This is a genomic window from Streptomyces griseoflavus, assembly GCF_014649995.1.
In the GTDB taxonomy this organism is placed as follows: Bacteria; Actinomycetota; Actinomycetes; order Streptomycetales; family Streptomycetaceae; genus Streptomyces; species Streptomyces griseoflavus.
Genome location: NZ_BMUC01000007.1, coordinates 57,672 through 115,342, shown reverse-complemented (window position 1 = coordinate 115,342; position 57,671 = coordinate 57,672). Strand labels below are relative to the sequence as shown.

General features: G+C 72.7%; 39 protein-coding genes and 1 riboswitch (2 of these 40 cut by a window edge). Of the genes, 10 read left to right on the top strand and 29 right to left on the bottom strand.

Features of this window, described 5'->3' with window-relative positions; genetic code table 11:
• Together IE172_RS16450 and IE172_RS16445 are read right to left on the bottom strand one after the other, a co-directional pair.
• A protein-coding gene (locus IE172_RS16450; RefSeq protein WP_190097996.1) for a GNAT family N-acetyltransferase crosses the window boundary here: on the bottom strand, nucleotides 1-438 show its 5' portion. The gene continues 135 nt to the left of window position 1, outside the view; 438 of the gene's 573 nt are visible here — the first part of the coding sequence; its start codon is at nucleotides 436-438; the stop codon falls past the left edge of the window.
• Nucleotides 416-2,662, bottom strand: a complete 2,247-nt coding sequence (locus tag IE172_RS16445; RefSeq protein ID WP_190097995.1) for an MMPL family transporter — start codon at nucleotides 2,660-2,662, stop codon at nucleotides 416-418. Before IE172_RS16445 ends, IE172_RS16450 begins: the two co-directional genes overlap by 23 nt.
• 361 nt (nucleotides 2,663-3,023) lie before the next feature.
• Here IE172_RS16445 and IE172_RS16440 point away from each other — a divergent pair, with 361 nt between their 5' ends.
• Nucleotides 3,024-3,833: an SAM-dependent methyltransferase gene (locus tag IE172_RS16440; protein WP_190097994.1), complete on the top strand. Its 810-nt coding sequence runs from the start codon at nucleotides 3,024-3,026 to the stop codon at nucleotides 3,831-3,833.
• Between the two features lie 78 nt (nucleotides 3,834-3,911).
• Here IE172_RS16440 and gatB read toward each other — a convergent pair whose 3' ends face one another.
• The 10 genes from gatB to IE172_RS16390 all read right to left on the bottom strand — a co-directional run bounded on the left by gatB (nucleotide 3,912) and on the right by IE172_RS16390 (nucleotide 15,692).
• Complete coding sequence (gene gatB, locus IE172_RS16435; RefSeq protein WP_190097993.1) at nucleotides 3,912-5,423, bottom strand: Asp-tRNA(Asn)/Glu-tRNA(Gln) amidotransferase subunit GatB; 1,512 nt, start codon at nucleotides 5,421-5,423, stop codon at nucleotides 3,912-3,914.
• A gap of 15 nt (nucleotides 5,424-5,438) precedes the next feature.
• Nucleotides 5,439-5,678, bottom strand: a complete 240-nt coding sequence (locus IE172_RS16430; RefSeq protein ID WP_190097992.1) for a hypothetical protein — start codon at nucleotides 5,676-5,678, stop codon at nucleotides 5,439-5,441.
• On the bottom strand, nucleotides 5,675-7,171 hold the full coding sequence (gene gatA, locus IE172_RS16425) for an Asp-tRNA(Asn)/Glu-tRNA(Gln) amidotransferase subunit GatA (RefSeq protein ID WP_190097991.1): 1,497 nt from the start codon (nucleotides 7,169-7,171) through the stop codon (nucleotides 5,675-5,677). The genes IE172_RS16430 and gatA overlap by 4 nt, the downstream gene beginning before the upstream one ends.
• A 6-nt stretch (nucleotides 7,172-7,177) precedes the next feature.
• Nucleotides 7,178-7,474: an Asp-tRNA(Asn)/Glu-tRNA(Gln) amidotransferase subunit GatC gene (gene gatC, locus IE172_RS16420; protein ID WP_004925108.1), complete on the bottom strand. Its 297-nt coding sequence runs from the start codon at nucleotides 7,472-7,474 to the stop codon at nucleotides 7,178-7,180.
• 289 nt (nucleotides 7,475-7,763) lie between these two features.
• Complete coding sequence (locus tag IE172_RS16415; RefSeq protein ID WP_190097990.1) at nucleotides 7,764-10,028, bottom strand: putative bifunctional diguanylate cyclase/phosphodiesterase; 2,265 nt, start codon at nucleotides 10,026-10,028, stop codon at nucleotides 7,764-7,766.
• Nucleotides 10,029-10,287: 259 nt separating this feature from the next.
• Nucleotides 10,288-12,483 (bottom strand): NAD-dependent DNA ligase LigA, encoded by a 2,196-nt coding sequence (gene ligA, locus IE172_RS16410; RefSeq protein ID WP_190097989.1) that lies wholly within the window; start codon nucleotides 12,481-12,483, stop codon nucleotides 10,288-10,290.
• A gap of 15 nt (nucleotides 12,484-12,498) precedes the next feature.
• A complete protein-coding gene (locus IE172_RS16405; RefSeq protein ID WP_190097988.1) occupies nucleotides 12,499-13,506 on the bottom strand; it encodes a methionine synthase in 1,008 nt (335 codons plus the stop codon).
• Nucleotides 13,507-13,635: 129 nt separating this feature from the next.
• Entirely contained in the window at nucleotides 13,636-14,334 is a 699-nt protein-coding gene (locus tag IE172_RS16400; protein ID WP_190097987.1) for an SDR family oxidoreductase, read from the bottom strand.
• Nucleotides 14,335-14,352: 18 nt separating this feature from the next.
• Complete coding sequence (locus IE172_RS16395; RefSeq protein ID WP_190097986.1) at nucleotides 14,353-14,892, bottom strand: LOG family protein; 540 nt, start codon at nucleotides 14,890-14,892, stop codon at nucleotides 14,353-14,355.
• Nucleotides 14,889-15,692 carry a class I SAM-dependent methyltransferase gene (locus IE172_RS16390; RefSeq protein WP_190097985.1) on the bottom strand — a complete coding sequence of 268 codons (804 nt, stop codon included), beginning with the start codon at nucleotides 15,690-15,692 and terminating at the stop codon, nucleotides 14,889-14,891. The genes IE172_RS16395 and IE172_RS16390 overlap by 4 nt, the downstream gene beginning before the upstream one ends.
• Nucleotides 15,693-15,765: 73 nt before the next feature.
• Between IE172_RS16390 and IE172_RS16385 the strand changes: the two genes are divergently transcribed.
• Both IE172_RS16385 and IE172_RS16380 read left to right on the top strand, forming a co-directional pair.
• Nucleotides 15,766-16,089, top strand: a complete 324-nt coding sequence (locus IE172_RS16385; protein WP_190097984.1) for a DUF427 domain-containing protein — start codon at nucleotides 15,766-15,768, stop codon at nucleotides 16,087-16,089.
• A gap of 101 nt (nucleotides 16,090-16,190) precedes the next feature.
• Complete coding sequence (locus tag IE172_RS16380; RefSeq protein ID WP_190097983.1) at nucleotides 16,191-16,970, top strand: alpha/beta fold hydrolase; 780 nt, start codon at nucleotides 16,191-16,193, stop codon at nucleotides 16,968-16,970.
• Here IE172_RS16380 and IE172_RS16375 read toward each other — a convergent pair.
• Nucleotides 16,960-18,228 carry a globin domain-containing protein gene (locus tag IE172_RS16375; protein WP_229886123.1) on the bottom strand — a complete coding sequence of 423 codons (1,269 nt, stop codon included), beginning with the start codon at nucleotides 18,226-18,228 and terminating at the stop codon, nucleotides 16,960-16,962. The two genes, IE172_RS16380 and IE172_RS16375, sit on opposite strands and share 11 nt — an antisense overlap.
• Before the next feature lie 287 nt (nucleotides 18,229-18,515).
• Complete coding sequence (mnmA, locus tag IE172_RS16370; protein WP_190097982.1) at nucleotides 18,516-19,652, bottom strand: tRNA 2-thiouridine(34) synthase MnmA; 1,137 nt, start codon at nucleotides 19,650-19,652, stop codon at nucleotides 18,516-18,518.
• A gap of 60 nt (nucleotides 19,653-19,712) precedes the next feature.
• Here mnmA and IE172_RS16365 point away from each other — a divergent pair, with 60 nt between their 5' ends.
• A complete protein-coding gene (locus IE172_RS16365) occupies nucleotides 19,713-20,405 on the top strand; it encodes an N-acetylmuramoyl-L-alanine amidase (RefSeq protein WP_190097981.1) in 693 nt (230 codons plus the stop codon).
• A 91-nt stretch (nucleotides 20,406-20,496) separates the two neighbouring features.
• On the opposite strand, the gene IE172_RS16360 is transcribed toward IE172_RS16365, so the two are convergent.
• From IE172_RS16360 to IE172_RS16350, 3 genes are all read right to left on the bottom strand, one after another.
• A complete protein-coding gene (locus IE172_RS16360) occupies nucleotides 20,497-21,666 on the bottom strand; it encodes a cysteine desulfurase family protein (RefSeq protein WP_190097980.1) in 1,170 nt (389 codons plus the stop codon).
• An 84-nt stretch (nucleotides 21,667-21,750) separates the two neighbouring features.
• Nucleotides 21,751-22,017 (bottom strand): DUF4190 domain-containing protein, encoded by a 267-nt coding sequence (locus IE172_RS16355; protein ID WP_190097979.1) that lies wholly within the window; start codon nucleotides 22,015-22,017, stop codon nucleotides 21,751-21,753.
• Nucleotides 22,018-22,110: 93 nt separating this feature from the next.
• Nucleotides 22,111-22,278: a hypothetical protein gene (locus tag IE172_RS16350; RefSeq protein ID WP_189559607.1), complete on the bottom strand. Its 168-nt coding sequence runs from the start codon at nucleotides 22,276-22,278 to the stop codon at nucleotides 22,111-22,113.
• 113 nt (nucleotides 22,279-22,391) lie between these two features.
• Here IE172_RS16350 and IE172_RS16345 point away from each other — a divergent pair, with 113 nt between their 5' ends.
• Nucleotides 22,392-23,039 (top strand): TetR family transcriptional regulator, encoded by a 648-nt coding sequence (locus IE172_RS16345; RefSeq protein ID WP_190097978.1) that lies wholly within the window; start codon nucleotides 22,392-22,394, stop codon nucleotides 23,037-23,039.
• Between the two features lie 236 nt (nucleotides 23,040-23,275).
• Here the strand turns inward: IE172_RS16345 and IE172_RS16340 are convergent, their stop codons facing one another.
• Nucleotides 23,276-24,145: a thioesterase family protein gene (locus IE172_RS16340; RefSeq protein ID WP_190097977.1), complete on the bottom strand. Its 870-nt coding sequence runs from the start codon at nucleotides 24,143-24,145 to the stop codon at nucleotides 23,276-23,278.
• A gap of 98 nt (nucleotides 24,146-24,243) precedes the next feature.
• Between IE172_RS16340 and IE172_RS16335 the strand changes: the two genes are divergently transcribed.
• The gene (locus IE172_RS16335) at nucleotides 24,244-25,395 is read left to right on the top strand and encodes an alpha/beta hydrolase (RefSeq protein WP_190097976.1); all 1,152 of its coding nucleotides are present in this window, start codon (nucleotides 24,244-24,246) and stop codon (nucleotides 25,393-25,395) included.
• Here the strand turns inward: IE172_RS16335 and IE172_RS16330 are convergent.
• The 9 genes from IE172_RS16330 to IE172_RS16290 form a co-directional block, all read right to left on the bottom strand.
• A complete protein-coding gene (locus tag IE172_RS16330; RefSeq protein ID WP_190097975.1) occupies nucleotides 25,382-26,038 on the bottom strand; it encodes a trimeric intracellular cation channel family protein in 657 nt (218 codons plus the stop codon). The genes IE172_RS16335 and IE172_RS16330 overlap by 14 nt on opposite strands.
• A 96-nt stretch (nucleotides 26,039-26,134) precedes the next feature.
• Nucleotides 26,135-27,514: an ABC transporter ATP-binding protein gene (locus IE172_RS16325; protein WP_190097974.1), complete on the bottom strand. Its 1,380-nt coding sequence runs from the start codon at nucleotides 27,512-27,514 to the stop codon at nucleotides 26,135-26,137.
• Nucleotides 27,511-28,512, bottom strand: a complete 1,002-nt coding sequence (locus IE172_RS16320) for an ABC transporter ATP-binding protein (protein WP_190097973.1) — start codon at nucleotides 28,510-28,512, stop codon at nucleotides 27,511-27,513. The genes IE172_RS16325 and IE172_RS16320 overlap by 4 nt, the downstream gene beginning before the upstream one ends.
• A 6-nt stretch (nucleotides 28,513-28,518) precedes the next feature.
• A complete protein-coding gene (locus IE172_RS16315) occupies nucleotides 28,519-29,481 on the bottom strand; it encodes an ABC transporter permease (RefSeq protein WP_190097972.1) in 963 nt (320 codons plus the stop codon).
• A complete protein-coding gene (locus tag IE172_RS16310; protein WP_190097971.1) occupies nucleotides 29,481-30,485 on the bottom strand; it encodes an ABC transporter permease in 1,005 nt (334 codons plus the stop codon). The genes IE172_RS16315 and IE172_RS16310 overlap by 1 nt, the downstream gene beginning before the upstream one ends.
• Nucleotides 30,486-30,596: 111 nt before the next feature.
• Nucleotides 30,597-32,267 (bottom strand): ABC transporter substrate-binding protein, encoded by a 1,671-nt coding sequence (locus tag IE172_RS16305; RefSeq protein ID WP_190097970.1) that lies wholly within the window; start codon nucleotides 32,265-32,267, stop codon nucleotides 30,597-30,599.
• 431 nt (nucleotides 32,268-32,698) lie between these two features.
• Nucleotides 32,699-33,448 (bottom strand): enhanced serine sensitivity protein SseB C-terminal domain-containing protein, encoded by a 750-nt coding sequence (locus IE172_RS16300; protein ID WP_190098175.1) that lies wholly within the window; start codon nucleotides 33,446-33,448, stop codon nucleotides 32,699-32,701.
• A 328-nt stretch (nucleotides 33,449-33,776) separates the two neighbouring features.
• Complete coding sequence (locus IE172_RS16295; protein ID WP_190097969.1) at nucleotides 33,777-34,553, bottom strand: enhanced serine sensitivity protein SseB; 777 nt, start codon at nucleotides 34,551-34,553, stop codon at nucleotides 33,777-33,779.
• A 50-nt stretch (nucleotides 34,554-34,603) separates the two neighbouring features.
• The gene (locus IE172_RS16290) at nucleotides 34,604-35,272 is read right to left on the bottom strand and encodes an AAA family ATPase (RefSeq protein ID WP_190097968.1); all 669 of its coding nucleotides are present in this window, start codon (nucleotides 35,270-35,272) and stop codon (nucleotides 34,604-34,606) included.
• A 221-nt stretch (nucleotides 35,273-35,493) separates the two neighbouring features.
• Nucleotides 35,494-35,593, top strand: a riboswitch (glycine riboswitch).
• A 164-nt stretch (nucleotides 35,594-35,757) separates the two neighbouring features.
• Here IE172_RS16290 and gcvT point away from each other — a divergent pair.
• The 4 genes from gcvT (at nucleotide 35,758) to IE172_RS16270 (ending at nucleotide 40,204) form a co-directional block, all read left to right on the top strand.
• Nucleotides 35,758-36,885, top strand: a complete 1,128-nt coding sequence (gcvT, locus tag IE172_RS16285) for a glycine cleavage system aminomethyltransferase GcvT (RefSeq protein WP_190097967.1) — start codon at nucleotides 35,758-35,760, stop codon at nucleotides 36,883-36,885.
• 119 nt (nucleotides 36,886-37,004) lie between these two features.
• On the top strand, nucleotides 37,005-37,382 hold the full coding sequence (gene gcvH, locus IE172_RS16280) for a glycine cleavage system protein GcvH (RefSeq protein ID WP_190097966.1): 378 nt from the start codon (nucleotides 37,005-37,007) through the stop codon (nucleotides 37,380-37,382).
• A gap of 14 nt (nucleotides 37,383-37,396) precedes the next feature.
• Nucleotides 37,397-38,653 carry a serine hydroxymethyltransferase gene (gene glyA / locus IE172_RS16275; RefSeq protein ID WP_190097965.1) on the top strand — a complete coding sequence of 419 codons (1,257 nt, stop codon included), beginning with the start codon at nucleotides 37,397-37,399 and terminating at the stop codon, nucleotides 38,651-38,653.
• 183 nt (nucleotides 38,654-38,836) lie between these two features.
• The gene (locus tag IE172_RS16270; RefSeq protein ID WP_190097964.1) at nucleotides 38,837-40,204 is read left to right on the top strand and encodes an L-serine ammonia-lyase; all 1,368 of its coding nucleotides are present in this window, start codon (nucleotides 38,837-38,839) and stop codon (nucleotides 40,202-40,204) included.
• A 51-nt stretch (nucleotides 40,205-40,255) separates the two neighbouring features.
• Here the strand turns inward: IE172_RS16270 and IE172_RS16265 are convergent, their stop codons facing one another.
• Together IE172_RS16265 and IE172_RS16260 are read right to left on the bottom strand one after the other, a co-directional pair.
• Complete coding sequence (locus IE172_RS16265) at nucleotides 40,256-41,251, bottom strand: DUF6236 family protein (RefSeq protein ID WP_438817017.1); 996 nt, start codon at nucleotides 41,249-41,251, stop codon at nucleotides 40,256-40,258.
• 693 nt (nucleotides 41,252-41,944) lie between these two features.
• Nucleotides 41,945-57,671: the 3' portion of a lonely Cys domain-containing protein gene (locus IE172_RS16260; RefSeq protein WP_190097963.1), read on the bottom strand. 5,240 nt of this gene lie beyond the right edge of the window; 15,727 of the gene's 20,967 nt are visible here — the last part of the coding sequence; its start codon lies beyond the right edge, outside the window; its stop codon occupies nucleotides 41,945-41,947.

Genomic DNA, 57,671 nt, shown 5'->3' with positions numbered 1-57,671 from the left:
GCGGGCCACGGCGACGCTCGGCGTGTTGCCGGCGGCCGCGACCCATTCGACCCGGTGGATCCCGCGCTGCTCGACCGCCCAGTCGATGAGCACCCGCATCGCACGGGTGACCAGTCCGCGTCCGGTGGCCGCGGGCTCCAGCCAGCAGCCGACCTCGCAGCTGCCGTTCGCGGCGTCGAAGTTCAGGGTGAGGACGCCGCCCACGAGCGTGCCGTCCAGCCACAGCCCGTGCAGGGAGGCCGTGTCGGCGGCCCGCCAGTCGGCGTACCGCTGGAGCGCCTCCCGCGCGCCGGCCACGTCCGTGGCCCTGGAGCCGAAGGGGACGTACCGGTTGATGAAGTCCCGGCCCCGGTCCAGGTGGGCGAGGAACTCCTCCGCGTGCCAGGGCTCCAGCGGACGCAGTTCGGCTCCGTCGTCACCCAGTCGTATCGCGTACATCCCGCTGTCGCTCCTCCTCGGCCAGCACGCACGCCACCTCGGCGTCCGTGGCGGCGGCCAGCCTCTCATGGGTGGCACGGGCCTCGGGCGGCTCGATGCTGATCCGTGGCAGGACGCGGTCCAGCCGGCGCGGCAGCCACCAGTTGGCGCCGCCGAGGAGGTGCATGAGCGCGGGGACGAGCAGTGTGCGCAGGACGAAGGCGTCGAGGGCGACGGCCACGGCCAGCGCGATGCCGAACATGGCGATCACGCGGTCGCCGGTGAGGACGAAGGCGAGGAAGACCGAGATCATGATCACCGCGGCGGAGTTGATCACCCGGCTGGTCTCGGCGAGACCGACGCGGACGGCGCGCCGGTTGTCGCCGGTCTCCAGCCATTCCTCCTGCATCCGGCTCACCAGGAAGACCTGGTAGTCCATGGAGAGCCCGAAGAGGACGGAGACCATGATCACCGGCAGGAAGGGTTCTATCGGCCCTCCCGCGCCGAGGCCCAGCACTTCGCTGCCCCAGCCCCACTGGAAGATCGCGACGATGACGCCGAAGGTGGCGGCGACGGCGGCCACGTTCATCGCGGCGGCCTTGATCGGGATGGCGAGTGAGCGGAAGCCCACCAGGAGCAGCAGACAGCCCAGGCCGATGACGACACCGACGAAGAGCGGCAGCTTGGAGACGATGACGTCGGCGAAGTCGTCGTAGCCGGCCGTCACGCCGCCGACGTGCAGGTCGAGCGAGGTGCCCGACTCCGCCGGGGGCAGCACGTCGGAGCGCAGCCGGTCGACGAGGTCGCTGGTCTGCTCGGACTGGGGGGAGGTGTCCGGTACGACGGTGAGGTAGGCGGTGTCGCCGCCCAGGCCGTAGGTCGCCGGTGACACGGACGCGACCCCGTCGGTGGCGCGCAGGGTGGTGCCGAGGTTGTCGAGGGCGAGCCGGTCCCCGGCGTCGTCGATCTCGGTGACGAGGGTGAGGGGGCCGTTCACCCCGGGGCCGAAGCCGTCGGCGAGGAGGTCGTAGGCCTGGCGGGTGGTGGACGACTTGGGGTCGTTGCCCTGGTCGGAGGTGCCCAGGTGCAGGGAGAGGGTGGGCAGCGCGAGGACGGCCATGACCACGACGGCGACCGCGCCGAGCAGCTTCGGGTGGCGCTCCACGAACGCCGACCAGCGGGCGGCGAACCCGGTCGGCACCTCCGGCTCGGGCCCGTGCTCGGCCAGTCGGCGCCGTTCCCGGCGGCTGAGCGCGCGCATGCCGATGAACGACAGCAGGGCGGGCAGCAGGGTGACGGAGGCGGCGACGGTGAGCACCACGGTGAGCGCGGCGGCTATGGCGACGCCGTTGAGGAAGTTCAGCCGCAGGATGAGCATGCCCAGCAGGGCTATGCAGACGGTCGCGCCCGCGAAGACGACGGCCCGTCCGGTGGTGGCCACGGCGTTCTCGGCGGCCTCGGTGACGGTGAGGCCGCGCTTCAGTCCGCGCCGGTGCCGGGTGACGATGAACAGGGCGTAGTCGATGCCCACGCCGAGTCCGATCAGCATGCCGAGCATCGGCGCGAAGTCGGCGACGGTCATCACGTGACCGAGCAGCACGATCCCGGCGTAGGCGGTGCCCACGCTGACCAGGGCGGTGGCGATGGGCAGCAGCGCCGCGGCGGGCGAGCCGAAGGCGAGGAGGAGGACGACGGCGGCGACGAGCACGCCGACGATCTCGGCGGTGTGCCCGCCGGTGGCCTCGCTGAGTTCGACGGTGCCGCCGCTCAGTTCGACCTGCAGCCCGTCGGCCTCGGCGGCCTTGGCCGTCTCGACCACGGCGGCGGCCTCGCCCGCGTCGATGTCCTTGGCCTGGTCGTCGAAGGTGACCGTGGCGTAGGCGGTGCGGCCGTCCTGGCTGACGCGTCCGGCGCCCTCGTCGTCGTAGGGGCCGCTCACGGCGGCCACTCCGGGCAGCCGCTCGATGCGGTCCAGGGTGCGGGTCATGGTCTGCTCGACGCCGGTGTCCCGGACACTGCCGGACGATGTGTGCCAGACCACGTTGTCGCTGTCGCCGCCGAGGCCGGGGAAGCCCTCCTGCAGCAGTTCGGCGGCCCGCCCGGACTCGGTGCCCGGCACCTTGTAGTCGTTGGAGTAGGCGGAACCGGAGGCGAAGGCCCCCGCGGCGACCCCGCCGAGGGCGAGGAGCCACAGCAGGACGGGGATCAGACGGCGTTGGACACACCAGCGTGCGAGGGCTGCCACGAATGTGCTCCCGGGGTGACTCGGTGTGGATCTTTGGCCGGGAACAGTCGTGCGATGACGGAACAGCCCGCAAAGAACGCATGAGCAATGCACTGCCACTGTCGCAGGAGAAAATGATCCTTTGTCGCTTTCGTGTACTAACTCACATTTCCGGAACCCTCTCGTCCGCTCATGGCGCGGGCGGGTCGTGCGCCGGGCCGGAAAAACCCGGATGCGGGTGCCGCCCGCCGCCTGCTAGCGTCCGTCGGTCCGACGTTCCGCGGCAGCCCGCCGCCGGCCGAAGCAGGTGCTTTGATGCTTGTCCGTCCCCTCTCCGACGCGACCTGTTCCCTCTTCACGGCCTCAAGGAGCCCGTTCACCGATGTCGGACATCACCACGAACCACCCCACCCCTCCCGACGACCTCGCTAGCCGCCTCGCCCTCCCCCGGTATCCCCGCAGCGCCGCGTACGACGCCCGCTGGACCGTCGACAACGCGATGGGCCCGCACGCGCTGTGGCTGCTGGAGTGGCTCGCCCCGGCCCTCGGCCTCGACACCCTGCCCCCCGGCGCCCGCGTGCTCGACCTGGGCTGCGGACGCGCCATGACGTCGGTCTTCCTCGCCAAGGAGTACGGCCTCCAGGTCACCGCGGCCGATCTGTGGATCCGGCCGGAGGAGAACCAGCGCCGGATCGCCGAGGCGGGCGTCGCCGACCGGGTGCTGCCGGTGCTCGCCGAGGCGCACGACCTGCCCTTCGGCGAGGAGAGCTTCGACGCGATCGTCTCGATCGACGCCTACCAGTACTTCGGCACCGACGATCTCTACCTGCCGACGCTGACCCGGCTGCTGAAGCCCGGCGGACGGATCGGGGTGGTCGTCCCGGCGATCCACGAGGAGATCGCGGGCAGCGAACCCCCGGAGCACCTGGCGTCCTTCTGGGAGCCCGCGTTCTGGTGCTTCCACTCCCCCGCCTGGTGGAGCCGCCACTGGACCCGCAGCGGGGCCGTGGAGGTCGAGACGGCCGACTGGCTGCGGGACGGCTGGCAGGAGTGGCTGCTGTGGTGCGACGCCGTGGCCGAGACGAGCACGGAGGAGTTCCCTGCGCGGATGAGCCGGGAGAACGCGGCCCTGCTGCGCGCGGACCGGGGCCGCACCCTGGGCTTCGCCCGCGTGGTGGGCCGCCGTATCTGACCGCGCACCGTCACTGATCCCATGACAGAGGGGGACGCACCCGGCGGGTGCGTCCCCCTCTTCCGTGCTGCCGGGACCTCAGCCCTCGACGCCCAACTGCTGAAGGATCAGCTCCTTCACGCGGGCCGCGTCGGCCTGCCCGCGCGTGGCCTTCATGACGGCGCCGACCAGCGCGCCGACCGCGGCGACCTTGCCGCCGCGGATCTTGTCCGCGATGGCCGGGTTGCCGGCGATGGCCTCCTCGACGGCCGTGGTGAGCGCGCCCTCGTCGGACACGACCTTCAGACCGCGCTTGTCGACGACCTCGTCCGGCGTGCCCTCACCCGCGAGGACGCCCTCGATGACCTGGCGGGCCAGCTTGTCGTTGAGGTCGCCGGCGTTCACCAGCTCGGTGACCCGGGCGACCTGCGCCGGGGTGATCGCGAGCCCGTCGAGCGCCGTGCCGGACTCGTTGGCGGCGCGGGCCAGCTCGCCCATCCACCACTTGCGGGCGGAGGCGGCGTCGGCACCGGCGTCGATCGTGGCGACGATGGAGTCCAGCGCGCCGGCGTTGAGGATCGCCTGCATGTCGGTGCCGGAGATGCCCCACTCCTCGCGGAGCCGGCTGCGGCGCACCAGCGGCAGCTCGGGCAGCTCCGCCCGCAGCTTCTCGACCCACTCGCGCGAGGGCGCCACGGGAACCAGGTCGGGCTCGGGGAAGTACCGGTAGTCCTCGGCCTCCTCCTTCACCCGGCCCGAGGTCGTGGACCCCGTGTCCTCGTGGAAGTGCCGGGTCTCCTGGATGATCGTCCCGCCGTCGTTCAGCACGGCGGCGTGCCGCTGGATCTCGAAGCGGGCGGCACGCTCCACCGACCGGAGCGAGTTGACGTTCTTCGTCTCCGAGCGGGTGCCGAACTTCTCCCGGCCGTGCGGGCGCAGCGACAGGTTCACGTCGCAGCGCATCTGGCCCATCTCCATCCGGGCCTCGGACACGCCGAGCGCCCGGATGAGCTCGCGCAGCTCACGGACGTACGCCCGCGCGACCTCGGGGGCACGCTCGCCGGCACCGGTGATCGGCTTGGTGACGATCTCGATGAGCGGGATGCCCGCGCGGTTGTAGTCGAGCAGCGAGTGGGACGCGCCGTGGATGCGCCCGGTGGCGCCGCCCACGTGCGTGGACTTCCCGGTGTCCTCCTCCATGTGGGCGCGCTCGATCTCCACACGGAAGGTCTCGCCGTCCTCCAGCTGCACGTCGAGGTAGCCGTCGAAGGCGATCGGCTCGTCGTACTGGGAGGTCTGGAAGTTCTTCGGCATGTCCGGATAGAAGTAGTTCTTCCGGGCGAAGCGGCACCATTCGGCGATCTCGCAGTTGAGCGCGAGACCGATCTTGATCGCGGACTCGACGCCGATCGCGTTGACGACCGGGAGGGCGCCGGGCAGGCCGAGGCAGACGGGACACGTCTGCGCGTTGGCGTCGGCGCCCAGCTCGGTCGAGCACCCGCAGAACATCTTGGTCTTGGTGCCGAGTTCGACATGGACCTCGAGGCCCATGACGGGGTCGTACGACGCGAGAGCGTCCTCGTACGACACCAGGTCGGTCGTGGTGGTCACGGTGAAACTTCCCTCTCAGCCCAGCAGGACGTCGTCGTCGCCCAGCCGCTTCAGCTCGCGGTAGAGGATGGCGAGGCCGGTGACGATGGCGGCGGCGGACACGGTGGCGTCGATGAGGACCAGGGTGTCCTTCTCGGCGCGGGCCGTCTTCAGCCGCTTCGCCACACCGAGCGCGCCGAACGCCGTTGCGGCCATGGACAGGTACGTGCCGGACTTGGACTTCTTGAAGCCCTTGGCCTTGGTCAGTGCACTCACAGCGACGGAGCCTCCTCGAGCAGCGGGTGGCCCCACTTTTCCACGAAGGCGGCCTCGACGGCGGCACCCACCTTGTAGAGGCGGTCGTCCTTCATGACCGGGGCGATGATCTGGAGTCCGACCGGCAGGTTGTCCTCCGGCGCGAGGCCGCAGGGCAGCGACATGGCGGCGTTGCCGGCCAGGTTGGTCGGGATGGTGCACAGGTCGGCGAGGTACATCGCCATCGGGTCGTCGGCGCGCTCGCCGATCGCGAAGGCGGTGGTGGGGGTCGTCGGGGAGACGATCACGTCGACCTGCTCGAACGCCTTGTCGAAGTCCTGCTTGATCAGCGTACGGACCTTCTGGGCGCTGCCGTAGTACGCGTCGTAGTAGCCGGAGCTGAGCGCGTAGGTGCCGAGCATGATGCGGCGCTTGACCTCGTCGCCGAAGCCGGCCTCGCGGGTCAGCGAGGTGACCTCCTCCGCGGAGTGCGAGCCGTCGTCGCCGGTCCGCAGGCCGTAGCGCAGGCCGTCGAAGCGGGCGAGGTTGGAGGAGCACTCGGAGGGCGCGATCAGGTAGTAGGCCGACAGCGCGAGGTCGAAGGACGGGCAGTCCAGCTCGACGATCTCGGCGCCGAGGCCCTTCAGCAGCTCGACGGACTCGTCGAACCGCTGGATGACCCCGGCCTGGTAGCCCTCGCCGCGGAACTGCTTGACGACGCCGACGCGCATGCCCTCGACGCTGCCGTTGCGGGCGGCCTCGACGACCGCGGGGACCGGCTCGTCGATGGAGGTGGAGTCCATCGGGTCGTGTCCGGCGATCACCTCGTGCAGCAGGGCCGCGTCCAGGACCGTACGGGCACAGGGGCCGCCCTGGTCGAGGGAGCTGGAGAAGGCGACCATGCCGTACCGGGAGACGGCGCCGTACGTCGGCTTCACGCCGACGGTGCCGGTGACGGCGGCGGGCTGGCGGATGGAGCCGCCGGTGTCCGTGCCGATGGCGAGCGGCGCCTGGAAGGAGGCGAGCGCGGCGGACGAACCGCCGCCGGAGCCTCCCGGGATCCTGGTGAGGTCCCACGGGTTGCCGGTCGGCCCGTACGCGCTGTTCTCGGTGCTGGACCCCATGGCGAACTCGTCCATGTTGGTCTTGCCGAGGATGACCACGTCGGCGGCCTTGAGCCGCTTGGTGAGCGTCGCGTCGTAGGGCGGGATCCAGCCTTCGAGGATCTTGGAACCGACGGTGGTCGGGATGCCCTCGGTGGTGAAGATGTCCTTCAGCGCGAGGGGGACGCCGGCCAGCGGGCCGAGCTTCTCGCCGCGCTCCCGCTTCCCGTCGACGGCCCGTGCCTGCGCCAGGGCGCCCTCACGGTCGACGTGCAGGAAGGCGTGCACCTTCTCGTCGACGGCCTCGATGCGGGCCAGGTGCGCCTCGGTGACCTCGACGGCGGTGAGCTCGCCGGAGGCGATCTTCGCGGCGGTCTCGGCGGCGGTGAGCCTGATGATGTGATCGCTCATGGCGAATTACTCCTCCCCCAGGATCTGCGGCACCTTGAAACGCTGCTGCTCCTGGGCCGGGGCGCCGGAGAGCGCCTGCTCGGGGGTGAGCGAGGGACGGACCTCGTCCGGCCGCATGACGTTCGTCAGCGGGAGCGGGTGCGAGGTCGGCGGTACGTCTTGGTCGGCGACCTCGCTGACGCGGGCGACCGCGCCGATGATGTCGTCGAGCTGGCCTGCGAAGTGGTCGAGCTCTTCGGGCTTCAGCTCCAGACGCGCCAGCCGGGCGAGGTGGGCGACCTCCTCGCGCGTGATGCCAGGCATGCAGCGATCCTCTGGGGTGAGTGTGTGTGGTTTGGGGCCAATCCTATGGGGCGGGGCGCCGTGCCCGGTAAACGGTTTGCCCGCGACCGGTCCCCGGTGTCGTGCGGCGCGGAAAGACCGCCCGCGACGTGACCGTCGTCACCGTCCCGCGTCGGCGGCGGGCGCCACGGCCCCGCGCGTCGCCTCGGGCGGGTGCGGGCGCGCCGGCACCGTGCGCGGCGGCCCGGCGGCGATCAGGACGAGGGCCCTCCGCCGACGCACCGGCCGGCCCTCCCGCGGGCGGGCCGGGTCACTCGTCGGTCGCCGCGGCCGGCAGTGCGGCGGCGGTGCGTACCCAGCCCCGGGAGCCGCGGGCCAGCAGCCAGGCCGTCGTCTCCTCGGGCGGCATCGCCGCGGCGACCAGCCAGCCCTGCACCGCGTCGCAGCGCAGGTCCCGCAGCCGCTCCCAGGTCTCGTCGTCCTCGACGCCCTCCGCCACCACGAGCAGCCCCAGGGAGTGCGCGAGGTCGATGGTGCACCGCACGATCTCCGCGTCCTCGGTGTCGATGGCCAGCCGCGCCACGAACGAACGGTCGATCTTCAGCTCGCTCACCGGCAGCCGCCGCAGGTGCACCAGCGAGGAGTACCCGGTCCCGAAGTCGTCCAGGGACATCTTCACCCCGTGCCCGGTCAGCGCGTTGAGGGTGTCCGCCGCGCGCTGCGGGTCCTCCAGCAGCACGTGCTCGGTGATCTCCAGTTGGAGCGCTCCCGCCGGCACCCCGTGCCGGGCCAGCCGCGCCGCGACGGAACCGGCGAAGCCGGGGGTGTGGACGTCGCGCGGCGAGACGTTGACGGCCACCGGGACGAACAGGCCCTGGGCGCGCCACTCGGCGACCTGCCCGAGCGCCGTCTCCAGTACGTACTCGGTGAGGTGCGGCATCAGCCCGGACGACTCGGCGATCGCTATGAACTCGTCCGGCGGCACCTTGCCCCGCTCCGGATGCACCCACCGCACCAGTGCCTCGAGACCGGAGACCTGTCCGTCGAAGCGCACCTTGGGCTGGTAGTGCAGTTCCACCTCGCGGGCGTCCAGCGCCCGGCGCAGATCGCCCAGCAGCCCCAGCCGGTCGGGGGTGTTGGAGTCGCGCTTGGACTCGTACGCCTCGACGCCCGTGCGGTCCCGCTTGGCCTGGTACATCGCCACGTCCGCCCGCCGCAGCAGCCCTTCCGCGTCGATCGCGTGGTCCGGGAACACGGCGACTCCCGCGCTCGCCTCCAGGACCAGGGTGAGGCCGTCGAGGTCGAGCGGGGAGCTGAGGGCGGCGACGAGACCGCGGGCGACGCGGGTCGCGGACGTGGTGGAGTCGGCGACGGGCAGTAAGACGGCGAACTCGTCACCGCCGAGCCGCGCGGCCTCCGCCCCGCGCGGCAGCGCGGCTCTCAGCCGGTCGGCGATCTGCAACAGCAGCCGGTCACCGGCGAGATGCCCGAGCGTGTCGTTGACCGACCGGAACCGGTCCAGGTCGATCAGCATGAGCGCGGACCGCACGCCGATCCGCTCCGCGTCGTCCAGCGCGGTCCAGATGCGTTCCTGCAGCCACTGCCGGTTGGGCAGCCCGGTGAGCGGATCGCGCAGTTGCTCCTCGGCCCGCGCGCGGGCGATCCACAGGGTGGAGTCGAGGGCGATCAGCGGGATGGAGAAGAGCGGCAGCAGCACCGGCTTGGCGTCGGCGACGACACACACCAGGGGCGCTATGCCGAGCAGGGCGACCGCGACCAGCCCCTGCCGGACCAGGGCGCTGCGGGCCACGGTCGGCAGCCCCGCGCGGGGGGTGTTGAGATACCACAACAGCCCGCGGGTGACCGTGAGATAGACCGCGGCGAGGAGCACCACCCCGGGGGCGGTGTACGGGGTCCAGGTGTCGGGGGTCGACGGCGACTCGACGGACGGCACACAGCCGAACGCGGCCAGCACCAGGGCGCCCGCGCCGATGCCGAGCAGGTCCACCGAGCCCTGCAGCACGCCCTGCCGCCAGCGGCCCCGCCGGGCGACACCGACCAGCACGACGACGGTGAGGCTGACCAGTACGGCCGCGATCCAGCCGTACAGCATGAGCACGGCGAGGGTGAGGGCGGCGCCGGAGCCGGTGCCGCCCCACCAGCGGGAGCGGCCCAGCATCACCAGATGCCCGACGATGATCCCGGTCAGCACGGCCAGGGACCAGCCGACGGTCCCGGACGGGAAGAGCGCGTGTCCGCCGGTGAAGGCCCGCAGGAAGCCGGCGCCGAGCACGAAGCCGGCCGCCGCGACGACCGCGGTGGGCAACGCGGGCCAGGACGGGTGCCGTTCGGCGTCCGCCTCGGACAGTGACGCCGACAGTGACGCGGACAGCCGGGGTCCGTGCCCGGCGGCCGGCGGTACGGCGCCGCGCCCGTCCGCGAGGCCGTCGCCGGTGCGTGCCCGTGCGCCCGGCGGCCCCGCGGGCCGCCCGTCCCCACGGCCGCGCCGCCACGCGACCGCCATGCGGCGCAGGCGCAGCCGTGAGCCCGTGGCGGCGCTCTCGGTCGGTTCCATTCCCGTCCCTCTCACAGCCGGCGGTGCCCGCGCCACGCGGCCCGATGCCCGACAACCCTCAGCGGCTCCGCGGTGGAAAGCCCTTCCCCTGGCCCTTCGCGGGCGCGGGGTCGCCCCGACCGCAGCTGGGCACGGCGGGCGCACCTCTCAACAGTAGGCCGCGGACGGCTTCCACGGGCACCGGTCGCCGACGGTTGCCCGAATGCGCCCCAGCCACCCGTATGCATCTGGTATGCGCCGATCGGGTGGCCTTCAACCGCTACTCCTCGGCCGAAAGGGCGACGTCGGCCGCGGCCTTCGGTCCCTGCTCGAGAAGGACGGTGAAACCCTCTTCGTTCAGGACCGGCACCTTGAGCTGCATCGCCTTGTCATACTTTGACCCGGGATTGTCGCCGACCACGACGAACGACGTCTTCTTGGACACCGATCCGGTCACTTTCGCCCCTTGATTCTGCAGCGCCTCTTTCGCGCCATCCCGGGTGAAGTCCTCCAGCGTCCCGGTCACGACGACGGTGAGCCCTTGCAGCGGACGCGGCCCCTCGTCCTCGCCGGCCCGCTCCTCCTCCATGCGGACGCCGGCCGCTTTCCACTTGCGGATGATCTCCCGGTGCCAGTCCTCGGCGAACCACTGCTTGAGGGAGGCGGCGATGGTCGGGCCGACCCCCTCGGTGCCCGCCAGTTCCTCCTCGGTGGCCTGCTCGATGCGGTCGACGGACCGGAACTCGCGGGCCAGCGCCTCCGCGGCGACCGGACCGACATGACGGATCGACAGGCTGGTCAGCACGCGGGCCAGCGGGCGCTCCTTGGCCGCCGCGATGTTCGCCAGCATCGCGACCGCGTTCTTCCGGGGCTCGCCCTCCTGGTTGGCGAAGACGGTGGCGATCTTCTCCTCGCCGGTCTTCGGGTCCCGCTTGGGCAGCCCGCTGTCCTGGTCGAGGACGTACGCCTTGATGGGCAGCAGCTGCTCGACGGTGAGGTCGAAGAGGTCGCTCTCGTCCTTCAGCGGCGGGTCCTCGGGCTCCAGCGGCCTGGTCAGCGCCGCCGCGGCGACATAGCCGAAGTGCTCGATGTCCAGCGCCTTGCGCCCGGCCAGGTAGAACAGCCGCTCCCGCAACTGGGCGGGGCAGCCCCGCGCGTTGGGGCAGCGCAGGTCGATGTCGCCCTCTTTCATCGGCCTGAGCGGCGTACCGCACTCCGGGCACTCGGCCGGCATCACGAACTCCCGCTCGCTGCCGTCGCGCAGGTCGGCGACCGGGCCGAGGATCTCGGGGATGACGTCACCGGCCTTGCGGAGCACCACGGTGTCGCCGATGAGGACGCCCTTCGCCTTGACGACCTCCTGGTTGTGCAGCGTGGCGAACTCGACCTCGGACCCGGCGACCGTCACCGGCTCGACCTGCGCGTACGGGGTGACCCTGCCGGTGCGGCCCACGCCCACGCGGATGTCGACCAGCTTGGTGTTGACCTCCTCGGGCGCGTACTTGTAGGCGATGGCCCAGCGGGGGGCGCGCGAGGTGGTACCGAGGCGGCCCTGGAGCGGGATCTCGTCGAGCTTGACGACGACACCGTCGATCTCGTGGGCCACGGAGTGCCGGTTCTCGCCGTAGTGGGCGATGAACTCCCGTACGCCGGCGAGGTCGTCGACGACCCTGTTGTGCTCGGAGGTGGGCAGGCCCCAGGTCTTGAGCAGGTCGTAGCCCTGGGAGAGGCGGGTCATGCCCTGGTAGCCCTCCAGGACGCCGATGCCGTGGACCACCATGTGCAGCGGGCGGGTGGCGGTGACCCTCGGGTCCTTCTGCCGCAGTGAACCGGCCGCCGCGTTGCGCGGGTTGGCGAAGGGCTTGTCACCGGCCGCGACCAGCCGGGCGTTGAGCTCCTGGAACTTCTCCATCGGGAAGAAGACCTCGCCGCGGATCTCCACCAGGTCCGGCACCTCGTCGCCGGTGAGCCGGTCCGGGATCTCGGCGATGGTGCGGACGTTGGGTGTGATGTCCTCGCCGGTGCGGCCGTCGCCGCGGGTCGCCGCGCGGACGAGCCGGCCCCGCTCGTAGGTGAGGTTGACGGCGAGACCGTCGACCTTCAGCTCGCACAGGAAGTGGAACTTCTGCTCGCCCAGCTCCTTGTGGATGCGCTCGGCCCAGGCGGCGAGGTCGTCGTCGTTGAACGTGTTGTCGAGGGACAGCATGCGCGAGACGTGCCGCACGGAGGTGAACTCCGTCTCGTAGGCTCCCGCGACCTTCTGGGTCGGCGAGTCCGGGGTGCGCAGCTCCGGATGCCGCTCCTCCAGCGCCTCCAGCTCGCGCAGCAGCGAGTCGAAGTCGGCGTCGCTGATGACGGGGGCGTCGTTCACGTAGTACCGGAAGCGGTGCTCCTCGATCTGCTCGGCGAGCCGGGCGTGCTGCTCCCGCGCCTCGGCGGGCACGCTCGTCGTCTCCGCTTGCTTGTCGCCGGCCACCGTTGTGTCCTCCCGTTACTCTGGGTTGTCCGCGAGGGATCTCGCCGCCCGGACGCAGTGTGCGTAGGCCGAGCGCGCGTACGCGGGAGAAGCCCCCGCGAGTCCGCACGCCGGAGTGAGGGTGACCGCCTCCGGGAGGAGTCCCGGCCGCAGCCCCAGCCTGCGCCAGAGCGTCCTGACACCCATGACGCTACCGCCCGGGTCGGACAGTGGGCCGTCCGTGCCCGGGACGACACCGGCGAACAGCCGCATCCCGCCCTCCACCGCTTCCCCGATCGCCTCGTCGTCACGCTCGGTGAGGAGGGAGAAGTCGAAGGAGACCGCCGCCGCGCCGGCCCGGCGCAGCAGGGCGAAGGGGACGTCCGCTCCGCACGAGTGGACCACGACGGGCCCGCCGTCGTGAACCCCGACGACGTCGCGCAGCGTCGCCTCGACGATCTGCCGGTCCACCGCGCGGTGGGTGCGGTAGCCGCTCGCGGTGCGCACCTGACCGCGCAGGACGGCGGTGAGGGAGGGCTCGTCGAGCTGGAGCACGGGGCGGGCGCCGGGGATGCGCCGCCGCAGCTCGGCGAGGTGGAGACGGAGCCCTTCGGTGAGGGAGGCGGCGAGGTCGCGGCAGGCGCCGGGGTCGGAGAGGGCGGACTCGCCGTTCCTGAGCTCCAGGGCGGCGGCGAGGGTCCAGGGGCCGACGGCCTGGACCTTGAGCGGGCCCTGGTAGTCCTGGGTGAACTCCTCCAGCGCGTCGAGGTCCTCACCGAGCCAGGAGCGGGCGCGCCTGGTGTCGCGGCCGGGGTGGTCGCCGATGCGCCAGCCGCTGGGTTCGACCCGGGCGTACAGCTCCACGAGCAGGCCGGCGGTGCGGCCGATCATGTCGGCGCCGGGGCCGCGGGCGGGGAGCTCGGGGAGGTGGGGGAAGTCCTCGAAGCTGCCGGTGACCGTCCTGGCGGCTTCCCGGGCGTCGCCGCCCGGCAGGGAGCCGACGCCGGTGGCGGGGCCGAAGAGGGGCTGGCTGTTTTCGCTCACGCGAGAAGCGTACGGTCGGCCTCGCGGCAGGGGGTTTTCGCCCCCCGCCGCCCCTCCCCCTCCCGTCCCGGGGCCGCGCCCCCGGACCCCCTTACCGGCCCCGCCCTCGAACGCCGGACGGGCCGCTCGTCAGCGCCCGGGCCGTACGGTGAGGTCGTTGATCTCGGCGTCCCTCGGAAGGTCCAGGGCCGTCAGGATCGTCGTGGCGACGGACTCGGGGTCGATCCACTTGCCGGGGTCGTAGTCCTTGCCCTCCTGCTGGTGGACCTTGGCCTGCATGGGGCTCGCCGTGCGGCCGGGATAGACGGAGGTGACCCGTACCCCGTTGCCGTGCTCCTCGTGGCGCAGCGAGTCGGCGAGGGCCTTCAGGCCGTGCTTGGAGGCCGCGTACGCGGACCAGTCGGCGTGGGCGTTCAGGCCGGCGCCGGAGTTGACGAAGAGCACGTGGCCGCGGCTGGCGCGGAGCTGGGGCAGGAGGTGCCGGGTCAGTTCGGCGGGCGCCAGGAGGTTGACGTTGAGCTGGTGGCGCCAGGTCTTCGGGGTCAGCTCGCCGACCGGGCCGAGGTCGACCACGCCGGCGACGTGGAGGAGGGAGTCCACCCGGTCGGGGAGCGACTGGTGGGAGAAGGCCCAGCTCAGCCGGTCGGGGTCGGCGAGGTCGCCGACGAGGGTGCGGGCACCGGGGAACTCGGCCGCCAGTTCCTTCGCCCGGCCCGCGTCCCGCGCGTGCAGCACGAGGTCGTCGCCGCGCGCGTGCAGACGGCGGGCGACGGCCGCGCCGATGCCGGAGCCCGCTCCGGTGATCACATGTGTAGCCATGTCCGCCATGCTCGCATCACCGGACGCTCACTCCACGCCCAGGCTCTCCTCCAGGTAGGCCAGCGCGCCCACCGGCTCCTCGGCGAAGAACACCAGGTCGGTGAGCGGGCGGGGCAGGAAGCCCTCGTCCTCCATGCGGCGGAACTGCTCCTTGAGCCCGTCGTAGAACCCCGCGGTGTTCAGCAGCACCACCGGCTTCTCGGTGTGCCCGTGCTTCTTCAGTTCCAGGATCTCGGTCGCCTCGTCGAGGGTGCCGGTGCCGCCGACCATGACGACGACGGCGTCGGCCTTCTCCAGCAGCAGCCGCTTGCGCTCGGCGAGGTCCCCCGCGATCACCATCTCGTCGACGCCGTCGCGTGCCTTCGCCGCGAGGAATTCCACGGAGACGCCGCACAGCCGGCCGCCCGCCTCCTGCACCCCGTCGGCGACGACCTTCATCAGCCCGGTGTCGGAGCCGCCCCAGACCAGGGTGTGCCCGCCCTTGCCGAGCAGCCGTGCGAAGTCCCGCGCGGGTCCGGTGTAGCGGTCGTCGAGGTCGGCGGCGGAGAGAAAGACGCAGATGTTCACGGACCCACGGTACGGGTCCGGTCGGACATCGCGGTCAGCCGCATCTTCGACTGCCGGTGCGGCAGCTCCTCCCAGTCGTCCATGAACCGCGCCGCCAGGCCGTACCCGGCGGCGAGCTCCGCCAGCGTCCCGGTCCGGTAGTAGAAGTCCTCGTGCAGCACCTGGTGCTCCTCGCCCTCGGTGCGGTCGAAGGTGAAGTCGAAGAACCCGCCGGGCGCCAGCACCCGGCCGACGTGCGCGAAGCACTCCTCGACGACGTGCCGGGGCGAGTGCGAGAAGACGCTGTGCGCGTGCACGACGTCGAAGTGGCCCTCGGGCAGGAAGGCGAGGGTGAGGTCGTCGGCGAGGGTCAGGTGGGGCAGCTTGGCCTGGAGTCCGTCGCGTACGAGGGTGTCCTGGGCGGCGAGCAGGATGTGCGGCGAGATGTCGATGCCGTAGTAGTGGCCGGGGTCCAGGTGGTCGATGAACAGGCGCCCCGCGCGGAGGTTGCCGCAGCCGATGTCCAGCATCCGGTGGTGGGGCCGCAGGCCGTGCCGGACCAGGTAGTCGAACTGCATCCGGCCGATGCGCGCCCACTGGTCGCGGGAGGGGTTGTGGCCGACGGCCGCCTCGGCGCTGCGGGCGGCGTCGGAGGCCATGACCGCGCGGTAGTAGGCGACGTGGTCGCGGTGGAGCAGCCGCAGCCAGGTGTCCCGCAGGGCGCGCCGCGCGTGGGCGGGGACGCGGCGGGGGTGGCCCAGGGCGTACCGGGCGCGGTGGGCGAGAGTTCCCCGGTTCCTGTCGGTGTTCTGGGCTCCCATGGGACCTCCTCGGGAAGAACTCCGCTCCAGCGTGCGCTGTCATCAGCGAGTCGGCTACTCGTGAGGAGCGATCATGACCAAGGGCCACCGCATCACCGTCGAGCCCAGTGACCGGCGGGTGCGTGTCGTGCGCGACGGGCAGGTGCTGGCGGAGAGCGACCGGGCGCTGGTGCTGCACGAGACGGGCTGTCCCGCCCGCTACTACATCCCGCCGGAGGACGTCCGGCTCGGTCTGCTGACGCCGTCCGCGACGCACACGCACTGCCCGTTCAAGGGCACCGCCTCGTACTGGTCCCTGCCGGACGCGGCGGACCTGGTCTGGGCGTACCCGGAGCCGAAGGCGGCCGTCGCGGAGATCAGGGACCACCTGTGCTTCTACGACGTGGAAGTCGGCTGACGGCGCCGATCGCGTGGAGGGTCGCGTAGAAGGGTTGTGATCGGCGGACGCGCCGCCCGCCTCCCCGACGAACTTCGCACCGTGCGGCAGTCTGTCGAGACATGGACAAGAACATCACTTCGCGCGACGGCACCTCCCTGGCGTACGAGAGTGCCGGCCGGGGCTCCGCGATCGTCCTCGTCAGCGGTGCGATGTCGACGGGGGCCACGGTGGCGCCGCTGGCGGCTCCTCTGTCGGAGCGGTTCCGGGTGGTCGTGTACGACCGCAGGGGCCGGGGCGCGAGCGGTGACACGGCGCCGTACGCGGTGGAGCGCGAGGTCGAGGACCTGGCGGCGCTGATCGAGGCGGTGGGCGGCGAGGCGGCGCTGTACGGCGTGTCCTCGGGGGGCGCGCTGGCGCTCAGGGCGGCGGCGAGCGGACTCCCGGTGCGCCATGTCGCCGTGTACGAGACGCCGTTCGCGACGTCGGCGGAGGACCTGGACGAACGCGCCCGGTACACCGGGGAGTTGACTGCGGCGCTCGCGGAGGGGCGGCGCGGGGACGCGGTGGAGCTCTTCCTGCGGCTGACCGGGCTGGGCGAGGCGGTCATCCGGGGTGCCCGGCAGTCCCCGATGTGGGCCGCGATGGAGTCGATGGCGGCGAGCCTGGCGTACGACGACGCCGTGATGGGCGACGGGAGCGTGCCGCGCGAGCTGCTGGCGGGGATCGGGGTGCCGGTGCTGTCGATCGCGGGGGACGCGAGCCCGGCGTGGATGCGTGAGGCCGCGCGGGCGATCGCGGAGGCGGTCCCCCGGGGCACGTACCGCGCCCTGGGGGGACAGACCCACATGGTGGAACCGGATGTCCTGGCTCCGGTGCTGGCGGACTTCTTCAGGGGGTGAGCACGGCCAGGGGGCGGTCGGGGACCGGGTCGTGCCGGACGCGGTCGGCGGGCAGCCCGAGTGCGGCGAGGTGCCGGGTCACCGCGGTGACCATGGCGGGCGGGCCGCTGACGTAGGTGACGTGCCCGGTGAAGTCGCCGTGCCGGGCGACCGCCGCGCCGACGGACCCGGGCTCGCACGGGCCGGAGCCGTCCTCGGTCACCCGGACCACCCGCAGCCAGGGGCAGCGGTTCTCCAGCCGGGCGAGCGCCGGCTCGTCGTACAGGTCGCCGGCGGTACGGGCGCCGAGGAACAGGTGCGCCGAGCGGCCCGGGACGCGGCGCGCGGCCAGGTCCTCCAGCAGCGCCCTCGCCGTGGCCCAGCCGGTGCCGCCGGCCACGATCAGCACGTCCCGCACGGGGTCGTCCCCCAGGGTGGTGGTGCCCTGGGCCGGGCCCAGCAGCAGGGTGTCGCCGACGCCGGTGCCGGTCACCAGGGCGTCGCTCACACCGCCGGAGCCGGTGCGCCGGATGTGGAACTCCAGTTCGCCGTCGGTCCCGGGCAGGCCGGCCGGGGTGTACGGGCGCCAGGTGTGCGGGAGCAGCGGGCTCTGCAGCCTGACGTACTGGCCGGGCAGGCAGGGGTACGGCTCGGACGGGCGGAGGCGGAGAACGGCGAGGTCGGGGCGGCGGCGCTGGTGGGACGTCACCGTGCCGCTCCAGTAGGCCGGTTCGCCGAGCGCGTCGTTCGCGCCCCGCACCATGGCCGCGGCGGCGAACCGCACCATGCGCAGCCACGCGCCCGTGACGTCGTCCCCGAGCCGTCCGCCGGCCTGCCGCTGGAGCGCCTCCAGGAGCGCCTCCTCGAACACCTCGTAGTGCACCGGGAGCACACCGAGTTTGCGGTGGTCGCGGCCGAGGCGGGTGAAGGAGGCGGTCACCTCGTCGGGGCGGTCCAGGCTCTCGATCAGGTACCGGAAGGCCCGCTCCAGGTGGGCCATCTGGAACTCCATCGAGGCGGGGAACAGCTGCCGCAGGTACGGGTGCCGCTCGAACATGACGTCGTAGAGGTGCTCGATGAGCGCGCTGAAGGGCGTGACCCGGGCGATGTCGCGGACGATCGCCTCCGCGTCCGCGGGCCCGGCGGGCAGGGCCGGGAGGCCGGCCGCCGCGGTGGCCGGGGAGGCGTGGGGTGCCACGTGCCCGGCGGGGGCGCGCAGCCGGTCACGCAGACGCATGGCCTCCTGCCGGGCGAGGAGGCTGTGGTAGTCGGTGGTCACGCGTCCACCCGCCGCGCGCTCCGGGCGAGGGACACCGGGAAGGCGGCTCGCGCCGGGCGGACGGCTGGGGCGGGGACGGCTGTGCGGGGCATCGCGGCGTTTCCTGTCGGCTCTGTGGCAGGGGTGCGCGCGCTCCGGCCGGTGCACGGCGGCCGTGCGGAGACCGGAGGGCGCATCCGCAGCACATCACGGCGGGCGGCGGGCGGGGCGCCGCCGGAGGTCCCCCGGACCGGGGCCGGACGTCCCTGTTCCGGAGGGCCGTCCGGCCCCACGGATGCCGGACCCCGTCAGACGGCCGAGGTGGTCCGCGCCGCCCGCACCGTGGACGCGATGGTCGCCGAGCCGACCACGCGGGTGCCGTCGTACAGCACGATCGCCTGGCCGGGGGCGACGCCCCTGACGGGCTCGGTGAACGTCACGTCGAGGGTGCCGTCGACGAGTTCCGCCGTCACCTCGGTCTCGCCGCCGTGGGCGCGCAGCTGGGCGGTGTAGGTGCCGGGGCCGGTGGGGGCGGCGCCGCACCAGCGGGGCTTGACCGCGGTCAGGGCGGTGACGTCGAGGGCCGCCGCGGGGCCGACCGTGACGGTGTTGGTCACCGGGGAGATGTCGAGGACGTAGCGGGGCTTGCCGTCGGGGGCGGGGGTGCCGATGCGCAGGCCCTTGCGCTGGCCGATGGTGAAGCCGTACGCGCCCTCGTGGCTGCCGACCTTGGCGCCGGACTCGTCGACGATGTCGCCCTCGGCCTTCCCCAGGCGGCCCGCGAGGAAGCCCTGGGTGTCGCCGTCGGCGATGAAGCAGATGTCGTGCGAGTCGGGCTTCTTGGCGACGGCGAGTCCGCGCCGCTCGGCCTCCGCGCGGATCTCCTCCTTGGTGGTGACGGTGTCACCGAGGGGGAACAGGGCGTGGGCGAGCTGGCGGTCGTCGAGCACACCGAGGACGTAGCTCTGGTCCTTGGCCATGTCGGAGGCGCGGTGCAGCTCGCGCGTGCCGTCCTCGCGCTGGATCACCTGGGCGTAGTGGCCGGTGCACACGGCGTCGAAGCCGAGCGCGAGCGCCTTGTCCAGCAGCGCCGCGAACTTGATCTTCTCGTTGCAGCGCAGGCACGGGTTCGGGGTGCGGCCGGCCTCGTACTCGGCGACGAAGTCCTCGACGACGTCCTCGCGGAAGCGGTCGGCGAGGTCCCACACGTAGAACGGGATGCCGATGACGTCGGCGGCGCGGCGGGCGTCGCGCGAGTCCTCGATGGTGCAACAGCCCCGTGCGCCGGTACGGAACGACTGCGGGTTCGCGGAGAGCGCGAGGTGGACTCCGGTGACGTCGTGACCCGCTTCGGCGGCGCGGGCGGCGGCGACGGCGGAGTCGACTCCGCCGGACATGGCGGCCAGGACGCGGAGGGGGCGGGAGCGCTGCGGGATGTCAGTCATAGCCCTTCAAGGGTACGGGGGCGCGGGAACCAGGGCGGCCGGGTATCCGTTCACGCTCACATGGGGGATCACAAGGCATCCGCGGACACGGACCGGCGCATCGGCCGGCGGGCCCTGATCGTGGGCGGGGTCGCGGCCGCGGCGGGCACGGCGGTGCTGGCCCGTGACGAGCTGGCGCGGCTGTGGTGGCGCGTGCCCGGCGTGGAGAAGCCGCGCGAGCCGGGCGCGGTCGACTTCGCGGGTGCCCGCTGGGTGGCGGCCTCGGACGCGAACTGGCGGCGGGCGGACCGGCCGGACGACTTCGGCATCGACATGGTGATCGTCCATGTCACCCAGGGCAGCTTCGACAGCGCGGTGCGGGCGTTCCAGGACCCGGGCCACAAGGCGGCGACGCACTACATCGTCGGCCAGGACGGCCGGGTCACGCAGATGATCCGCGAGCTGGACGTGGCGTACCACGCGGGCAACCGCGACTACAACGAGCGCAGCATCGGCATCGAGCACGAGGGCTTCGTGGACCGGCCCGGGGACCTCACGGACGAGATGTACGAGGCGTCGGCGCGTCTGACGGCCCGCATATGCGCCCGCTACGACATCCCCGTGGACCGGGAGCACATCATCGGCCACATCGAGGTGCCCGGCACCGACCACACCGACCCGGGGCCGCACTGGGACTGGAACCGCTACCTCAAGCTCGTCCGCGCGGCCCGCACGACGACGCCGACGGAACCGGACACCAAGGCACTGCCCTAGGGACGAAGGGGCGCGGGGACGGCGCGAAGGGAGCCTGGGGGCGCAGCCCCCGGGGTCGGGAAGGGAAGAGGCGGAGGGGGCGGCACACCCCCTACACCAGCCCCGCCGCCCGGGCCCTCTCCACCGCCGGACCGATGGCCTTCGCCAGCGCCTCGACGTCCGCCTCCGTCGAGCTGTGCCCCAGGGAGAAGCGCAGCGTCCCGCGGGCGAGATCGGGGTCCACCCCGGTGGCCAGCAGGACGTGGCTGGGCTGGGCCACCCCGGCCGTGCACGCGGAACCGGTCGAGCACTCGATGCCCTGGGCGTCGAGCAGCAGCAGCAGCGAATCGCCCTCGCACCCGGGGAAGGTGAAGTGGGCGTTGGCCGGCAGGCGGCCGTCCGGCGCGGGGTCACCGCCGAGGACGGCGTCGGGGACGGCCTCGCGGACCGCGGCGACCAGGTCGTCCCGCAGCCGCCCGACGTCGCGGGCGAACCACTCCCGCTGTTCGGCGGCGAGCCGTCCGGCGACCGCGAAGGAGGCGACGGCGGGGACGTCGAGGGTGCCGGAGCGGACATGGCGCTCCTGACCGCCTCCGTGCAGGACCGGCACGGGGGTGTGCTCACGGCCCAGGACCAGCGCGCCGATGCCGTACGGGCCGCCGATCTTGTGGCCGGAGACGGTCATCGCGGCGAGCCCGGAGGCGGCGAAGTCGACGGGGACCTGGCCGAAGGCCTGGACCGCGTCGGAGTGCAGTGGCACCCCGAACTCGGCTGCCGCCTCGGCGAGTTCGCGGACCGGCAGGACGGTCCCGATCTCGTTGTTGGCCCACATGACCGTGGCGAGGGCGACGTCGTCGGGGTTGCGGGCGATGGCCCGGCGCAGGGCGTCCGGGTGGACCCGGCCGTGGGAGTCGACCGGCAGGTACTCGACGGTGGCGCCCTCGTGCTCGCCGAGCCAGTGGACGGCGTCGAGGACGGCGTGGTGTTCGACGGGGCTGGCCAGGACCCTGGTGCGGGCCGGGTCGGCGTCGCGGCGGGACCAGTAGAGGCCCTTCACGGCGAGGTTGTCGGCCTCCGTGCCGCCGGAGGTGAAGACGATCTCGCTGGGGCGGGCCCCGAGGGCCTCGGCGAGGGTCTCGCGGGCCTCCTCGACGGTGCGCCGGGCACGGCGCCCGGCCGCGTGGAGGGAGGAGGCGTTGCCGGTGACGCCCAGGTGCGCGGCGAGTGCCTCGACTGCCTCGGGAAGCATCGGGGTGGTCGCGGCGTGGTCGAGGTAAGCCATGGTGGGGCCGATTCTACGGGGCCGCGCGCACCGGGCCCGGGTCGCCGTCGGCCGGGACGACGCCGGCCGGATCGCGGTGGCGGCTCAGAAGCTCCACGACAACGTGCCGTCCGTCTGCATGAACGCCACGAGGACGAGGAGGTCGGCGACGCCGAGTCCGAGGCCGAGGAGGGCTCGGCCGCGTCGGGGCGTGCCCCGCCACAGGGCGAGGGCCGCCAGCACGATGGCGGCGGGGCCGAGGAAGACGTTGAGGACGAGCAGGCCCAGCAGGCCCAGGACGAAGGACGCGACGGCCATCCCGTCGGTGTCGTGGATACCGGTGCGTCGGCCGGCCGGTGCGGTGAGGTGCATGGCGATCGGCTCCCACGGTCGGGGGTCGGCGGGTTCGGTCGGGTGTCGGGGTCGCTCGGGTGTCGGGGTCGCTCAGGTGGGTCTTCGGGCGGGTCAGCGCGCCGGGGTGCCGCGTCGGCGGCCGTGGCGCTCGCGCAGGGCGAAGACGCCCAGCCAGACGGCGATGACGGCACCGGCGGCGACGGAGAAGGTCAGCGGCGCGTGGGCCACGGTGCCCAGGGCGACGCCCAGCAGCAGAAGCGCGGCGACGAGGAAGAGCATGAGTGGATCCCCCAGGTTCGGTGAACGCTTGTAGGAACAGTTGTTCACTGAGTTCCCAGGGTAGCCCTCGCCCTCACTTCTCAATTCCGGAGAACAGTTGTTGACTGCATGGTATGAGTCACATCTCCGGCGTCCGGCAGGCCCGGAAAGAGAAAACCCGGCAGGCACTGCTCGACGCGGCGCTGGAGTTGCTGGAGGGACAGAGCCTGAGCAGCCTGGGCCTGCGCGAGGTCACCCGGGCCGTGGGGATCGCCCCGACCGCCTTCTACCGGCACTTCCGGTCGGTCGAGGACCTGGGCGTGGCGCTGGTCGAGGAGGCGCTGGGCAGCCTGCACCCGATGATCCGGACGACGGTGTCCACCACCGGTGACGGGGAGGAGCGCATCGCGCGTGCCGTCGGGTTGATCGCCGGTCATGTGGACGCGCATCCGGCGCACGTCCGGTTCATCGCCCGGGAGCGGCACGGCGGGGTGCGGGCGGTGCGGGAAGCGATACGCGGGCAGTTGGAGCTGTTCACCGCGGAGGTCGGGGAGGCGTTGGCCTCGGACGCGGTGTCCGCGGGGTGGGGGGAGGAGGACCTGCTGATGCTGGCGCAGCTGTATGTGGATCAGATGCTGATGACTGCGTCGCTGTTGCTGGAGGCGGCGGCGGAGGGTGGGCCGGGGGAACGGGAGCGGGTGGCCGGGCTGGCGGCGCGGCAGTTGCGGCTGATCAGTGTCGGGCGGGCGCATTGGCTGGATCTGCCGGGTGGGGGCGGGTGAGCGGGTTTCGCCCCCGCCGCCCCTTCCCGTCCCCGGGGGCTGCACCCCCGGACCCCCCTTCGGCCCTGGACGGGCCTCGTCCTCAAACGCCGGACGGGCTGAGAGGGCGGGGCCTCGTTCCCGGGTGCCGCATGGACCGGGAAGGCGAAGCCGCTCCCCCAGGCCCCGAACGGGCCGGGAGGGCGGGGCCTCGTCGTCGAACGCCGGACGGGCCGGGAGGGCGGGCTGGGAGGGGGTCAGGTCAGGCGGGCTCTGGCCAGTTGGCGGGACTGGGCGACCAGGCGGTTGTCGGTGTCCCAGACCTCGGCGTCCTCCTCCAGGAAGCCGCCGGCGAGGTTGCGGGTGGTGATGGCGACGCGCAGGGGACCCGGGGCGGGTCGGCAGCGGACGTGGACGGTGAGTTCGACCGTGGGGACCCAGCCGGTCAGGCCCATCTCGAAGGCGGTCGGCGGCAGGGCGTCCACCGCGAGCAGCAGGGCGAACGGGTCGGGGTCCCGGCCGTCGGAGAGGCCGAACCAGGCCCGCATCTCCCCCTTGCCGGAGGGCTGCCCGAGCGCCCAGCCCAGGGTCGACGGGTCGAGTTTCAGCATCAGGCGGTCGGTGATGGCGGAGCTGCCCTCGACGGGGGCGGGTCCGTCCTCGGGTCCGAAGCACTGCTCCATCGGCGGTATCGCGGGCGGCTCGGCCGTCGTGCGGACGTCGTCGGGGAGGGAGTCCAGGTCGCCGTAGGAGGCGAGGACGCGGATGCGCTCCACCTCGTTGCCCTGCTCGTCACGCTGGAACAGGGACGCCTGCCCCGTCGACAGGGTCCGCCCGGTGCGCACGGTCTCGGTGCGGACGACCGCCGGGCCCGGCTGGGAGGCGGTCAGATAGTGCGCGGAGACGGTGAACGGGTCGGAGTGCGGCAGGGCGTCCGCGAGGGCACGGCCCAGAACGGCCAGCAGGTAACCACCGTTGACGGCGTTGATGATCGTCCAGCCGGCGGAGAGGTCGATGTCGTAGACGCCGGGCGCGCGCCGGGTGAGAGCGGTGTCGCGGTCGAACTCACTGGCGCCGATCGTGGCCCGGGGGGCCTCGGTGGCCCGGGCGAGGGCTGCTTCTGGCATGGATGAACAGTACAAGAAGATAATACTAAGCGGTAGCTTTGTCGGGTGGGTCGGTCGGTGGTGTGAACCCGGTGCCTGTTTTCGCCCTCTCTCCGGACATGAGCCTCACCGGGACCCCGTTCCTCTGCACCCTGGCCGTCCTGGCGGTCGTCGCCCTCGGACTGCCGCTCCTGCTGTGGACCCGGGTGCGCGGGCCCCGCGCCGTGCGGGCGGTCACCCGGGTGGCCATGCTGCTGTTCGCCCAGACCACGGCGATCACCCTGGTGTTCACGCTGGTCAACAACTCCAACCAGCTCTACGACAGCTGGTCCGACCTGCTGGGCACCGGCGACCATGTGGAGCGCGCCGCGGACCTCGGCGCCGACGGCACGGGCGGGGTCGTGCTGGAGCGGCTGCCCAAGGTCCGTCAGACGTTCCGGCCGGCCGCCGGACCCGGCATGCGGACGGCGGGCGGGGTCCGCGTCACCGAGCTGACCGGCCGGGTCTCCGGGGTGAAGGCCGAGGTGTACGTATGGCTGCCGCCGCAGTACGACGATCCCGCCTGGGCCGGCCACCGGTTCCCGGTGGTCGAGCTGCTGCAGGGCTACCCGGGCTCGGCGAAGGCATGGTTCGGCACGCTGGACGCGCACGAACAGCTGATGCCGCTGATGCGGGACGGTCGCGTCGCCCCGTTCGTGCTGGTGGCACCGCGTACCGCTCTGGTCCCCGGCGCGGACACGGGCTGCGCCAACCTTCCCGGCCGGGTGAACGCGGAGAGCTGGCTCGGCGTCGACGTGCCGCGCATGGTGATCGACAACTTCCGTGTGCAGAGCGCTCCGCGGGGGTGGTCGGTCGCCGGGTACTCGGCCGGGGGGCACTGCGCGACCCGGCTCGCCATCGCGCACCCCGACCGCTACGGCGCGGCGGTCAGCCTCTCGGGCTACAACGACCCGGCCGTCGAACGCGCCTCCCTCACCGGACGCGATCCGGTCCTGCGCGCGGCGCACGACCCCCTCCGCATGCTGCGCGAGGCGGCGGCACCGCCCCGGATCTCGCTCTACCTCTCCGGCCAGGAGAAGGACGGCTACGAGGACGCGGTGGCGCTCGGCCGGGCCGCGAGGACGCCGACGAGCGTGCAGGTGGTGAAGCTGCCGCGGAGTGCCGGCGGACACACGATGGCGCTGTGGCGGCCGCAGGTGGTGCCGGCCTTCCGCTGGCTGACCGAGGAGCTGGGCGGGCACCGCACGGCGGGCGGAGCTACTCCTCCCTGACCGTCGAGCGGCGGTGCCACGCGCGGGGAGCCCGCCAGTGGTAGCGCATCGCCAGCAGCCGCAGCACGAAGGCCGTGACCACGGCGACGCCACTGGTCATCGCGTTCAGCACGTCGTAGCGGATGAACAGCGCGACCATGGTGGCGCCGACGATGGCCGGAACGGCGTACAGGTCACGGTCCCAGCGCAGCAGCGAGGGCACCTCGTTGGCGAGCACGTCGCGCAGGACGCCGCCGCCGACGGCGGTGGCCAGGCCCAGACAGGCGGAGGCGGTCAGTCCGAGCCCGTAGTCGTAGGCCTTGGTCGTCCCGACGACGCAGAAGAGGCCGAGCCCGGCCGCGTCGAAGGCGTTGACGGCGACCTGGATGCGCTCCACGTGCGGATGGAGGAAGATCACCAGGGTGGCGGCGAACAGCGGGGTGACGAAGTACCCGAGGTCCGTGAACGCCGCGGGCGGCACCGCGCCGATGACCAGGTCGCGGAAGAGTCCTCCGCCCAGCGCGGTGACCTCGGCGAGCACGGCGATGCCGAAGACGTCGAAGTTCTTGCGCACGGCCAGCAGGGCACCGGAGATCGCGAAGACGAAGATGCCCATCAGGTCGAGCACATGCAGGACGGACGGACTGAACAGTTGCTGCAGCACCCGTACATTCTTACTCAGCAAGCACCCCTCGCCTTGCAATAGAAGGCGAGGGGCGCTGTGAGCTTGCTGTCTCCAGCGAGACAGCGGACGGACGGGCTATACGGCTTCGTCGGCCTTCTCAGCCTTCCCGGCCTCGGCGGCCTTCTCGGCCTCGGCGTCCTTCGCGTCCTTCGCGTCCTTGGCGTCCTTCTCGGTCGTGGCGTCCTTCTCGGTCGTCACGGCCTTGCGGGGCTCGGGCTCGGCGGCCTTGCCGGCCTCGAGGGGCTCCGCGGCCTTCTCCTCGGCCGTGTCCGCCTTCTCGGGCGCGTCGGCCGCCTCGACGGTGTCCGCCTTCTCGGCCTTCACCGCCTTCTCGGCCTCCTCGGCCTCCTCGGCCTCCGCGACGGCGGCCTCCGCCCGCTCGGCCTGCTCCGGCAGCGTCGGCGGGGCGTCCTCCACTCCCTCACGCGTGGCCGACACGACCTCGCCGGCGGTCAGCTTCAGCGTCCCGGCCGCGATCTCCTCGGCGAAGTGGCACGCCACCCGGTGACCGCCGCCGACGTCCCGCAGCTCGGGGCGTTCGGTCGAGCACCGCTCGGCCTGGGCCCACGGGCACCGGGTGTGGAAACGGCAGCCGCTCGGCGGGTTCGCCGGGGAGGGCAGGTCACCGACGAGCAGGATGCGCTCGCGCTGGTCCTCCACCTCGGGGTCCGGCACCGGCACGGCCGACATCAGGGCCTTGGTGTACGGGTGCTTCGGCTCGGCGTAGAGCGCGTCGCTCGGCGCCTCCTCGACGAGTGAGCCCAGGTACATCACGCCGATGACGTCGGAGATGTGCCGGACCACCGCGAGGTCGTGGGCGATGACCAGGTAGGTCAGGCCGAGTTCCTCCTGGAGTTCCTCCAGCAGGTTGATGACCTGGGCCTGGACCGACACGTCGAGCGCGGAGACCGGCTCGTCGCAGATGATCACGTCGGGTTCGAGGACCAGCGCGCGGGCGATGCCGATGCGCTGGCGCTGGCCGCCGGAGAACTCGTGCGGGTAGCGGGCGAGCGCGTTGGAGGGCAGGCCGACCTTGTCCAGGATCGACTTGATCTTCTCCCGGCGCTCCTCCTGGTCCTTGCCGATGCCGTGGGCGACCATGCCCTCGGACAGGATCGACTCGATGTTCTGCCGGGGGTTGAGCGAGCCCAGCGGGTCCTGGAAGACCATCTGGAGCCGGCGCCGGAAGCGGCGCATCTCCTCGCCCGGCAGCTTCGCCAGGTCGGTCCCGTCGAGGACGACGGAACCCTCGGTGATGTCGACCAGCCGCAGCACGGACCGGCCGAGGGTGGTCTTGCCGCAGCCCGACTCACCGACCAGGCCGTAGGTCTGGCCCGCCTCGACCTTCAGGGAGATCCCGTCCACGGCGTAGACGTGGCCGACCGTGCGGTCGAACAGGACACCCTTCTTGATGGGGAAGTGGACCTTGACGCCGTCCAGTTCGAGCAGGCTCATGCGGGGACCTCCTCGGCCTTCGCGTCGTCGAGTACGGGATGGACGCACCGCACCTCATGACCGGCGGCGCGCGGCTCGGTGAGCGGCGGGGTGCCGGTCAGGCAGCCCATCTCGTACCGGTCGCAGCGGGGTGCGAAGGCGCAGCCGTCGGCCCAGGCGATGCGGTCGTTGATGGAGCCGCGGATGGGCTTGAGCGCCTCGCCTCGGGGCGAGTCGAGACGCGGGATGGACCCCAGCAGTCCGTGCGCGTAGGGGTGGGTGGGGTGGGCGAACAGCTCGCGGCGCCCGGCGGACTCCACGACCTTGCCCGCGTAGAGCACGTTGACCTGGTCGCAGAGACCGGCGACCACACCGAGGTCGTGGGTGATCATCAGCAGGGCGGTGCCCTCCTGGTCCACGAGCTCCTTGAGCAGTTCCAGGATCTGCGCCTGGATCGTCACGTCGAGCGCCGTGGTGGGCTCGTCGGCGATGAGCAGGCTGGGAGCGCAGGCCACGGCCATGGCGATGAGCGCGCGCTGGCGCATACCGCCGGAGAGCTGGTGCGGGAACTCCTTGAGCCTGCGGGTCGGGTCGGGGATGCCGACCCGGTCCAGCAGGTGGGCGGCCTCCTTGCGGGCGGCCTCCCCCTTCATCCCGCGGTGGCGCTCCAGGATCTCGGTGACCTGCACCCCGACCGGCACGACCGGGTTGAGGGAGGACAGCGGGTCCTGGAAGATCATCGCCATCTGGCTGCCGCGCAGGTCGCGGCGGGCGGACGGGCTCATGGTGAACAGGTCGGTGCCGTCGAATTCGGCACGCCCGCCGACCTTGACGCCCTTGTGGGGCAGCAGGCCCATCAGGGCGAGCGAGGTGACGGACTTGCCGCAGCCGGACTCGCCGACCAGGCCCACGACCTGGCCCTGGTCCACCTCGAAGGAGACCCCGTCGACCGCCCGGGACTCCTTGCGGCCGACGCCACCGAAGGTGACGGTCAGTTCGTCGACAGAGAGCAGAGACATGGTGGTTCAGCCCCTCAGCTTCGGGTCGAGGGCTTCCCGCATGGCCTCGCCGAGGAGGGTGAAGCCGAGGGCGGTGATGATGATGCCGACGGCGGGGTAGACCGCCATCATGGGCGCGCCGCTGTCGAAGAAGCGCTGCGCCTGGGTGAGCATGACGCCCCACTCCGGGATGGCCGGGTCGGGGTTGCCGAGGCCCAGGTAGGACAGGGCGGCGGCCTCGATGATCGCCGTGGCCAGGGAGAGCGTGGCCTGCACGATCACCGGGCTGAGCGAGTTGGGGATGATCTGCGAGACCACGATGCGCCGCTTGCGCACACCGAGGGACTGGGCGGCCAGCACGTAGTCGGAGCTGCCCTGGACCAGCATGGAGCCGCGCAGCAGCCGGGCGAACACCGGGATCTGCACGACACCCACGGCGATCATCACCGTGGTCAGCGACTGCCCCATGACGGCGGCGATCGACACGGCCAGCAGCAGCGAGGGCATCGCCAGCATGATGTCGATGAACCGCATGATGACGGAGTCGACGCGCTTGCCCCGCTCGCCACCGAGGGTGGCGAAGGCGCCGGCCAGGCCGCCGACCAGGAAGCCGATGGTCAGACCGATCAGCGTGGCGACGACACCGACGAGCAGCGTCTGGCGGGCGCCGACCAGGAAGCGGGAGAACAGGTCCCGGCCGAGGTGGTCCAGTCCGAACCAGTTCTCGGGGCGCATGCCGACGAACTCTCCCCGGTTGGGGAAGACCTCGCCGCGCCAGGTCTGCGCGGTCGGGGAGTACGGCGCGATGTAGGGGCCGACGATCGCGAGAAGGATGAACAGGGCGATGACGACCGCGCCGACGATCGCCATCTTGCTGCGCTTGAGGCGGCGGAACGCCTCCCGCCACAGGCTGTCGCCGGTGCTGGTCTCCTTGGTCGCGGCCAGTTCGGCGAGGCGCTGGATCTTGTCGGTCTTGGTGGCGACGCTCATTAGTGCACCCGCACTCTCGGGTCGATGAGGCTGTACGCCAGGTCCACCAGCAAGTTGATCAGGACGTATATCAGCGCGATGAACATGATGAACCCGACGAGCACGGGGTAGTCACGGCCGTCGATCGCCTGCCGGATGAAGGAGCCGATGCCACCGAAGGAGAACACGGACTCGGTCAGGACCGCGCCCGACAGCAGGGAGCCGGTGAGCAGGCCGACCGCCGTGATGACGGGGAGCAGGGCGTTGCGCATCACGTGCCGGCTGCGGACGACACTGCGCTTGAGGCCCTTGGCCTCGGCGGTGCGGACGTAGTCCTCGTCCTGCACTTCGAGCACGCTGGCGCGCGTCATGCGCACGATGACGGCGAGCGGAATGGTGGCCAGCGCGACCGACGGCAGGATCAGGTGGTGGAGTGCGTTCGCTGCCGCGTCGAGTTCGCCGGTGAGGATGCCGTCCAGGACGGCGAAGCCCGTGACGTCCGTGGCGTTGATGCCGGTTTCCTGGCGTCCGTAGGTGGGGAACAGGCCGAGGTTCACGGCGAAGATCTGCTTGAGGATCAGTGCCAGGAAGAAGACCGGGATGCAGATGCCGACGAGCGAGCCGGAGACCGCGCTGACGTCGAGCCAGCCGCCGCGCTTGCGGGCGGCGAAGTAGCCGAGCGGGACACCGACGACCACAGCCAGCAGGATCGCGAGCAGGGACAGCTCCACGGTCGCGGGGAAACGCTGGGTGAACTCGTCCCACACCGGCTGCCCGGTCTGGGTGGAGGTGCCCAGGTCGAGTTCGAAGATGCGCTTCAGGAAGCGCCAGTACTGAACGTAGACGGGCTGGTCCAGCCCGAGCGCACGGTTGATGCGCGCCACTTCGGCCTCGGTGGCCTTTTCCCCCAGGATCGCTGAGGCGGGTCCGCCGGGCAGCCGGTCGAGCCAGAGGAAGAGAAGAACCGACAGGCCGAGCAGCGTGGGTATGAGCTGGAGCAGTCTTCGTACGACGAGACGCAGCACCCCGCATGCCCCTTTCTTGCGTGATGTCTTACATGAATGGACCCGCCCGGCCGCCGAGTTGCGGCGGCCGGGCGGACCCCCCCGTTGGGTTTGTCGGTGCCGGTCAGGCGCCTACTTGAACGAGGCCTCGGCGAAGACCTCCTGCGTCAGCGGGGAGACGTTCGGCGGGTTCACGTTCTTGGCGAAGGCGATGGCCGGCGGAGAGGCGGAGATCGGGACACCCGGGAGGTAGTCCATGATGACCTCGTTGGCCTTCTCGTAGGCGGCCGTGCGCTCCTCGGCCTTGCCCATCTTCGAGCCGGCGTTCACGGCGTCGAAGACCTTCTGGTCCTTGAAGCCCCACTGCTTGTCGAACCCGGCGAACCAGGTGCCGATGAAGTTGTAGCCGTCGTTGAAGTCACCGGTCCAGCCGAGCATGTGCAGGGCGCAGGAGCCCGCCTCGGTGGCGTCCAGGTAGTCCGGGGCCCACTTCATGGCCTTCGGCGTGACGGTGATGCCGGCCTTCTCCAGGTCGGCCTTCATCAGCTCGAACAGGTCCTGCGGAGCAGGCATGTACGGGCGGGTGACCTCGGTCGGGTAGCAGAACTCGATCTTGAGCTTCTCCTCACCGGCCTTCTTGAGGAGACCCTTGGCCGCGGCCGTGTCGAACGGGTACTTCGTGACGTTCTTGGAGTAGCCCGCGATCGTGTCCGGCATGAACTGGTCGGCGACCTTGCCACCCTCGGGCAGCTGGGTCTTGACCAGGTTCTCCTTGTCGATCGCCTGCGCGATCGCCTGGCGGACTTCCTTCTTCTTGAGCGCCGGGTTGGCCGACTGGCTCATGCCGACGTAGAAGAGGTTGAAGACGCCACGGGTCGGGACGACGTAGCCCTCCTTCTCGAGGGTCTGGACGTCGGCCGGGGCCACGAGGTCGTAGCCGTCGATGTCACCGGCCTGGAGCGCCTGGCGGCGGCCCTCTTCGGTGTCGATGGTGCGGAAGACCAGGTTCTTGATCTTCGCCTTCTCGCCCCAGTAGTCGTCGAAGCGCTCAAGGGTGACTTCCTTGTTGCCCTTGTTCCACTTCGTGATCTTGTACGGGCCGGTGCCGGCGACCGTGCCGGCCTCCTGGCTGTACTTGGGGTACGTGATGGCGTCGCCCTTGGCGGACGCGTCCTGCTTCTTGTACGCCTCGATGGCCTTCGGCGAGTGGATCGCGAGGGCGTTGAGGGAGAAGCCGCCGGGGAGGTTCGCGGAGGGGTTCTTGACCTCGATGACGGCGGTGTTCTCGTCCTTGGCGGTGCAGGACTTGTAGTTCGCCTCGGGCGCCTCGGCGTCCTCGTTCTTCGCGAACCCGCCCATGATGGTCTGCCAGTAGTAGGAGACCGCGCTGGACTGGTAGGTGCCCGTCCAGTTGAACCAGTGGTCGTAGTTGGCGCACACGGCCGCGGCGTTGAACGCCTCGCCGTCGTGGAACTTCACGTTCTTGCGGAGGTTGAAGGTCCAGACGGTGCCCTGGTCGTTGCTCGACCAGGTCTCGGCGAGGCCGCCGACCAGCTTGGTGCCGCCGGACTCGTGCTCGAGCAGGGCCTCGAAGGCCTGACGCGTCACACGGAAGGTTTCACCGTCGCTCGCGAGGGCAGGGTCCAGGGAACCCGGGTCTCCGGCACCGGCGAAGACGAACGTGTCCTTGTCGCCGCCGCTCTCGTTGTCAGCGTCCCGTTCGCTGGAGCAGCCCGTGGCGATCAGACCGACCGCCACCGCGGCCGTGATCGCCCGAGCGACTCGGGACTTGGTTATGCGCATATTGGGGCCACTCCGGGTCCGCTATGTGGATGCATCTTGACCGGCCGAACACTACCTACGTTCGCACTCAGTCAGGAACAGTCCGGATAGCGGTGATACCTACCTGAGATCTGAACACTTGACATATCGGACTGTTCAGGCGCCCCACCGCCGAGATTTAACCCGGACGACACATGGCGCGGTCCCCCAAGAGGCCCCGAGCGACGGCCCGGTGGCGTGGAGAACGCGTGAAACCGCAGGTGACAGGGGGTCAAGGGTTGGTCGCGGAGTGCGCATGACCGAAAAGCTGACGCGAAATCACCTTCGGCAGGCCGAGGCTCGTGGAATGTCGGTGCATGTGTCCACATGGTGGACACGGTGACGCTGAGTCAACACGGTACGGAGGGCCGGCGCGGTCGGTGGAGCGCGGCGGATCGCGGAGACGGGCCCGGTCAGCGGTGGTGCGCGGGCGGGTAGCCGTAGCCCGGGGCGGGGGGCCGGCCGGCGCCGTGCGCCTCGCGGTCGTAGAAGGGCCGGGCGCTGGCGCGCAGCCACATCGCGACCGGGTCGTGTTCGTCGGACATCGCCACGGTCGACACCGGCAAACCGTCCGGCACCGCGCCGAGGGACTGCTGCATCATCGCGCGCACGGCGTCCACGGCGGGCGGGGAGGTGTCGTAGACGTCCAGGCCGATGGCGAGGTACGGGGCGCCCAGCGCCGGCTGCACCCAGGCCCGGCGCAGGGCGCGCACGGCCGGGGTGCGGTGGGCGTTCTGCGCGAGCAGCGCGTAGAACTGTGGGATCTCGATGGCCGGTTCGGAGAGTCTCAGCGGTCCGGCGGGCCTGCGGTCCAGGCCGCCGGCGATGCGGCGCAGGTCCAGCCAGGGGATGCCGACGCCGCCGCCCGGGGCGTGCGGGTTGAGCCAGAGTCCGTAGCGGTCGGGATAGAGCGCGCGGGCCGCTTCGAGACCGTCGACCACCTCGTACGACCGGTTCCAGCCGCTGGCGGACAGCTCCTGCGCGGAGGTGACGCAGGGGGCGTAGCCGTAGCCGTCGACCTCCATGTTGCCGTACTGGGCGTCGGGGGAACCCGCCTGGCCGTGCCAGAGCAGCATCCAGACCTGGCCGGAGGAGGGGGTGGCCAGGGCGCGCAGCAACGCCTCGTAGGCGTCGTAACGCCCGGGCGTCACCTGGCGCAGCATGTGCTCGACCTGTCCGGCCGCCGCGGTGCCAGCGCTCACTTTGTATCGCCCCTCCGTACAACGCCCTCGCCCGAGCCAACGAACCTAGCGTAAGCCTCCGGCGGGCGGGTGGGGTGGGGCGTGCGGCGCCGGGGGTTCGACGCGGGCGCCGGGGGCGTCCGGGTGTCCTGACGGGGGCGTCGGGGGGCGGGAGGGCTCGGGGCTGCGCGTCGCGCGGCGGGTGCGGGTGCGTCGTGGTCGTTCGCGCAGTTCCCCGCGCCCCTGAGGGGGTTGGGGATGCCCGCGTGACGAAGCCGTGGCGGTACGGGCCCCCCGCACCCCCCGGAAGCTACGGCTGGTGCTGGTAGAAGGGGCGGACCTGGGTGCGGAGCCAGTCGGCCACCGGGTCCTGGGCGATGTCCATCAGGATGAGGTTGACCGGCCAGGGGGCCGGGGTGCGGCCGAGGGCGCGGCCCAGGGCGTCCAGGGGGAGGGTGCGGGCGTCGCCCTCCCAGTGGGCCAGTTCCACGCCGATGAAGAGGACCGGGTCGGCCGTCTCGATCGCGGCGAGACAGCGGCGGGCGGTCGTCACCACGCCGACGGCCTCGAACTCCTGCGAGGCCGCGGCGAGGAAGTCCACCGGGTCGTCCTGCCAGTCGGGCTGGAACAGCCGGACCCGTCCGCCGCTCGTGGCACCGTCCAGCGGGGTGTGCCCGGCCCGGCACAGTTCGGCCACCGCCGCCGGCGGCAGCGGGACGGCGACCACGCCGCCGGGGTTCACCGCGATCCCGGCCTGCGGCGGCAGACCGCGGGCGAACTCCACGGCGGGCGCGATCGTGTACGACATGTGGGAGCCGACGACCTGCCGGAGCTGTTCCTCGGAGGTGAAGACGGGGACGTAGGCCTGGCCGTCGATCTCCATGGTGGGCAGGTCCAGGGGGCCGCTGTGCGGGCCGCCGCCGTTCGGCAGCGGGACCCAGACGAAGCTGCGGCCCAGCACCTCCACGATCCTGCTGCCCGCCGAGGGGACGCCGAGGGAGGCGGAGAGCACCTCCTCCACCTCGTTGCCGGGCCAACCGCCGTGCGGATGGGGGTGTGTCGGGGCCGGGAACGCCGGAAAGTCCATCTGTCGCACCGCCTGCCTGGAACCACTGCTGTGGCGGAAAGATTATCCGGTCAGCCCGCGAAGCCGATCCGGCGCAGCGCGTCCGCCGCCGCCCGGTCGATCAGCACCGCCGAACCGCTGTGCGCCGGCAGCCGGCCGCGCTCCACCGCGCGCAGCAGCCGCTCGCTCGCGACGCGGTGACGCCGGAAGGCGTACCGGGAGACGCCGCGCCCGCGCTCCAGCTGGCCGGCCAGGGCCTGCTGCGGGGTGACGTCGAGCAGCAGCAGGTGCAGGCCCGCCCCGCGGCGGCGGGCCTCGCGGGCCAGCCAGCGCCGCACCCACGCCTGGGTGCCGCAGTCGTGGACCACGACCGCGCCGCCGGCGCGCAGGGCGCGGCGCAGGCTCGCGTAGTGGGCCAGGCGGACCAGGGGGCGGTAGACGGCGTACGGCAGGAAGCCGGACAGGCGGCGGTCGAAGCGGTCGCGGGTGTCCTGGGAGTCGATGCGGGTGCCGCGCACCGTGCGGCGCATCAGCGTGGACTTCCCGCTGCCGGGCAGTCCGGTGACCACGACGAGGTCGCGGGGCCCGAAGAGCAGTGCTCGCGGGCTGCGGCCGGCCCGCCCGCGCAGATCGCGGACGACGGGCGCGGGCAGCGCGCCGCGGGCCCCGCGGACCCGGCCGGCCGGCTGCGGGGGCAGCGGGACGCCCGTGGTGGTGGCGCACGCCGTGGTCCTGTTCACCGTGTTGGTCCTCCCCTGGGACCCGCTGTGAGTCCGGGTCCTCGCTGAGTGTAAAGAGAAGGTAATGCCCGGGTCTCCCGTTTCCGTGCCTTTCCCGAAACAGGCCTGTCACAGCTCCCTGTGACGGTGCCCGTACAACCTGTGCATCCCAGGAAAGGGTCCCCCTGCCGCGCCCCCGCGATGCGTGCAATGATGTGCGCGCCAACTGCATACCGGCCGTTTGAATCCGCGCGGGAGAGTCCCCGGCACCGTTGCCGCCGGGGCGCCGAAGGAGCAAGTCCCTCCCTTGAATCTCTCAGGCCCCGTTACCGCGCGGGCGAGGCACATCTGAAAAGCGGGCCACCGCAGCCGTGCTCCTGTGGCTCCACCCAAGGTGCAAACCGTGGTCTCCCCTGAGCGGGCGGTCATGGCGAACCTCTCAGGTTCCGATGACAGATGGGGAGGAATCGCCCTCGCCCGTCGTCATGCCTTTGGGAGACCGACCGATGAGCAGTACCGAACCCCGCCGGACCGCGCTCGATGCCCTGCATCGGTCGCTCGGCGCGACGATGACCGACTTCGCCGGCTGGGACATGCCCCTGCGCTACGGCTCCGAGCGCGACGAGCACAACGCCGTGCGCACCAGGGCCGGCCTCTTCGACCTCTCCCACATGGGCGAGATCGCGGTCACCGGCCCGGCCGCCGCCGCGCTCCTCGACCACGCCCTGGTCGGCAACATCGGCGGCGTCAAGCCCGGCCGGGCCCGCTACACGATGATCTGCCGCGAGGACGGCGGCATCCTGGACGACCTGATCGTCTACCGGCTCGGCGACACGGAGACGCCCGAGTACCTGGTGGTCGCCAACGCCTCCAACGCCCAGGTGGTCCTGGACGCCCTGCGGGAGCGCTCGGCCGGCTTCGACGCCGAGGTCCGCGACGACCGTGACGCCTACGCGCTGCTGGCCGTGCAGGGCCCCGAGTCCCAGGGCATCCTCGCCTCGCTCACCGACGCCGACCTGGACGGCCTGAAGTACTACGCCGGTCTGCCCGGCACGGTCGCCGGAATCCCCGCGCTGATCGCCCGCACCGGCTACACCGGCGAGGACGGCTTCGAGCTGTTCGTGAAGCCGGAGCACGCGGTGGAGCTGTGGCAGGCGCTGACCAAGGCCGGCGAGGGCGCGGGCCTGGTCCCGTGCGGGCTGTCCTGCCGGGACACGCTGCGCCTGGAGGCGGGCATGCCGCTGTACGGGAACGAGCTGAGCCCCTCCCTCACGCCCTTCGACGCCGGTTTCGGCCGGGTGGTGAAGTTCGAGAAGGAGGGCGACTTCGTGGGCCGCGCGGCGCTGGCCGAAGCCGCCGAGCGGGCCGCCGCCGAGCCGCCCCGCGTGCTGGTCGGCCTGGTCGCCGAGGGCCGCCGCGTCCCGCGCGCCGGGTACGCGGTCGTGTCCGGCGGCGAGGTGGTCGGCGAGGTCACCTCCGGCGCCCCCTCCCCCACCCTGGGCAAGCCGATCGCCATGGCGTACGTCGACCCGGCGTACGCGCAGCCCGGCACCGAGGGTGTCGGCGTGGACATCCGTGGCAGCCACGAGCCCTACGAGGTCGTGGCGCTGCCGTTCTACAAGCGGCAGAAGTGACACCGTCGCACAACGGTTTCCCGCGTACCTGAGATGAGCACGCACGCCGTGCCCGCCACGGGCGCCGCGCGCGGTCCCCTCAGTCATCCGTCATCCCCCCGTACAGGAGAATTCAGGCCATGAGCAACCCCACGCAGCTGCGTTACAGCAAGGAGCACGAGTGGCTGACGGCCGCCGAGGACGGCGTGTCGACGGTCGGCATCACGGAGCACGCGGCCAACGCACTCGGTGACGTCGTCTTCGTCCAGCTCCCCGAGGTCGGTGACAGCGTGACCGCCGGCGAGACCTGCGGCGAGCTGGAGTCGACCAAGTCGGTCAGCGACCTGTACTCCCCGGTCAGCGGTGAGATCACCGAGGTCAACGAGGACGTCGTGAACGACCCGTCGCTGGTGAACTCGGCGCCCTTCGAGGGCGGCTGGCTGTTCAAGGTGCGCGTCACCGACGAGCCGGCCGACCTGCTGACCGCCGCCGAGTACGAAGCCCACACCGCGGGCTGAGGAGTCGTAACCGCATGTCGCTTCTGAACACGTCCCTGCACGCGTTCGACCCGGCGGTGGCCGCCGCGGTCGACGCCGAGCTGCACCGGCAGCAGTCCACCCTCGAGATGATCGCCTCGGAGAACTTCGCCCCGGTCGCGGTCATGGAGGCCCAGGGCTCGGTCCTCACCAACAAGTACGCCGAGGGCTACCCCGGCCGCCGCTACTACGGCGGCTGCGAGCACGTCGACGTGATCGAGCAGATCGCGATCGACCGGGTCAAGGAACTCTTCGGCGCCGAGCACGCCAATGTGCAGCCGCACTCGGGTGCGCAGGCCAACGCGGCCGCGATGTTCGCGCTGCTCAAGCCCGGTGACACGATCATGGGCCTGAACCTCGCGCACGGCGGGCACCTGACCCACGGCATGAAGATCAACTTCTCCGGCAAGCTCTACGACGTGGTCCCCTACCACGTCGGCGACGACGGCCAGGTCGACATGGCCGAGGTGGAGCGGCTCGCCAAGGAGAAGAAGCCGAAGCTGATCGTGGCCGGCTGGTCGGCGTACCCGCGTCAGCTGGACTTCGCCGCGTTCCGCCGGATCGCGGACGAGGTCGGCGCCTACCTGATGGTCGACATGGCGCACTTCGCCGGTCTGGTGGCCGCGGGTCTGCACCCGAACCCGGTCCCGCACGCCCACGTCGTGACGACCACCACGCACAAGACCCTCGGCGGTCCGCGCGGCGGGGTGATCCTCTCCACCGCCGAGCTGGCCAAGAAGATCAACTCCGCGGTCTTCCCCGGTCAGCAGGGCGGCCCGCTGGAGCACGTGGTCGCCGCCAAGGCGGTCGCCTTCAAGGCGTGCGCCACGGAGGAGTTCAAGGAGCGCCAGCGCCGTACCCTGGAGGGCGCCCGCATCCTGGCCGAGCGCCTGGTCCAGGACGACGTCAAGGCCGTGGGCGTGGACGTGCTGTCCGGCGGCACGGACGTGCACCTGGTCCTGGTGGACCTGCGGAACTCGGAGCTGGACGGCCGGCAGGCCGAGGACCGGCTGCACGAGGTCGGCATCACCGTCAACCGCAACGCGATCCCGAACGACCCGCGCCCGCCGATGGTCACCTCCGGTCTGCGGATCGGCACGCCGGCGCTGGCCACCCGGGGCTTCACGGCCGAGGACTTCACCGAGGTCGCGGACGTGATCGCCGAGACGCTGAAGCCGTCGTACGACGTCGCGGCGCTCCGGGCCCGGGTGACGGCTCTGGCCGCGAAGCACCCGCTGTACCCCGGCCTGTAGTACTTTCGTACGCTTTCTCACGTACGGACCTCAGGGGCATCGCGCACACTGGTCGGTGGGCGCGGTGCCCCGCACCATGCACCCCGCATAAACGTTTTCCCTCTGCTTCCCCACTGTGTTCCGTTCTCTGAACCACCCCTTCCGGTGGACAGCGTCGTCCGCCGAACCCTTAGGAGTCCTCCCGTGGCCATCTCGGTCTTCGATCTGTTCTCGATCGGCATCGGCCCGTCCAGCTCGCACACGGTCGGCCCGATGCGGGCGGCCCGGATGTTCGCCCTGCGGCTGCGCAACGAGGACCTGCTGGACTCCGTCGCCTCGGTGCGGGCGGAGCTGTACGGCTCCCTGGGCGCCACCGGCCACGGTCACGGCACGCCCAAGGCGGTGCTGCTGGGCCTGGAGGGCGACTCGCCGCGCACGGTGGACGTGGAGTCGGCCGACGAGCGGGTGGAGAAGATCAAGGACGGTGGCCGGATCCGGCTGCTGGGCGAGCACGAGATCGCGTTCTCCTTCGACGACGACATGGTGCTGCACCGCCGCAAGGCCCTGCCCTACCACGCCAACGGCATGACGCTGTGGGCGCACGACGCCTCCGGCACGGAGCTGCTGTCGAAGACGTACTACTCGGTGGGCGGCGGGTTCGTCGTGGACGAGGAGGCGGTGGGCGCGGACCGCATCAAGCTCGACGACACCGTCCTGAAGTACCCCTTCCGCACGGGCGACGAGCTGCTGCGCCTGACCCGGGAGACGGGCCTGTCCATCTCCGCCCTGATGCTGGAGAACGAGCGCGCCTGGCGGACCGAGGAGGAGATCCGCGAGGGCCTGCTGGAAATCTGGCGCGTGATGCGGGCCTGCGTCGACCGGGGCATGTCCCGCGAGGGCATCCTGCCGGGCGGGCTGAAGGTGCGCCGCCGCGCCGCGAACACCGCGCGCAAGCTGCGCTCCGAGGGCGATCCGCAGGCGCTCGCCATGGAGTGGATCACCCTCTACGCGATGGCCGTGAACGAGGAGAACGCGGCCGGCGGCCGGGTCGTCACGGCGCCCACGAACGGCGCGGCGGGCATCATCCCGGCCGTCCTGCACTACTACATGAACTTCGTCCCCGGCGCCGACGAGGAGGGCGTGGTCCGCTTCCTGCTCGCGGCCGGCGCGATCGGCATGCTCTTCAAGGAGAACGCCTCCATCTCCGGCGCCGAGGTCGGCTGCCAGGGCGAGGTCGGCTCGGCCTGCTCGATGGCGGCGGGCGCCCTCGCGGAGGTGATGGGCGGCTCCCCGGAGCAGGTGGAGAACGCCGCCGAGATCGGCATGGAGCACAACCTCGGCCTGACCTGCGACCCGGTCGGCGGACTCGTCCAGATCCCGTGCATCGAGCGCAACGGCATGGCCGCGGTGAAGGCGGTCACGGCGGCACGGATGGCGCTGCGCGGCGACGGCTCGCACAAGGTGTCCCTGGACAAGGTCATCAAGACGATGAAGGAGACCGGCGCGGACATGTCGGTCAAGTACAAGGAGACGGCCCGCGGCGGGCTGGCGGTCAACATCATCGAGTGCTGAGGGCGGCCGACGGGCGGCGCTCAGCGGGCCGCGGCCGTGGTTCCCCGCCCGTCACCCGCCCGCGCCGGCGCCCCGTCGCAGGGCGCGGCCGATCCTGCGGACGGCGGTGTCGGGGTTGAGTCCGTTCTCGACGCGCAGCAGGAAACTGACCGGGGAGGCGGCGAGTGCCGCGTCGCGCCGGCCGCGGGCTCCGCCGAGGATGCCCACGGCTGTCGCGCCGACTCCGGCCACGATGCCCGCCGCGCTGCCCGCCATGGTGCCGCCGACCGTGCCGATCAGCCCGCTCAGCAGCGCCGCCGAGGTGGGCGTGTCGAACGTGGTGCTGACGGAGGTGGTGATCGTCTGGAGGCCGACGCCGTTCATGGCGTTGCGCAGCTTCACCAACTCGACATCGAACTCCCGGTGCACCGCCTGCCGCACGTACGTGTCCAGTGCCTGCGGACTGCGGATGCCGGCCAGTTCCTCACGCAGGTCCGCCGCCGTCCGGGCGACGGCGTCCGTGTAGGCGAGGAACTCCGGCTCGTACGTCTTGCGGAGCGCCACGATCTTCTCCGCGGGCACCCCGCCGAGCCCCGCGGGGAGCACGCACCGCACGGACAACACCCCGATCCGCCCCGCGAGGTCGCCGGTGCCGGCCGGGGCCGGGGCACCGCCCAGGAGGACCGCCGCCATCCGCTCGGTGTCCCAGGGGTCGACCGCGGTGTGGGCGGCCTCCTGGTCGGTGACGGGGAGGAAGGCCGTACGGGCCGCGAGTTCGGCGGTCAGCGCGCACTTGTAGACCCAGGCGAGCGCCGGGTCCATGCCCAGCCACACGCCGGGCGCCCCGTGAGTGAAGCTGTTGCGCTCACGCCGCGCCGCCAGCCCCGCTTCGAACAGGGCCCGTCTCAACTCCGGTGACATCTCACCGGGGTAGAGGCCCGCCAGCGGCCGGCCCCAGGGCGATCGGGCATGGTGCGCACCGGTGCCGACGCGCATCCGGGCGCCGGGCGGCGAGGGTTCGGCGTCCACGACGTCCTGCTGGACGGTGACACCGAAGCGGTTCCGCATTTCCTCACCGCGCTCCTCCACGACCCGCAGCAGGTGCCGCGACGCCGCCTCGACGGCGTCGGCGGGGCGATGTCCTGGACGAAGCCCAGCTCGTCCCGCAGGACACGGACGTGCTCCGGGTCCGACACGCGGAATCCCTCGGGCACCACGCGGGCCATCTCCGGGAGGTACAGCGCGGCGGCCTTGATCCACGCCGCGTCACGGAAGTGGACGTACGGGTAGTACAGACCGGTGCGCTGCACGTGCACGCTCCTTCGCGTCGGAAGTCGCCGGGCCCGGCGGGCCGTCGCCCGGTGGCGCCTGCGCCCTGAGGTGCGGGACCCCGTCGCGGACGGAGTCGCGCGCGCCGGGAACCGGCGCTGCCGGGCGAACTACGCGCCTGAACAACTTAGTTGACTTGCCCCAGGTAGGGTCGCGCACTGGACGCGCCATGCGCCGCCCTCAGCGCCGGGCCCGGAGCCGCCGGCAGCGGATAACCGCGAGCCGGAGGGCGTGGTCCGCGTCGCCGGGGGCTGACGCCGGCCGAGCGCTTCCTGGGGGCGACACTCCCCGGTGTCGCCGGTCGTTCCCGTGCACCGGCAGCCGACCACGACCCGTCCGGCGGTGCGCCCTCGCCGTCCCGGCCCGGGTCGGCGATGCTGATCCGGTGCTCCGGCGCGGGCCGTGCGGCCTCGGTGCGTCCTCCTGGCCGGCCTACTGGGCGTCCGGACCGTCCGTCGCGATGGGCGGCAGTCCGAGAACGCTCCGGAACCGGGCGGCGAGGCGCGCGACCGTCCGGGGGTCCGTCCCCTCCGCCGCCAGGAGGCCGGCGAGCCTGCGCACCGCGTCGCGGAACTCCTCCCCGGCGTACCGCCAGTCCGCGAGCATGGAGTCCGGGTCGCCCGGCAGGAGCAGTCCGAGGGCCGTCTCCCAGGCCCGGGCGGCGTCCGGGTGCGCGGCGCTGCTCGTGAAGTCGGCGAACGCCGAGCGCCAGATCCGGCGCGCGACCGTGGCCGCGACGGTGTCGAGGGCGTCCGGCCACGGGCCGGGGCGGGCCAGCAGCAGCCGCACCTGGTCGAGCGGTGGCAGTCCGCTCCCCCGGATGCCTCCGCCGAGCTGCGCCTCGACATCCATGCCGGGGGTGATCCCGATGCCCGCCTCCCTCAGTTCGTCCAGGGTGACGAACCCGGCGCCGGTGAGTCCCGGCGGATCGCCGGGCAGGTCGTCCGCGCCCGCCTGGCCGGCGATCCACCGGCGCCGGGCCTCCTCGGAGGGCGGCGCCTGGAGCAGGATGGCGTCGGGGCCGGTGTCCGGCGGCGTCTCCTGTCCGGTCGGCCGGGCCACCGTGCCCGTCGGGGCCGGGGCGCCGGTGGAGACCGGCGGGGCGGCGGGGGCGGTGGGTCCTGCCGTGTCGGAGGCACCCAGGCCGCCGGTGCGTGCGGCGTGCAGCAGGTGGGCCAGGGAGCCGGCGGTCAGTGACCGGTCCCAGCCCTGCCGGGCGGCGTACTGGCCGACGAGGTGCCGGAGTCCGCCCCAGGTGAGCGGGCCGGGGGCGGCGTTGCCGGCGGACCGGGAGCGCAGCGCTTCGAGGGCGCCGAAGCCCTCGATCAGCTCGTGGAACTCCGCCTCGCGGTCCGGGTCGGAGTCGATGTGCACGCCGTGGGTCAGCCGCAGGGCCCGCACCCAGTGCAGGGCCCGGTCGGTGCGCCCCGGCAGGCCGGCGGAGAGCCCGCCCAGGTCGGCGAGCGCGTCGAGGGCGGCGGTCGCGGGCTCGGGACGGAACTCTCCGATGTGGCCGACGGGGTTGTCCGGGTCGTCGTACACGACCAGGCGCGGCGGCAGGCCGCCCTCGGCCTCGCTCGGCGAGATCTGCCGGTCCACGGTGAAGACGGTGCGACGGGTCTCGTTGGCGACGTACTGGGCGGAGGAGGGATGGGCGAGCAGGTCCTGGTCGGCGCGCGTCATGGACAGCTCGCACAGCAGCAGCCACACCGGCTTGTCCGGGGGCAGCGCCCGCATGCTCTTGCGCCGCGCCAGCACCCGGCCCAGCTGCCGGGGGTGGACCGCCTGGTTGGCGGCGGTGCTGCGGCGGGGCAGGGTGGTGCGTCCGCTGTCGCCGTGGCCGACGACGACGTAGGAGTCGGCCAGGGCCCGCGGCAGGGGCAGCAAGCCGCTCTGCCGCCCGGCGTACACACCGGGCAGCCCTTCCTCGACCTGGGTGTAGTGCTGGATGGCCGACACCACCCGCAGGGCCTCCTCCCGCATCGCCATGTCGTGCGCGTCGAGGAAGACCCGCCCGGTCAGGGCCTGTCCGTCGACCGTGACCAGGGGGTACGTGTGGATGTCGGAGTCGGGGAAGACGGTGCCGTCCGAGGCCCTGACGGGGGCCTCCGGGTCGTCCGGGACCAGCCCCGGGTCGGCGGGGATCCAGGTCCCGGACGGCTCGTTCGCGGAGGCGGGCGCGGCCAGGACCGGGACCCGGCGGCCGCTCGGAGCCGTTTCGAGCCGCAGGTCGCCGTAGGTGAACCAGGCACGGGCGCCGGTGCGGTCGGCGATCACCCGGGCGAGGACCTCGTTGCGGCCGTCCTCCTCCCCGATCAGGATCACCACGGGCACGTCCGGCCGCCGCCCCGGGTCGTGCAGCACCAGTTCGGCGAACTCCTCGTCCGACACCGGTCTTCCGTCCGCCAGCAGCATTCCCCCGGCGTCGCGTTCGGCCAGCACCGCGTGGGCGGCGGGCCCCCAGGGGGAGGGGTGGACACCCCGGGGATCGGCGACCACGTCCATGTGCAGCCGGACGCCGGGACGTCCGGTCCAGTTCCTGCCGTACGGCGCGCCGTCGTCCCCGCTGAGCACGGACTGCTGCGGATAGCCCTGCCGGGTCAGCCCGTAGGCGGCGACGGCCTCCAGGCTGCCGGCGCGGCCCCTGCGGTGGGCGCTGCTCACGAGGGTGAGGGCGTCGTAGTGCCGGGCCGCGTCCACCGGCGCGTCCGGCGGGAGGTGCAGCAGCGTCCGGGTGATGCCGGCGAGGTCCAGCGGGCCGCGGCCGAGGCGCGGGTGCCGGGCGCGCACCGCCTCGACCACGCGCAGCGAGTTGAACAGCCCGGTGCGCAGCTCCTGCGAGAGCGGCTGGGAGCCGAAGGTGGCGTCGACGAGCGCCCACAGTCGCTGAAGACGCTGCCGGCCGGCGTCGTCGGCGGGCGGCGGCGCGGCGGCGGACCGCGCCTCCGGCGCGGGAGCGGGCAACGGCGACGGCAGGGGCGCGGGGGCGTGCGGCTGCGGCACGTGCGCGCCGGTGGTGCCGTCCCACAGGGCGCGCACGGCCACGTGGGAGTCGCTGCCGTCACCCGGGGCGCCCTCGGCGACGTCCCACAGCGCACGGGCGCGGGCCAGCGCCTCGTTCTCCACGTCGGTGGCCTCGACGGGGTTGACGTCCGCGGGACGCGCCCCGCGGGGACGGGCGGGTTCGACGCTGCGCGGGTGGCGGGTCCGGGGCGGGGGGCCCTCTCCGTACAGCCGGCGCAGCAGGGGGTACAGGGCGGGCTGGCGGGTGCGCACCCACTCCGGTCCCGCGTTGACGCGGGGCAGCCCGGTGTAGGGGTCGTCGCCGCCGTTGGCCCTGAGGTAGACGTTGGTGAGCTGGGCGAAGAACTCCAGCTCGTCGCGGCTGCTGTAGTTGGGGGCGCTGCGGCGGCCGTCGGCGTCGTGGCCGTGGAGGGGGCCGTCGGGCCAGTTGCCCGCCTCGCCGGCCCGGGTGGTGGCACGGAAGGCGTCGGTGATGCGCTGCCGGTCGACGGGGTCCAGACCGTGCAGGTGGATGGTGTGGGCGAATTCGTGCACGGTGGTCGAGTAGCCGTCGGGGTAGGCGGGCGTGCCGGTGCCGACGGTGGTGCGCTCGCCGAGCAGGTTCTCCTCGGTGACGGCCGCGGTGCGCGTACCGGCACCGCGGACGTCGTCCCAGGGGCGGCCGTCGCCGGTGACGGCGCCCCGCAGGAAGCGGAAGGCGTCCAGGGAGGTCATGGCCTCGCCCCTGGGCACCACCAGGACCCGTGAACCGCGCTTGAGCAGCCGCGCCGCGACATCGGGGTCCCGCAGCATCCGGGCGATCTGGGTACGGGCCCGGTCGCCGGCGGAGACGGGCTGTCCGACCCCGTCGGGCACCCGCGTCATGAGGTGCGCCGCGACCGAGGCGAACTCGGCCGGGTCGTGCCCGGCGCGCAGGGCGTCCACGAGCACCGGGTCGGCGGCCAGCCGCTCACGGTGCGCGGGCGGCAGCGCCGCCAGCGCCGCGTCACGGTCGGCGGCGGACAGGCCGGGCAGTCGGGCGGCGAGCGCCCGGACCGGGTCCGCGGTCACCTCCGGGAGGACCCGCAGCCCGTCGGCCAGCACGGTCAGCTCGGCGCGCAGCGCGGGCAGGTCGGCGTCGGTGACGCCGAGGGCGCGCCAGGTCTCCTCGTGGCGGGCGAGGGTCTCGGCGTCCAGGGCGGCGGAGTCGAGCAGTTCGCTGAGCCGTACAGCGAGGGAGGGGGCGGCGCCGGCGGGCCGCGCGGCACGGTAGGCGTCTTCGCGGGCGAGGACCGTCGTGCGCGTGCGGGGGTCGTCGGCGGGGCCGCGGTGCAGCGCCCACAGCAGGTCGAGGAGGTCGCGTCCGCGCAGTTCCGGGTCGGTTGCGGTGGTCAGGGCGAGGGCGGCGTCGGCCACCGAGCCGGCGGGTTCCGGCAGGGTGAAGCCGTCGACGGTGACCGTGCCGGAGACCGGCCGGTCCACCGCCGTGACCGTGAGGTCGACACCGTCCACCGACAGGGCGAGGACCCGGCCGCCGGCCGTGCCGGGCAGGATCCGCACCGACGCTCCGGGCAGCTCCCGCTCCAGCGCCGCACGGATCCCGTCGACGGCGGGCAGGGCGGCCGCGGGCAGCTGGAACTCCACGGTGCCCAGGGGCCGGGGCCCGCCGAACTGCACCCGGCCGCGGGCGGCTCCGGCCAGTACCGCCGGATGGCCGAGGCCGTGCAGTACGGCGCCGACCCGGCGGGCGACGTCCAGTTTGCCGGTGTCGTCACCGGACGGCGTGGCCGAGGGGGCCGGAGCGCCCCGGCCGGCCGCGGTGGCGGTGGGAGCCGACGGCGGAGGCGGGGGCGCGGGCGCCGGTGGGGGCGGGGGACCGGCCGCGGCGGTCTTCACCTGGTCGGTCCGGACCACGACGCCCAGCCGGGCGCTGAACAGGGCCGCCACGTTGGTCAGCCAGTCGGCGGCCTCCGCCGCGTCCAGACCCGGGCGGACCGACTCGCTCATGTAGCGGCCCGACTTGTCGTTCACCACCCAGGAACGCAGCTTCTCGTTCCAGCGGAACTCGCCGGAGACCCGGCTGCGCCCCGGCAGCGTCCGGCCGGCCGTCTCCCCGCCGTCGTCGGCGAAACCGGCGGCGATGCCGGTGTGGCCCAGCCCGTCGAGCGTCCTGCGCAGCGCCTCCGCCGTCAGATCGGGGTCCTTCTCCCGCATTCCCGCCAGCAGCGCGTCGAACTGCTCCGGCGTGATGATCCCGCTCAGGTCCTCCGTGCCCAGGATCACCCGCCCGTCATCGGTGACCGTGTACAGCCATACGGCGTCGCGGTTGCCGGTGATCAGCAGGTCCGGGTCGACCTCGTCCAACGGCACCCACAGGGGGTTGAGCCGTACGTCGCCGTCCTGGTCGCGTTCCTCGTCCTTGACACGCTTCGGGAGGACCGGGTCGCCGAACCGGTCGCGGGCCGCGGCGTCGCTGCCGTCGTAGTGGTTGACGCCGTTGTAGTAGACCTCCGTCTGCCGCGTGGCGTTGTCGGGCCCGGCGCCGCTGACCCGCCGGGCACCCGACGGGAGCGACTGCACCACGTCGACCCGCAGATCGAACGCGTGCGCGAAGAGGGGTAGGAAGATCTCTCCCTCCGGTGTCCCCCAACGGCGTTCCCAGTTGACGACGGCGTCCATGAGCCTGGGCAGTTCCGTGTCGTCCAGAGGCGCGGTGCTCTGCGTGTAGGCGGTACCGAGCAGGCGGGCCAGTGCGCGGTCGTCGAGGCCGTCGGGCGTCGGCATCAGGCCGTGCTGCTCGAGGTGCTCGAACATCCGGCGCGGGCTCAGGTCCTCGGCCTCCGCCTCCAGTACGGCCCTGGCGTCCTCCGGGGAGACCTCCGGGTCGGCGGGACGCGACGCCATGCGGGCATCGACGTACCGCGTCAGCAGGTCGGCGGGGTCGAGTGCCTCGGGTACGGGGACGTGCCGGACGCCGTGGTGGGCGAGGAGGGCCAGCATCCCGGCCCGGTTCATTCCCCGGACACGTGCCCCGAACTCGTCGGCGACCGTCTGCCGGAACTGGCCGACGATCTGCGGATGCAGCCGGCCCCCGCTGCGGTCCACGTAGTCCTCCACGTGGGACCGCATGGCGCGGAGCGCGGCCCGGGAAGGGCCGGCCCTGGTACCGGACCCGGCCTGCCGGCGCAGCTCGCCGCGTACCGCGTCGGGGTTCCCGAGCCAGTCGTACGCGGCGCGGTCGGTGGCGGCGAGGCCGCCCAGACGGGTACGGATGTGCACGGGGTCGCCGGCCATGAAGGAGTACAGGAGGCACTCGCCCGTGCCGGGCACCGGCACCCGACGGCCCCTCGCCCGGCCGCTGTCGCTCTCCGGCTCGGAGCCCTTCTTTCCGCCTCCCTGAGGCGGAACGTTCGGCGGCTGGGACTCCGGTTGCCCGGTCTTCGCCTTCGGCGCCGGGGGTTGCGTGCCCTTCGGCGCCTGCGGGTCCGTGCCCTTCGGCAGCGTCTCCGTACCCTTCGGCGGTGTCGGGACGGTCGGCAGGGCCAGTTGGTAGTGGCGGTCGTCGAGGCTCAGTACCACGTGTGCGCCGGAGTGGGCGGAGGTGCCGACGAGCGCCTGGAGGCTGCCGGCGCCCGCCGGGTCCCCGGGAGCGAAGTCCTGGAAGGCGCCGTCGCTCCCGACGACCGTGACGCGCACGCCGAAGGTGCGTGCGGCGAGCAGCGGGAGCAGGTCGGACGCGGCGTGGTTCCAGCCTGCCTCGGACGGGGCGTCGCCCCGGCGGAGGAGCTGGGTGATCGCCAGTTCGGCCCGTACCTCGGGGGACAGATCGGCGACGTGCGGAACCAGACCGCCGAGGCCGTCGAACTCACGGCGTGCGGGAGTGTCCGTTCCGAGGTCCAGGCCCGCCGCGGCGATCTCCTCCGCGCTGAAGGGGTCGGTGTGGTCGGGGGCGACGGCGGCCAGCAGGTCCTCGTCGGCGTGGTCGGTGAGCCAGGAGGCCATCCTCCGGCGCAGGTCGGACATCGCCCGTGGATCGGCGGGGTCGATGCCCTGCGCGGCCAGCAGCCCCGGGGCGGCGCGTTCGAGGCCGAGGGCGAGCGCGCGGAAGAATGCCTCACCGTCCCTCGGCACGTCCTGGAGCGTGTACGTCTCGTTCCCGGGAGACGTGAGGACGGTGTCCGGTGCCGTACCGGTCCTGGTGTAGCGGGGCGGGGCCGGGGGCTCGGCCACGGGCTTCTTGGGCGGGGCCTGGTAGGTCACCGCGGGCGGCTCGGGGAGACCGTCCAGTTCCTCACGGCCCTCCGCGGTGGCCGCGAGCCGGTGCCAGCGGGTGAGCTGGTCCGTCCCGGCCCGCACCCGGTGGTACTCCGCCGCGGCCTTCTCCGCCGTGTCCCTGAGCGCGTCCAACTCGGCCCGCCGGGTGTCGAAGGCCTCGCGTGCCGTGTCCCGGCGGGCGGTGGCCTCGTCGAGAGTCCGGCCGGGCGCCCTCGCGGACAGCAGGGCCGCGTCGAGCCGCCCGTCGGCCAACGCCTTCTCGGTGCGCGCGGTCTCCAGCCGCAGGTCGGCCGCCTTCCGCAGTTTCCCGGCGGCCTCCTGCGCATCGGCCAGGCGGGCCAGGGCGGCGTCCTCTTCGTCCCGCAGGACCTCCGCCCAGCCGTCGTGCTCGGGTGCGGCGCCGTACTCGCCGTCGGCGAAGGCGTCGACCTCGGCCTGCGCGGCGGCCACGTCCGCGTCCGCGATGCCGTGGTCCCGGCGGGCGTCGGCCTCGGCCTGTGTCAGGGCCCTGTCCGCGTCCTCGACGCCCGTCCGGGCGAGGCCGACCGGGCGTGCCGCCGCGCGGGCGATCGCGGCGGCCTCGTCGAGGGAGGCCTGCGCGGCATCCAGGTCCGCGCGCAGTCCGCCGGAGGCCCGCCGCTTCTTCCAGTAGGCCTTGTCGGCGTCGACCCACGCCTTGCTCGCGCTCTCGACCGCGTCCCACGCCTTCGAGACGCTCTCGGGGAAGTTCGCGTCGGTGATGATCCGCAGGTCGCGGGCGACGTCCTCCCGGATCCAGGTGACGACGTACGCCTCGGACTCCATCGCCTGCGGACCCGACCGGGCCTTGGCGAAGGTCCCGCCCCGGATCCGGTTCGCGAGCCTGGAGTCCAGGATGCCGCGGTGCACGTCGCCGACGCCGATCCAGGTGGCCGGGACGGCGAACAGGAAGGACCGGCCCGTCTTGGGCTTGAGGTTGCGGGAGGTCAGGTGGTCGTCCCCGACCGGCATGACGTCACCGTCGAGGTCGTTGGGGCCGGGGCCGAAGACTCCGATCTGGTTGAGACCCGCGTTGTTGGGAGAGTCGTACAGGAAGGCGCCGCCGAGGCTCGAGGACTGGCTGTGCTCGACGGACGACGACGTGCCGGCGTTGTCCCCGTACCGTCTGAGCACCTCCAGTTTCTTGCCGTCGGCGACCGTCAGCAGCAGCGCGCGGCTGAAGTCGGGGGCCGAGCGCAGTGACAGCTGTCCGGTATCGGTGCCCACGAGGGACTTCTCGGTCAGCCCCGCCACCTGGTAGCCGTCCGGTTCGGTGGTGCGCGGGAAGAACGCCGTGACCGCCGTGGAGCTGGTGCCGTCCTCCAGTGCCTGCGCCGAGCCGGTGCCCAGGCGGGTCAGTCCGGTCTCCCTGGTCCTGCGCAGGAGGTCGGTGAGGGCGTCGTCGCCGGGACCGTCCTCGGCCTCCAGGGCCCGGAGGGAGAAGCCGACGTCGTACGCCTTGGTGAGGAGGAGGTCGCCGGCCATGCGGATGTTCTCGATGCCGATGATCCCGCGCGGGTGCATGCCGTTCTCGGGGAAGGCGAACGGCCGCGTGACGCCGTCCCCGTCCCGGACCGTCAGTTTCTTCTCCACCCCGGAGAGCGGCACCGGGCGGGGCGGGCCGGCCAGGGCGGGGTCGGCCGCCGGGTCGGGCGCGGGCAGCAGCCGGCCGGCCCCGAAGGTGCCGGGCCCGTCCGTCCCCGTCGGTGACGGCGCCGGCTCCATCAGACTGAGCGGCACGTGCTCGCGCAGCTCGCCGGCGTCGTCCTCCTCGACGATGGTCAGCCGGCCCCGGAAGCGGTCGAGGGCCGTGGACTCCGCCTCCTCCAGGTCCGGGTCGGCCGGCGCGCCGGTGTGGGGGGTGTCGTCGGCCTCCAGGGTGATGCGCATCCGGTACGGGGTGACGACCTCCGCGTGCGGTTCGGTGGACGCCGCCCGGTAGATGGTGACGGTGGTGACCGTGTGGCTCGACGCGACCGTCTTCCGGTTGGAGCCGCCCTCGGTGTACGTGGGTCCGGCGGCCGGGACCTGGGGGTTGCCGGTGTACACCGCCTGGCTGGTCAGGAAGCCCAGGTCCGCGCCGGCCGAGAACTCGGAGTTCTGCTGGGCGGTCTCGATCGCCCGCCGGTTCTCCTCCAGTTCGGCGCTGTGGTCGAGTCCGTCGAACACGGGTGTCCCGGGGATCAGTTCGACGCGTGCCCGCACCCGCCGGCTGCCGATCCGGACGCTGTCCCAGCCCCAGCCGCCGGCCTTGACCAGGGTCGACGGACCGGTGGTCGTCATCTCCCCCTTGAGCGCCCGGGTGGCGCGGCCCGTCACCAGCTGCCGGATCCGCTCCCGGCTCTCGTCGTCGAGTCCCAGCTTGCCGATCCGCTTGTCGAACGCGAGCAGCACGTCTGTGGGGTCCAGCGCGTTCACCGCGTACGTGCCGAAGGCGGCGCCGCGCATCCAGGGCTGCGGTGTCCAGACCTGACTCGTGTAGCGGGGGACGCCGCCCAGTCCGTCGTCGATCAGCCCCATCCGGTGGGCGCTCTTCTCCGGCAGATGCCCCAGCAGACCGCCCGGGCTGGTCAGCGCGGTCCCCGCGGCCCCGGCGAGGGAACGCGGCACGAGGGCGCTGCCCGCCGCGGACGTTCCGATGCGGCCGGTGCCCAGCCGGCTGGAGAACAGCGCGAACCAGTGCTGCACATCACCGGCCACGAGCACCTGGTGGGTGAAGCCCTTGCGGTTCATGTCCGCGACGACGGTGCGCACGACGCTGAGACTCTGCGTGCCGGTCCTGGAGATGGGGTTGGCGACGATTCCGTACGCGCCCATGAGTCCGTGGCCCGGATTCTGGGCGACGGAGTAGACCAGCTGGCCGCCGAAGACGAAACTGGTGCTGTTGCTGGTCTTGCCGGCCGCCTGGCGGGTGCCGCCGAGCGTCATCTCGGTGTCCATGGACATCGGCGGGGTGAGGGCGCGCAGGTTCCCGACCGTCGTGGTGTACCGGAAGGTTCCCCACAGCTCGCCGTACGGCCCCTTGCCCAGCAGGCCGCTGCCCACCAGGCCCAGCGGCCCCGAACTCTGGTCGAAGCTCGACGTCAGGTGCTGGGGGGTGAAGGTGCGGACGATGGCGTCCCGGGTGGGGGCGCCCTCCTTCACCAGCTGCCAGGCGCGGCCCGACGCCGTCCGCAGGACCCGGTCCACCTCCGCGGTCAGCGTGGGCGACAGCACCACGTTCACGATGACGAACGGGTGCTGCCGGAACTCCTTGAACTGCGGTGTCCCGCGGTCGGCGAGCCGTCCGGCGGGCTGCTGCGGGCCGGTGCCCGCGGGCAGCACGAGATCGCCCTTCGCCAGGGCGAGGGCCCGCTCGGTGGTCATGGACGTGGGCGCGGGCTCGTCGGACAGGTACGGGTTGAGCGCTCCGTCCGCGTGCGGGTCCGCCTCGGGCGTGTGCTGTACGGGGACGCCGATGAGCACCTGCCCGGTCATCGGGCCGCCGCCCCGCAGGTGACCCCGAGGCGTCCGGCCGAAGAGCACGTTGACCGGCTCGTCCAGTACCAGCAGTCCCGGCAGCCCGAGGCCGACACCGCGGATCAGGCCGCGGGGCCGCCAGTAGCCGCTCAGGCTCGCGGTGAGGGCGAGGTCGTAGCGGTACAGGTGGGTGGGCTTGCTGGTCACCGACATCGGCTCGTTGGTGACCGTCGAGCCGAAGGAGGTCTCCGACTCCCACTGCCATCCCTGGCGTGCGCCCAGCGTCAGCCCGAGCGTGTTACGGGGCAGGCCCGCCTCGTCGCGGTCGTTGTCGCGGCCCGAGAACGTGCCCTCGAAGCCCAGGTCCACGCCTCGTTTCACGCTCGTCTGGCCGTCGATCCGGTCGACGCCCTGGGCGCTGAAGCGCATTCCCTCGTCGACGTCCTTGCCCTCGTAACGGCGCCCGGTCAGCGTCCCGTGCACGTGGAGGGTGTAATAGGTCGTCCCGACGGAGTCGGGGTCCCTGAGCCTGACCGGCAGGCCGACCGTGGTGAGCGCCTCCAGGTTCGCGGTGACGCTCTGCTGGGACAGCACACCGAGGATCTGCAGGGTGTTCTGGAGCGCGATCCGGTACTTGACGGGATCGGTCCACCGGGGCGGCATGGGCAGGCTCTCGGCCGCCCGGAGCACCTGGTCGGGCCTGCGCCCCAGCAGGTCGTCGAAGCGGGTGCGCCAGCCCTTCGGCAGGTTCGGCGGCAGCAGCTGGTCGAGGGGCACCACCAGGTCCTGGTTCAGATGCGAGACGGCGTCGACCACGCCGTCGGCGAACTGGTCCAGCAGGGTGCGGCCGACGCCGTCCGCGGCATCCGGGGTGACCCGGGTGCGCAGGCCGTCGTCGAAGGTGAACTCCTTCACCCGGTGCATGCCCAGGGTGCGCGGACGGTCCACGGTCAGGTAGGCGGGCACGAACGGCGGGTCCGCGCCGTTGCGCAGGGCGAGTGTGGTCCCGTCGTCCCATCCGGCCAGCCGCCGTGCCTCGGAGCTGGTCATCCGGTCCAGGCTCCAAGTGAGGAAGCGCGTCGGCGGCGCGTTGTCACCGGCCCGGCGCACCCGCACCGACTTCACCACCAGGTAGAGCGCGGTCCTGGGGCCCTTCACCTGTCCGGCCGACTTGAGGGTGCCGGCCCCGCCGAGTCCGACCGACCAGGTCTTCGCGTACGAGTACTGTGCGGTCGGCCCGAACTGGAGCCGCAGGTCGAAGGGGGCCGTGCCGGGGTCGTGGAAGTTGAAGGCGGGTCCGGCGACGGCCTGCAGCAGCAGGCTCCTGCCGTCGGCCCGGCTCCGTTCGCTGCGGACCGTCGAGGTGTTGATGTCCCGCATCTCGGCCTGGTCGGTCTCGCCGACGAGGATCGCCGTCCGCGGGATCATCTCCTCCACGACGAAGACGCCCAGCGGTGACTTCTTCTTGTCGTCGGCGAACAGCGGCGGGGTGGTGATGCGGCCGCGCGCCATCGTGCCGCCGTGCCGCTGGAAGCTGTCGCCGGAGAAGAAGATGTCCAGCTCGGTGTAGGCGGAGCTGCCGGGGAGGACTCCGATCTGCCGGGCCGCCCAGTCACGGATCGCCGCGACGGGGCCGAACCCCTCGATACGGACGAAGCGGTACTGGGAGTTGCGGTCCAGGTCGATGGAGCGGGGGATCCGGCCCGGCTTCGGGATCTTCGTCACGCTGTCGGGCAGGCGGACCAGGAGGCCCTTGCGGACGCCGAAGGAGAACCGGGCGGGCACGGCCCGGTCGGTCTCGGGATCGGGGGCGGTGCCGGGCTCGGGGTCGATGCCCGTGACGACCCGTCCGGCGGGATCGGTGACGCGGAACTCGTAGTGGATGTCGTCCAGGAACGCCCGCGACTTGTCCAGCGTCCGGGTCTCCATCTGGTTCATGCGCTGGTCGGTCAGGGTGTAGCCGACCTTGTTGATGAAGCCGAACCGCAGGGCGAGACGGCCGAAGCCGCCGAACGCCGCGGTGCCGGCCGGGCCGATCGGTCCGCCGAGGCCGTACTGGGAGTTGGCCTGCATGTTCTTGGTCAGCCCGAAGGTCGCGGCCGCCCGGTGCATGCTGTCGATCTTCGTCGAGTCGCCGATGCCGTCGTCGTACGGGGCCCAGTTGCCGTGGTGCCGCGCCCTGACCCACAGGACGCGCGCCTTTCCTTCCGCGGTGACGTACGGGAAGGGGCGCCCCTCGCCGTCCGCCAGCGTCTTCGGCTTGTCCCGGAGCGTCCGCCGGACGTCGTCCAGCAGCTGTGCGTGGTCCGCGGGCCGGGCGTCCGGCCGGCGCTCCAGTTCCCGGTCGACGGTGTCCAGGGCCTCCTCCAGGCCGCGCAGGACGACCGTGCTCTGACCGAACGTGCCCGGATTGGCCAGGAGTTGTTCGATCTCGGCGGCGGTCAGGGTGGACGGCAGCAGCGACTGGAGGTCGTCGACGTACGCGGGCATCCGCCGGCCGTCCTGGAACCGGGCCGGGGTGCGGCGCCTCGGCGGGGGCGCCATGGCGGGGTCGAGGCGCGGGGCGTTCGGAGACGTCGGGTCCGGCTCGGTGGTCGGCGTGACGAGGGCCGTCGTCGGGGCCGGCGTGACGAGGGCCGTCGTCGGGTCCGGCCCCGGAGGCGGAGGCGGGCCGGGAGGCGTGACGGTGTCGTTCCCGGCCGTGGCCGTGGTGGGTGACAGGCGGGTGTCCGCCGGGGACGCGGAGGCCGGCCGGGCGGCCGACCAGTCGTCGGCCTGCTGACGCCGGCCGTCCGCCATGGGCAGCAGGGAGAGGACGTGCGGCAGCGACGGGTCGCTCTGCGCGAGCAGGCCCACGGGTCCCGGTGAGATCCACACCCCGCGGGCGGTCCCGGCGCCGACGAGGGCCCGCCGGTCGGTGGCCTGCGGGTCCGTCGGGGCGGGGGTCGGGGTCGTGGAGGCGAGGACGATGTCGGCCGTGCGCGGGAAGTCGTTCAGCACCGGGTCCACCGCGAGCAGTTCGGCGACCTCCTCGTAAGGGACCTCGACGCGGAGTCCGCCGGGCAGCTCCATGGTGAGGTGGTCAGGGCCGGCCTCGCCCCGCACCAGGTACGGGGCGGGTTCGGCGAGGTCGGTGGTCCACGGCATCCTGGCCCGGCGCAGCGGTCGGTGGCCGCCGTCCGGTGTCGCCGCCATGACGAGGGCGGACCTGACGTCCACCGCCGCACCCGGTGGGCCCGGCGCCCAGCTCCGGCCGGCCGGGGCGCCCGAGTCGTCGAACAGCAGGGTGTCCGGCGCGAGGGCGCCCAGCGTCTCCAGGTGGAACGCGCCCAGCGTGACCGGGTCGTCCACGTCGACGCCGACGGCCGCCGCGCGCGCCACCAGGTCCAGGAGGTCGGGCAGCCGGTCCGGGTCGGGCCGGCCCAGGTGCAGCACCCTGCCGGTGAGGGCGGCCGGGTCGGGGGTCCTGCTCTCCCACTCCAGGGTCTTCACGGTCGCCCAGAAGAACCGGGCCCGCTCGGGCGCCCCGATGACCACCTGGTCCGGGTCCAGCCCCAGGAGCCGGGCGGCCTCTTCGTTCACCTCCTCGTCCGTGAGACCGTCCAGCCCTTCCGCCACGGTGATCACGTGCGGCAGGGTCACGAGGTCGGTGAGCACGGCGCCGGGGTTGCGGTGCACGGCGTCGGCGGCCCTGGCCAGCAGGTCCTCGTAGGCGTCGGGTCCCGGCTCGCCGTCCGGGTCGCCGTGTTCCGTCGCACGGATCTCGCGGGCCGCGCGCTCGAACAGGTCCAGGGAGAAGGGCACGGTGTCGCGCAGCGCCGGGTCGGCGGCGCGCAGGGACTCCAGCGCGCCGATGCCCGCGAGGAGTTCGCCGTAGCGGCTGTCGTCCTCGATCGCCACCCCGAACGTCAGCCGCAGCGCGCGCACCAGCCGCAGCGTCCGCTCGCGGACCTCCTCCGACGCCGGTCCCACCGGGTCGGTGTGCAGGCCCGCCGCGCGGGCGCGGTCGTCGAGCGCGGCGTCGTCGGGTTCCGGCCGGTGCTTCACCCACTTCCCGCGTCGGCCCCGCGAATCCATGATGATGTAGTGGGCGACCTCACCGTCCTTCCCGAACTTGAAGCCGACCTCCTGGGTGGCGCCGTAGACGGTGCGGCCGGTCTCGTTGGCGACGTGCTGGCTCTGGCTGGCTTCGGCCAGCGGGTCGGGGACGAACGTGTCCGTGACCAGCTTGCGCCTGCGGGTGATGCCCGGCGGTGTCGCGGCGAAGCACTCCTGCATGAGGACGGCGTGGTCCTTGGGGCGCCGCGTCAGGCTCGGACGGCGCCCGAGCATGCCGCCCACCGCCCGGTCCCGTTTCCGGTGGCGGGGGTTCGACCGGGTCGGCAGTTCCGTCTCGCCGAGGAAGCCGTGCCCGGCGAAGACGTACACCGGCTCGCCGGCGAACGGGACCGGCTCGTCGTCCTTGACCCAGGTCCCGTCCTGCCGGTTGACGTGGTAGAGCTCGGTCGCCGTCGCCGCGTGCCGGATCCCCCGCAGCAGCCGTGCGCGGTCGCCGTCCCTGAAGACGGCCCTGCCGATCGGCCCCTGGTCGGTGACGATGGTGTGGGACAGCAGGTCCTGTTCCCAGAAGGGGGCGCGGGCGGACTGTGCGGGGTCGGGCAGCAGGCCGGGGGAGCTGCGGATCCAGTCGGTGCGGTCGCTGCCCCAGGCGCTCCGCAGGGGCACGACGTACGGGTGGGAGGCGCTCTTGTCCGGGCCTTCGGCGACGTCCACGACCCCGTTGGCCGCCCAGACGTCCCTGCCGGTCCGGTCCGCCGCCCGCCGCGGCAGCTCCAGGCCGCCCCCGCCGGCGTCGGAGACGAGCAGCAGCACCGGCACGTCCGCCGGGAGTCCGATCGACTCGACGTCGAGGGCGAGGAGTTCGGCGAACACGTCGAGGGGGACCTCGCGCGGGGCGCCGTCGTGGCCGCGGACGACGACCTGGTCCCGGTCGCCGTCCGCCCGCACGACGTAGGGGTCCGGGCCGCCGGGCCGGTGCCAGGGCGCGGGTCCCACCTCGTCGCGTGACAGGCTGCCGTCGGCCCGGGGTCCGGTCCTTCCCGTACGGGTGAGGTCCAGGTCGTCGATCCCGCCCTTGCCCCGGGTCCAGTCGCGGCCGCGGGGGCGTCCGTCGGGGCCGGTGGTCAGGGCGTGGGTGGGCGACAGCACGCCCTGGCGCCGGAGGTGGAGCGCGGCGAGGGCGGCCGGAGAGCCCGCCGCCCGTGCCTCCTGTGCCGAGGCCAGCCCCAGCAGCCGGGCGCGCTGCACGTCGGTCACCGGATCGGCGGGGCCCAGGAGCAGCACCCGGCGGGCCACGGCGTCCAGGTCGAGCGGGCCGAAGTCCAGCAGGGGGTCGGTCCGCCGG

Bases quoted from the DNA above. Each gene is read 5' to 3' on its own strand.
- IE172_RS16440 (WP_190097994.1), top strand. From the start codon at position 3,024: ATGTCGGACATCACCACGAACCACCCCACCCCTCCCGACGACCTCGCT.
- gatA (WP_190097991.1), bottom strand. From the start codon at position 7,171: ATGAGCGATCACATCATCAGGCTCACCGCCGCCGAGACCGCCGCGAAG.
- gatC (WP_004925108.1), bottom strand. From the start codon at position 7,474: ATGCCTGGCATCACGCGCGAGGAGGTCGCCCACCTCGCCCGGCTGGCG.
- IE172_RS16415 (WP_190097990.1), bottom strand. From the start codon at position 10,028: ATGGAACCGACCGAGAGCGCCGCCACGGGCTCACGGCTGCGCCTGCGC.
- IE172_RS16400 (WP_190097987.1), bottom strand. From the start codon at position 14,334: ATGGCGGACATGGCTACACATGTGATCACCGGAGCGGGCTCCGGCATC.
- IE172_RS16390 (WP_190097985.1), bottom strand. From the start codon at position 15,692: ATGGGAGCCCAGAACACCGACAGGAACCGGGGAACTCTCGCCCACCGC.
- IE172_RS16385 (WP_190097984.1), top strand. From the start codon at position 15,766: ATGACCAAGGGCCACCGCATCACCGTCGAGCCCAGTGACCGGCGGGTG.
- IE172_RS16380 (WP_190097983.1), top strand. From the start codon at position 16,191: ATGGACAAGAACATCACTTCGCGCGACGGCACCTCCCTGGCGTACGAG.
- mnmA (WP_190097982.1), bottom strand. From the start codon at position 19,652: ATGACTGACATCCCGCAGCGCTCCCGCCCCCTCCGCGTCCTGGCCGCC.
- IE172_RS16365 (WP_190097981.1), top strand. From the start codon at position 19,713: ATGGGGGATCACAAGGCATCCGCGGACACGGACCGGCGCATCGGCCGG.
- IE172_RS16360 (WP_190097980.1), bottom strand. From the start codon at position 21,666: ATGGCTTACCTCGACCACGCCGCGACCACCCCGATGCTTCCCGAGGCA.
- IE172_RS16355 (WP_190097979.1), bottom strand. From the start codon at position 22,017: ATGCACCTCACCGCACCGGCCGGCCGACGCACCGGTATCCACGACACC.
- IE172_RS16350 (WP_189559607.1), bottom strand. From the start codon at position 22,278: ATGCTCTTCCTCGTCGCCGCGCTTCTGCTGCTGGGCGTCGCCCTGGGC.
- IE172_RS16345 (WP_190097978.1), top strand. From the start codon at position 22,392: ATGAGTCACATCTCCGGCGTCCGGCAGGCCCGGAAAGAGAAAACCCGG.
- IE172_RS16340 (WP_190097977.1), bottom strand. From the start codon at position 24,145: ATGCCAGAAGCAGCCCTCGCCCGGGCCACCGAGGCCCCCCGGGCCACG.
- IE172_RS16335 (WP_190097976.1), top strand. From the start codon at position 24,244: ATGAGCCTCACCGGGACCCCGTTCCTCTGCACCCTGGCCGTCCTGGCG.
- IE172_RS16325 (WP_190097974.1), bottom strand. From the start codon at position 27,514: ATGAGCCTGCTCGAACTGGACGGCGTCAAGGTCCACTTCCCCATCAAG.
- IE172_RS16320 (WP_190097973.1), bottom strand. From the start codon at position 28,512: ATGTCTCTGCTCTCTGTCGACGAACTGACCGTCACCTTCGGTGGCGTC.
- IE172_RS16315 (WP_190097972.1), bottom strand. From the start codon at position 29,481: ATGAGCGTCGCCACCAAGACCGACAAGATCCAGCGCCTCGCCGAACTG.
- IE172_RS16305 (WP_190097970.1), bottom strand. From the start codon at position 32,267: ATGCGCATAACCAAGTCCCGAGTCGCTCGGGCGATCACGGCCGCGGTG.
- IE172_RS16300 (WP_190098175.1), bottom strand. From the start codon at position 33,448: ATGCTGCGCCAGGTGACGCCCGGGCGTTACGACGCCTACGAGGCGTTG.
- IE172_RS16295 (WP_190097969.1), bottom strand. From the start codon at position 34,553: ATGGACTTTCCGGCGTTCCCGGCCCCGACACACCCCCATCCGCACGGC.
- gcvT (WP_190097967.1), top strand. From the start codon at position 35,758: ATGAGCAGTACCGAACCCCGCCGGACCGCGCTCGATGCCCTGCATCGG.
- gcvH (WP_190097966.1), top strand. From the start codon at position 37,005: ATGAGCAACCCCACGCAGCTGCGTTACAGCAAGGAGCACGAGTGGCTG.
- glyA (WP_190097965.1), top strand. From the start codon at position 37,397: ATGTCGCTTCTGAACACGTCCCTGCACGCGTTCGACCCGGCGGTGGCC.
- IE172_RS16265 (WP_438817017.1), bottom strand. From the start codon at position 41,251: ATGCGGAACCGCTTCGGTGTCACCGTCCAGCAGGACGTCGTGGACGCC.